Source organism: Winogradskyella tangerina (genome assembly GCF_003260205.1).
Taxonomy (GTDB): domain Bacteria; phylum Bacteroidota; class Bacteroidia; order Flavobacteriales; family Flavobacteriaceae; genus Winogradskyella; species Winogradskyella tangerina.
Map to the genome: position 1 here is coordinate 461372 of NZ_QERF01000002.1, position 57671 is coordinate 519042.

The 57671-nt window shown below is 36.0% G+C and carries 51 protein-coding genes and 1 other RNA gene (2 of these 52 running past the window's edge); 20 read left to right on the top strand and 32 right to left on the bottom strand.

The features are described from left to right. A protein-coding gene (locus DDY94_RS04815) for an Nramp family divalent metal transporter (RefSeq protein ID WP_111682905.1) crosses the window boundary here: on the bottom strand, positions 1 to 1221 show its 5' portion. 3 nt of this gene lie to the left of the window's left edge; 1221 of the gene's 1224 nt are visible here — the first part of the coding sequence; its start codon is at positions 1219 to 1221; its stop codon lies beyond the left edge, outside the window. Continuing rightward, positions 1221 to 2330 carry a DUF2891 domain-containing protein gene (locus DDY94_RS04820; RefSeq protein WP_111682906.1) on the bottom strand — a complete coding sequence of 370 codons (1110 nt, stop codon included), beginning with the start codon at positions 2328 to 2330 and terminating at the stop codon, positions 1221 to 1223. The genes DDY94_RS04815 and DDY94_RS04820 overlap by 1 nt, the downstream gene beginning before the upstream one ends. A 141-nt stretch (positions 2331 to 2471) precedes the next feature. On the opposite strand from DDY94_RS04820, the gene DDY94_RS04825 reads away from it, so the two are divergent. Then, positions 2472 to 4643: a tetratricopeptide repeat protein gene (locus tag DDY94_RS04825; RefSeq protein WP_111682907.1), complete on the top strand. Its 2172-nt coding sequence runs from the start codon at positions 2472 to 2474 to the stop codon at positions 4641 to 4643. On the opposite strand, the gene DDY94_RS04830 is transcribed toward DDY94_RS04825, so the two are convergent. The 7 genes from DDY94_RS04830 to DDY94_RS04860 all read right to left on the bottom strand — a co-directional run bounded on the left by DDY94_RS04830 (position 4640) and on the right by DDY94_RS04860 (position 14197). Continuing rightward, positions 4640 to 6178 carry a YifB family Mg chelatase-like AAA ATPase gene (locus DDY94_RS04830; protein ID WP_111682908.1) on the bottom strand — a complete coding sequence of 513 codons (1539 nt, stop codon included), beginning with the start codon at positions 6176 to 6178 and terminating at the stop codon, positions 4640 to 4642. The genes DDY94_RS04825 and DDY94_RS04830 overlap by 4 nt on opposite strands. Positions 6179 to 6270: 92 nt before the next feature. Then, positions 6271 to 6870 (bottom strand): N-acetylmuramoyl-L-alanine amidase, encoded by a 600-nt coding sequence (locus tag DDY94_RS04835; RefSeq protein WP_111682909.1) that lies wholly within the window; start codon positions 6868 to 6870, stop codon positions 6271 to 6273. Positions 6871 to 6944: 74 nt separating this feature from the next. Further along, positions 6945 to 7910, bottom strand: coding sequence for a YheT family hydrolase (locus DDY94_RS04840; protein WP_111682910.1), 966 nt, complete (start codon positions 7908 to 7910; stop codon positions 6945 to 6947). Positions 7911 to 7932: 22 nt separating this feature from the next. Beyond that, on the bottom strand, positions 7933 to 9813 hold the full coding sequence (locus DDY94_RS04845) for a CocE/NonD family hydrolase (protein ID WP_111682911.1): 1881 nt from the start codon (positions 9811 to 9813) through the stop codon (positions 7933 to 7935). Positions 9814 to 9908: 95 nt separating this feature from the next. Next, positions 9909 to 11531, bottom strand: a complete 1623-nt coding sequence (gene ade, locus DDY94_RS04850) for an adenine deaminase (protein WP_111682912.1) — start codon at positions 11529 to 11531, stop codon at positions 9909 to 9911. Beyond that, complete coding sequence (tilS, locus tag DDY94_RS04855) at positions 11528 to 12844, bottom strand: tRNA lysidine(34) synthetase TilS (protein ID WP_111682913.1); 1317 nt, start codon at positions 12842 to 12844, stop codon at positions 11528 to 11530. Before tilS ends, ade begins: the two co-directional genes overlap by 4 nt. Positions 12845 to 12904: 60 nt before the next feature. Then, positions 12905 to 14197 carry an anthranilate synthase component I family protein gene (locus DDY94_RS04860; RefSeq protein ID WP_111682914.1) on the bottom strand — a complete coding sequence of 431 codons (1293 nt, stop codon included), beginning with the start codon at positions 14195 to 14197 and terminating at the stop codon, positions 12905 to 12907. Positions 14198 to 14342: 145 nt separating this feature from the next. Here DDY94_RS04860 and DDY94_RS04865 point away from each other — a divergent pair, with 145 nt between their 5' ends. Both DDY94_RS04865 and DDY94_RS04870 read left to right on the top strand, forming a co-directional pair. Then, positions 14343 to 17885, top strand: coding sequence for a TraB/GumN family protein (locus tag DDY94_RS04865; RefSeq protein ID WP_111682915.1), 3543 nt, complete (start codon positions 14343 to 14345; stop codon positions 17883 to 17885). Between the two features lie 39 nt (positions 17886 to 17924). After that, positions 17925 to 19280 (top strand): DEAD/DEAH box helicase, encoded by a 1356-nt coding sequence (locus DDY94_RS04870; protein WP_111682916.1) that lies wholly within the window; start codon positions 17925 to 17927, stop codon positions 19278 to 19280. Between the two features lie 89 nt (positions 19281 to 19369). Here the strand turns inward: DDY94_RS04870 and DDY94_RS04875 are convergent, their stop codons facing one another. The 5 genes from DDY94_RS04875 to DDY94_RS04890 form a co-directional block, all read right to left on the bottom strand. After that, a complete protein-coding gene (locus DDY94_RS04875; RefSeq protein ID WP_111682917.1) occupies positions 19370 to 20203 on the bottom strand; it encodes a mechanosensitive ion channel family protein in 834 nt (277 codons plus the stop codon). Between the two features lie 30 nt (positions 20204 to 20233). Beyond that, positions 20234 to 20407, bottom strand: a complete 174-nt coding sequence (locus DDY94_RS16205) for a hypothetical protein (protein WP_198658913.1) — start codon at positions 20405 to 20407, stop codon at positions 20234 to 20236. Then, on the bottom strand, positions 20391 to 20981 hold the full coding sequence (locus DDY94_RS04880; RefSeq protein ID WP_111682918.1) for an RNA polymerase sigma factor: 591 nt from the start codon (positions 20979 to 20981) through the stop codon (positions 20391 to 20393). The genes DDY94_RS16205 and DDY94_RS04880 overlap by 17 nt, the downstream gene beginning before the upstream one ends. A gap of 86 nt (positions 20982 to 21067) precedes the next feature. Continuing rightward, positions 21068 to 21472, bottom strand: coding sequence for a DUF2721 domain-containing protein (locus DDY94_RS04885; RefSeq protein ID WP_111682919.1), 405 nt, complete (start codon positions 21470 to 21472; stop codon positions 21068 to 21070). A 91-nt stretch (positions 21473 to 21563) separates the two neighbouring features. Next, entirely contained in the window at positions 21564 to 21962 is a 399-nt protein-coding gene (locus DDY94_RS04890; RefSeq protein WP_111682920.1) for a hypothetical protein, read from the bottom strand. A gap of 332 nt (positions 21963 to 22294) precedes the next feature. Here DDY94_RS04890 and DDY94_RS04895 point away from each other — a divergent pair, with 332 nt between their 5' ends. The 3 genes from DDY94_RS04895 to DDY94_RS04905 all read left to right on the top strand — a co-directional run bounded on the left by DDY94_RS04895 (position 22295) and on the right by DDY94_RS04905 (position 24602). Next, positions 22295 to 23218, top strand: a complete 924-nt coding sequence (locus DDY94_RS04895; protein WP_232817818.1) for a sensor histidine kinase — start codon at positions 22295 to 22297, stop codon at positions 23216 to 23218. Next, positions 23211 to 23942: a LytR/AlgR family response regulator transcription factor gene (locus DDY94_RS04900; protein ID WP_111682922.1), complete on the top strand. Its 732-nt coding sequence runs from the start codon at positions 23211 to 23213 to the stop codon at positions 23940 to 23942. The genes DDY94_RS04895 and DDY94_RS04900 overlap by 8 nt, the downstream gene beginning before the upstream one ends. A gap of 69 nt (positions 23943 to 24011) precedes the next feature. Beyond that, on the top strand, positions 24012 to 24602 hold the full coding sequence (locus DDY94_RS04905; protein ID WP_111682923.1) for a hypothetical protein: 591 nt from the start codon (positions 24012 to 24014) through the stop codon (positions 24600 to 24602). A 102-nt stretch (positions 24603 to 24704) separates the two neighbouring features. Here DDY94_RS04905 and lpdA read toward each other — a convergent pair whose 3' ends face one another. The 5 genes from lpdA to DDY94_RS04930 all read right to left on the bottom strand — a co-directional run bounded on the left by lpdA (position 24705) and on the right by DDY94_RS04930 (position 28803). Next, on the bottom strand, positions 24705 to 26105 hold the full coding sequence (lpdA, locus tag DDY94_RS04910) for a dihydrolipoyl dehydrogenase (protein ID WP_111682924.1): 1401 nt from the start codon (positions 26103 to 26105) through the stop codon (positions 24705 to 24707). Positions 26106 to 26109: 4 nt separating this feature from the next. Continuing rightward, on the bottom strand, positions 26110 to 26667 hold the full coding sequence (locus DDY94_RS04915) for a porin family protein (RefSeq protein WP_111682925.1): 558 nt from the start codon (positions 26665 to 26667) through the stop codon (positions 26110 to 26112). A 244-nt stretch (positions 26668 to 26911) separates the two neighbouring features. Beyond that, positions 26912 to 27682, bottom strand: coding sequence for a LuxR C-terminal-related transcriptional regulator (locus DDY94_RS04920; protein ID WP_111682926.1), 771 nt, complete (start codon positions 27680 to 27682; stop codon positions 26912 to 26914). A gap of 37 nt (positions 27683 to 27719) precedes the next feature. Continuing rightward, positions 27720 to 28346: a CPBP family intramembrane glutamic endopeptidase gene (locus DDY94_RS04925; RefSeq protein ID WP_111682927.1), complete on the bottom strand. Its 627-nt coding sequence runs from the start codon at positions 28344 to 28346 to the stop codon at positions 27720 to 27722. A gap of 1 nt (position 28347) precedes the next feature. Then, complete coding sequence (locus DDY94_RS04930; protein WP_111683050.1) at positions 28348 to 28803, bottom strand: Lrp/AsnC family transcriptional regulator; 456 nt, start codon at positions 28801 to 28803, stop codon at positions 28348 to 28350. A gap of 163 nt (positions 28804 to 28966) precedes the next feature. Here DDY94_RS04930 and DDY94_RS04935 point away from each other — a divergent pair, with 163 nt between their 5' ends. Further along, positions 28967 to 30181: an aminotransferase class I/II-fold pyridoxal phosphate-dependent enzyme gene (locus tag DDY94_RS04935; protein ID WP_111682928.1), complete on the top strand. Its 1215-nt coding sequence runs from the start codon at positions 28967 to 28969 to the stop codon at positions 30179 to 30181. A gap of 12 nt (positions 30182 to 30193) precedes the next feature. Here the strand turns inward: DDY94_RS04935 and DDY94_RS04940 are convergent, their stop codons facing one another. After that, positions 30194 to 31216: a metal-dependent hydrolase gene (locus DDY94_RS04940; RefSeq protein ID WP_111682929.1), complete on the bottom strand. Its 1023-nt coding sequence runs from the start codon at positions 31214 to 31216 to the stop codon at positions 30194 to 30196. Positions 31217 to 31299: 83 nt separating this feature from the next. Here DDY94_RS04940 and nhaC point away from each other — a divergent pair, with 83 nt between their 5' ends. Next, positions 31300 to 32769 (top strand): Na+/H+ antiporter NhaC, encoded by a 1470-nt coding sequence (nhaC, locus tag DDY94_RS04945; RefSeq protein ID WP_111682930.1) that lies wholly within the window; start codon positions 31300 to 31302, stop codon positions 32767 to 32769. A gap of 84 nt (positions 32770 to 32853) precedes the next feature. Here nhaC and DDY94_RS04950 read toward each other — a convergent pair whose 3' ends face one another. From DDY94_RS04950 to katG, 3 genes are all read right to left on the bottom strand, one after another. Further along, a complete protein-coding gene (locus DDY94_RS04950) occupies positions 32854 to 33657 on the bottom strand; it encodes a prohibitin family protein (protein WP_111682931.1) in 804 nt (267 codons plus the stop codon). A gap of 134 nt (positions 33658 to 33791) precedes the next feature. Then, on the bottom strand, positions 33792 to 34265 hold the full coding sequence (locus tag DDY94_RS04955; protein ID WP_111682932.1) for an ankyrin repeat domain-containing protein: 474 nt from the start codon (positions 34263 to 34265) through the stop codon (positions 33792 to 33794). 74 nt (positions 34266 to 34339) lie between these two features. Beyond that, positions 34340 to 36553 carry a catalase/peroxidase HPI gene (gene katG / locus DDY94_RS04960; RefSeq protein ID WP_111682933.1) on the bottom strand — a complete coding sequence of 738 codons (2214 nt, stop codon included), beginning with the start codon at positions 36551 to 36553 and terminating at the stop codon, positions 34340 to 34342. Between the two features lie 272 nt (positions 36554 to 36825). On the opposite strand from katG, the gene DDY94_RS04965 reads away from it, so the two are divergent. After that, on the top strand, positions 36826 to 37545 hold the full coding sequence (locus tag DDY94_RS04965) for a hypothetical protein (RefSeq protein WP_111682934.1): 720 nt from the start codon (positions 36826 to 36828) through the stop codon (positions 37543 to 37545). A 64-nt stretch (positions 37546 to 37609) separates the two neighbouring features. Continuing rightward, positions 37610 to 37852 (top strand): putative signal transducing protein, encoded by a 243-nt coding sequence (locus DDY94_RS04970; RefSeq protein ID WP_111682935.1) that lies wholly within the window; start codon positions 37610 to 37612, stop codon positions 37850 to 37852. 36 nt (positions 37853 to 37888) lie between these two features. On the opposite strand, the gene DDY94_RS04975 is transcribed toward DDY94_RS04970, so the two are convergent. Then, positions 37889 to 38365 (bottom strand): hypothetical protein, encoded by a 477-nt coding sequence (locus DDY94_RS04975; RefSeq protein WP_111682936.1) that lies wholly within the window; start codon positions 38363 to 38365, stop codon positions 37889 to 37891. Between the two features lie 70 nt (positions 38366 to 38435). Next, positions 38436 to 40061 (bottom strand): ABC-F family ATP-binding cassette domain-containing protein, encoded by a 1626-nt coding sequence (locus tag DDY94_RS04980; RefSeq protein WP_111682937.1) that lies wholly within the window; start codon positions 40059 to 40061, stop codon positions 38436 to 38438. A 148-nt stretch (positions 40062 to 40209) separates the two neighbouring features. Between DDY94_RS04980 and DDY94_RS04985 the strand changes: the two genes are divergently transcribed. Further along, entirely contained in the window at positions 40210 to 41661 is a 1452-nt protein-coding gene (locus tag DDY94_RS04985; RefSeq protein ID WP_157957252.1) for a TlpA family protein disulfide reductase, read from the top strand. A gap of 30 nt (positions 41662 to 41691) precedes the next feature. On the opposite strand, the gene fsa is transcribed toward DDY94_RS04985, so the two are convergent. The 4 genes from fsa to ffs form a co-directional block, all read right to left on the bottom strand. Further along, positions 41692 to 42345, bottom strand: a complete 654-nt coding sequence (gene fsa / locus DDY94_RS04990) for a fructose-6-phosphate aldolase (RefSeq protein WP_111682939.1) — start codon at positions 42343 to 42345, stop codon at positions 41692 to 41694. 138 nt (positions 42346 to 42483) lie between these two features. Beyond that, on the bottom strand, positions 42484 to 42882 hold the full coding sequence (locus DDY94_RS04995) for a hypothetical protein (RefSeq protein WP_111682940.1): 399 nt from the start codon (positions 42880 to 42882) through the stop codon (positions 42484 to 42486). 119 nt (positions 42883 to 43001) lie between these two features. Beyond that, positions 43002 to 43805, bottom strand: coding sequence for an SDR family oxidoreductase (locus DDY94_RS05000; RefSeq protein WP_111682941.1), 804 nt, complete (start codon positions 43803 to 43805; stop codon positions 43002 to 43004). Positions 43806 to 43886: 81 nt separating this feature from the next. Beyond that, positions 43887 to 43985: signal recognition particle sRNA small type (ffs, locus tag DDY94_RS05005), an RNA gene on the bottom strand. A gap of 98 nt (positions 43986 to 44083) precedes the next feature. Here ffs and DDY94_RS05010 point away from each other — a divergent pair. The 5 genes from DDY94_RS05010 (at position 44084) to DDY94_RS05030 (ending at position 48979) form a co-directional block, all read left to right on the top strand. Further along, on the top strand, positions 44084 to 45112 hold the full coding sequence (locus tag DDY94_RS05010) for a glutaminyl-peptide cyclotransferase (protein WP_111682942.1): 1029 nt from the start codon (positions 44084 to 44086) through the stop codon (positions 45110 to 45112). Positions 45113 to 45199: 87 nt separating this feature from the next. After that, complete coding sequence (locus DDY94_RS05015; RefSeq protein WP_111682943.1) at positions 45200 to 46069, top strand: carboxypeptidase-like regulatory domain-containing protein; 870 nt, start codon at positions 45200 to 45202, stop codon at positions 46067 to 46069. A 25-nt stretch (positions 46070 to 46094) separates the two neighbouring features. Beyond that, positions 46095 to 46484, top strand: coding sequence for an acyl-CoA thioesterase (locus DDY94_RS05020; protein WP_111682944.1), 390 nt, complete (start codon positions 46095 to 46097; stop codon positions 46482 to 46484). Positions 46485 to 46565: 81 nt separating this feature from the next. Further along, entirely contained in the window at positions 46566 to 47330 is a 765-nt protein-coding gene (locus DDY94_RS05025; protein ID WP_111682945.1) for a hypothetical protein, read from the top strand. An 80-nt stretch (positions 47331 to 47410) separates the two neighbouring features. Further along, positions 47411 to 48979, top strand: coding sequence for a right-handed parallel beta-helix repeat-containing protein (locus tag DDY94_RS05030; protein ID WP_111682946.1), 1569 nt, complete (start codon positions 47411 to 47413; stop codon positions 48977 to 48979). Here DDY94_RS05030 and DDY94_RS05035 read toward each other — a convergent pair whose 3' ends face one another. Both DDY94_RS05035 and DDY94_RS05040 read right to left on the bottom strand, forming a co-directional pair. Continuing rightward, positions 48980 to 50221: a hypothetical protein gene (locus DDY94_RS05035; protein WP_157957253.1), complete on the bottom strand. Its 1242-nt coding sequence runs from the start codon at positions 50219 to 50221 to the stop codon at positions 48980 to 48982. Next, positions 50218 to 51159 carry a DUF5694 domain-containing protein gene (locus tag DDY94_RS05040; RefSeq protein WP_111682948.1) on the bottom strand — a complete coding sequence of 314 codons (942 nt, stop codon included), beginning with the start codon at positions 51157 to 51159 and terminating at the stop codon, positions 50218 to 50220. Before DDY94_RS05040 ends, DDY94_RS05035 begins: the two co-directional genes overlap by 4 nt. A gap of 197 nt (positions 51160 to 51356) precedes the next feature. Between DDY94_RS05040 and DDY94_RS05045 the strand changes: the two genes are divergently transcribed. Together DDY94_RS05045 and DDY94_RS05050 are read left to right on the top strand one after the other, a co-directional pair. Then, positions 51357 to 52391, top strand: a complete 1035-nt coding sequence (locus DDY94_RS05045) for a sensor histidine kinase (RefSeq protein ID WP_111682949.1) — start codon at positions 51357 to 51359, stop codon at positions 52389 to 52391. Continuing rightward, the gene (locus DDY94_RS05050; protein ID WP_111682950.1) at positions 52388 to 53071 is read left to right on the top strand and encodes a LytR/AlgR family response regulator transcription factor; all 684 of its coding nucleotides are present in this window, start codon (positions 52388 to 52390) and stop codon (positions 53069 to 53071) included. Before DDY94_RS05045 ends, DDY94_RS05050 begins: the two co-directional genes overlap by 4 nt. Here the strand turns inward: DDY94_RS05050 and glyA are convergent, their stop codons facing one another. Then, the gene (gene glyA, locus DDY94_RS05055; protein WP_111682951.1) at positions 53072 to 54346 is read right to left on the bottom strand and encodes a serine hydroxymethyltransferase; all 1275 of its coding nucleotides are present in this window, start codon (positions 54344 to 54346) and stop codon (positions 53072 to 53074) included. A 113-nt stretch (positions 54347 to 54459) separates the two neighbouring features. Here glyA and fahA point away from each other — a divergent pair, with 113 nt between their 5' ends. Both fahA and DDY94_RS05065 read left to right on the top strand, forming a co-directional pair. Beyond that, positions 54460 to 55752 (top strand): fumarylacetoacetase, encoded by a 1293-nt coding sequence (fahA, locus tag DDY94_RS05060; RefSeq protein ID WP_111682952.1) that lies wholly within the window; start codon positions 54460 to 54462, stop codon positions 55750 to 55752. Positions 55753 to 55841: 89 nt separating this feature from the next. Beyond that, a protein-coding gene (locus tag DDY94_RS05065; RefSeq protein ID WP_111682953.1) for a sensor histidine kinase crosses the window boundary here: on the top strand, positions 55842 to 57671 show its 5' portion. Its footprint extends 57 nt past the window's final position; only the first 1830 of its 1887 coding nucleotides appear in the window; its start codon is at positions 55842 to 55844; the stop codon falls past the right edge of the window.

Sequence of the window (57671 nt, forward strand, 5' to 3'; positions counted from 1 at the left end):
AAACACATTAAACACAGCCATGATGCCTTTTACACCGAGCCCTATGGTAATTAAAACAATTAATAAACCTAGGATGTTTTGCATCCAACTATTCTTATAGGTTCCTAAAACCGATGATCTATTCATTACCCAAAGTAAGAAACCTGCGATTATTGGCAGTAATAGTCCATTGGCTACCTGCGCAAATTTTATGATCTCGATAGATTTAAACCCTACAGTAGAAAACACTACGCCTAGACCTAAAATAAACATCCAAACTAACCTAAAATTGAAAGCCTTCAGGTCAGTCTTCCATCCAAGACAACCACTAGCGACAAAGGCCGCTGCTAAAGGGGCTGTTATAGCACTTGTAATGCCCGCGGCAAACAATCCTAAAGATAAAAAGTATTTGGCATAGCTACCAAAAAGTGGTTCTAACCCTTTAGCTAGATCAGCCGCGTTAGATACCTCCTCCGTCTGAATGGCTGATGCTGTAATAATAATGCTCATCGACACAATTCCTCCAAGTACAATGGCTATTATTGTATCCTTTCTAGCAAAATTTAAGTCTGATTTTTCCTTCCATTTTGTTTTAGCCAATGAGGCATGTAAGAACAAGTTATAAGGCACAACAGTAGTACCGATAAGACCAATTATAGTTAAAATACTTTTTTCAGGTATTGAAGGCATAAAAGCATTTTTAACAACCATTACAATATCGGGCTTTGTGATTACCGCAGTTATTAAAAAGGCTAAACTCATAACCACCACTAATCCCACCAAAAAACGTTCTAGAATCTTATAGTTGCCTATGTATAGTATTATAAATGCTACAACTCCGATTAGTAAGGGCATTACTTTTAGCTGAAAACTACCCAATAGTAACGATCGATCTCCAAAAATAGCTTCCATTCCTAAAGCACCTCCGCTAATATTACCCGCTTCATATGCTGCATTACCAATTACAATAGCACTAATTATTAGAATTATAGCAAGACTTCTGATTACTGGATGACGCAATTCAGACCTAATTATTTCAGAAAGTCCTTGTTGAGTTATGACCCCTAATCGCGCCGCCATTTCTTGAAGTACAATGGTAGCAATTACCGATAATACCATCGCCCAGAGAAGCGCATAGCCAAAGTTAACGCCTGCCAAGGTGCAAACCGTTACCGTACCTGGACCTATAAACGCTGCAGCCACTAATGGTCCCGGACCAATTTGTTTCAACCACTTTTTCATTATAAGTTGATTGAATTTAAGGCATAAATAGCGAAACTTCCCAACCAATGACCACCTTCGTAATGATCATTAACAATACTTGGTAAGGAATAATTTATATGTTGGTTCGCAATATTGCTTAGGTGTTGGTATTCTGGTAAAGCTTTAACGATATAGTTTAAACTCCAGGCTCTTGAGAAGTTTACGCCATCGAGATGCACAAGTTTACCATCGGTTCTATCAGAGACTTTCCCTGTTTCGATTTGAAAAGATTTAGACTTTAATTGAGGTAGAAAATTATCTAACCACTTCTGAAATTCACTTTTTGGCAATACCCGCGCCATTAAAGCAGCTTCTTCCAAACAAGGTGATAAAAAATCAAAGCCACCTGGTTCCCACGATAGTGGGCAATTTTCGTCATTCAAAAAGAAATCCTTGGCTCTTTTTTCAATTAAATTTTTTAATTCTGAATGTCCAACCGTTTCAGCATAATCATAGGCAAAACTGAGTCCGAAGGCCGTATTTGGATGCTCACCAACACGAATAGGATAATTTAGTTTTGGTAGAAATTCTAGATAGCGCTCAATAATAATATCTGTTAGCGGCTGAAGGTTCGCCTCCAGTGTTCGAGCGTCTGCACTATCCCATTTATGTAATTCTTCTGCTAATTTCAGTAGCCATGCCCAGCCGTAGGTGCGTTCATAGGAAGCATTGTGCTTTCCATTAAAATATTCAACTTCTTTTAAAATATTTTCTTCAGAAATGCTTTTCAATAACCATTCTGAAATTTCTTTTTTCTTCTCCAAATTCGGAAATCGCCTCAACAGACTCACCATACTCCAATGTCCATGAACAGCAGAATGCCAGTCGAAACAACCAAAAAACGCAGGATGTAATTCCTGAGGTGATTTAAGATCGTCATCTCCACCTAATGTTTGTCCCAATTTATTAGGGTATTCTGTTCCGACGCATGCCAATGGTAACTCAGCTAGATTATTAGCTTGATCTAAATTTAAACCCGGCACATCTACGATTTCAATATTGTTTTCTTCAGAGCTTAAAGTAACATTTTCAGAATTCTGACAACTAAAAAGTATAGCGAACAAACAAAACGTGAGTAAATATTTCATAAGAAGGTGAATTATTAGTCAAGTAAAAATACATCAAAATGAAGTTTTGGGTAAGTTTTAAGTTAATAGCCTTGAAAAAATGAGAATACTAATTATCTTTAAACTTGAAAATCAATGTGCTTGAATTAGAAAAATAGATTTATGTCTCCCGAAGTAAAAAAGAAATGGATTAATACTTTCAAATTCTTTGCGGCCTATCTAGTTGCTGCATGGACTTTTTTACAATTCGTAGATTGGATATTAAATCGCTACAACATTTCACCTCATTGGGTCGACATTCTACTTTGGTTTTTCATTGGCATAAGCCCGTCGTTACTCATTTATCTTTTTCATCAAGAAAGACTAAGCAAACGCATAGTGAAGCTACGCGAAAAAATCTTAATCCCTTTAAATTTTGTGATTCTATTTATTGGGCTTTACTTCGGATTTGGGAATACGGATCTAGGTGCAACTACCAAAGAAATTAATTATACCGACGGAGAAGGTAAAACACAGACCAAAACCATTACCAAAGAAGAATTCAGAATTGGCATTCCAATATTCAATTTCACTCAAATTGATAATGACAGCACAACCACCTGGCTTCAGTGGGGAATTGGCCAATTGTTGGAAGAAGATCTTTCACAGAACAAAAATTTAAGTCCAGATTATTTAGGTGAAGCTAACACCTCCGATAAAATAAGAACGGCGTCTTTATTCTACGATTTATATATTGATGGTGAGTTTAAAAAAGTTGACGATACTTTCGAAATTACTGCGCATGTACGAAAGGCAACCAACGGAAAATCTATCAATGATCAAACTTTTAAAGGACCAGATCTTCTGAGAATACTCGATGATATTAGTGTTTTCATTACGTCATCCGTAGGGTTTGTTGAAAGCAATAAACTCAACTATATCGATTTGCCTATAAGTGAATATGTAAGCAATTCGTTACCAGCAATTAAAGCTTATGTTAGCAGCGACTACAGAAAGGCATTTGAACTAGATGAAACTTTTGCATTAGCCTACTTAGAAGAAGCAAAGAAAAGTACTGTATTCAATCGAGGTAAATTAGAAACACAGGACATCATCGACAAAGCATTTGTCCACAAGAGTAAATTGCCATTGCAGAAACAGCTTGAAGTTTACATTCAACAAAGCTTAGCATATGATAGGTATGATGATGCCGAAGCACAGGTTAAGCTCCAGTTGGAAGTTGATCCAAGTAATGAATTTTATAATAACATCTTGTTTTCAATTTATGGTGAAACCAAAAATGAAGATGCATATCTAGAAACGTCTGAAGCTTTATTTGATAGTGACCCGAGTAACGAAAGTGGATTAGGTTTGGGTGTGGCATCCTTAGTTAATGGTAATGATGATGAGTTTATAAACGCGCTAGAACCCTTCGAATTAATTAATCCAAGTCTCAAATATCTCAAACTAGAACCTTTAATTTTTAAAGGCGAAATTAAAAAAGCCGAAGCACTTTTTGAAGAGTACAAATTAGCTCAACCTAAAAATACCAACAGATTTAGAGCTTACGACTCTATCTTTAAGTACTATAAGAACAATACACCAAAGATAGAAGACCTGAATAAGTTCGTAGGTAAGTATCGCTCTGGTATAAACGAACAGTCTTTAGAATTTTGGATTAACAAGGATCGTCTAATACAATATGTGAAAAATCAGAGAATGCGCACATTGGTACCTGCTGGCCCTGAAGCGATGGCCTTTGGTTTTTTAACTGATGATACCTTTTACGTAGAGCTTATTAGAAATGAAGAAAATGGCAAGGTGATTGGCATATATGCCTACCAATTTTTTTGGAGAGCAACAGATAAACGAATTTTTTGGAAGCTTGATGATGATATATTAGCTGCAAATAAAGCTTTTGAAATGAACAAAATAGATGAAGCCATTCCACTATACGAAACAGCTATCACCAATAACCCGAAGCATGGGTACCTTCCTAATATTTTGTCGCATCTAAAATACATTCAGAACAAAGACAAAGACTCGCTTCTAATGCAACATCAAAAGTTTGCGGGGTCTTATGGTCCTAGAAATTTTTGGGTAGAAGACGGTAAATTTTATTACAAGCGTAAAAGCGAAGATACCGAGTTATCAAAAGTAGAGTTATTACCCATTTCGAATAATCGCTACATGGATTTAACACGTTTGGGAACCATGATGGCATTTGAAATGGATCCTTCTGGTAAAATGGCTTCTAATAGCTATAGCTTTATTATTGGCGATGACTTTGAATTTGAATGGAAGGTTAGCGACAACAATGAAGAGGTAACCAACTACTTTTTGAAAGACGACTAACCCAACCAACCATCTCTATCTAAACTTCTATATTGAATGGCTTCGCTTATGTGATTGCCACTTATGTCTTTAGAACTATCTAAATCAGCAATTGTTCTTGCTACTTTGAGAATCCTGTCATAAGCTCGTGCTGATAAATTTAAACGTTCCATTGCAGACTTTAGTAAATCCATGGAGTAAGAATCTAATTCGCAATATTTTCGAATTTGTTTAGTATTCATTTGCGCATTGTAATGTACATTTTCAAGCCCCTTAAAGCGTTCTGTTTGAAGTTCTCTGGCCTTTGTTACACGCATTCTAATAGTTACGGAGGATTCGCCTTTTCTGTTGTCTGATAACTTTTCAAAGGGAACTGGTGTTACCTCAATATGAATGTCGATTCGATCTAATAATGGCCCTGAAATCTTACTGAGATAGCGTTGCATTTCAGCTGGACTTGAAGTCACTGGCGCATCTGGATCGTTAAAATATCCGCCTGGACTGGGATTCATACTTGCTACAAGCATAAATGACGACGGGTAGGTCACCGTAAATCGAGCCCTTGAAATTGTGACTTCACGATCTTCCAAAGGCTGACGCATAACTTCAAGAACACTTCGTTTGAATTCTGGCAATTCGTCTAAAAATAAAACACCATTATGAGATAAAGAAATTTCACCAGGTTGAGGATAAGCACCTCCACCAACCAAGGCGACATCGCTAATCGTGTGATGAGGACTTCTAAATGGGCGTTGTGCCATTAGACCAGCATGATCTTTAACACGTCCTACAACGGAATGTATCTTTGTAGTTTCTAATGCTTCATGAAGAGTCATTGGAGGTAAAATGCTGGGCAACCGCTTTGCCAACATCGTTTTACCAGAGCCAGGCGGACCAATCAAGATGATATTATGGCCACCAGCTGCAGCTATTTCCATACAACGTTTTATACTCTCCTGCCCTTTTACATCTTCAAAATCAAATTCTGGAAACTCAAGATTTTTGTAGAATTCTTCACGCGTATTTATAATAGTTTCTTGTAAATGTTTATTCTTATCGAAATGATTAATGACCTGAGCTATGGTGTCTACGCCGTAAACTTTAAGGCCATCAACGATGGCAGCTTCTTTGGCATTTTGGCGTGGTAGAATAAAGTTCTTAAATCCTTCTTCTCGTGCTTTAATGGCAATGGGCAGAGCGCCTTTTATAGGCTGTAAACTACCGTCGAGAGACAATTCACCCATAATGAGATAGTTATCTAAATGTTTGGCCTTAATCTGTTTTGAAGCAGCTAATATTCCTATAGCAAGAGTTAAATCGTAGGCCGATCCTTCCTTACGTAAATCGGCAGGCGCCATGTTAATGGTGATCTTCTTTCCGGGTATTCGATAGCCATTGTTTTGTAGCGCTGCAGCTATACGAAAATTACTTTCCTTTATCGCATTATCTGGGAGTCCGACAAGATGATAACCTACGCCGTTATTCACATTAACCTCAACGGTTATGGTCGTGGCTTCAACACCAAAGACAGCACTTCCAAATATTTTTCTGAGCATTAGGTATTCGTTTTCAAAAGGTAATTGAAAACGAATATAATACGAATTTTCTTACATTTATATATTATTAAATAAAAATGAGAATACCATCCTTATTCGCCAAAGATCTCAGCCTTAGTTCTAACAATAGCTTTTACATGATAATCTACTATTCTCTGTCGGCCTTCACGTGTGTTGAGAATGTCTTTGAATTCTTCCAAATTATCCATAAAAAAACTCTCGGTAAGTATGGCAGGCATTTTGGTTTTGGTAAGTACATAAAAGCGTCGTTCTTTATCAAGATCGCCATCAGACCAATCGGTTCGTAATTTTCTATTAGGAAATTCACTCATAAAAGATTCTCCAAAAATTGTGGCTATTTTATCGCTTTTGGTACTTCCAGGTGATGTAAAGATCTCACTACCATGGCCACCTCCGGCATTGCTATGAATACTTAGATAAAAACTCTTGCTGGCCGGGTATTTATTTGCCCTATTTACTCTTGTCTCTAAACGCACGTCGCGATATTCGGGAGCAATATTAACATAAGGGATGTTGAGAAGCGTAAGTTGTTCGATTATACCACCTACAATGGCACGATTAAACTCACCTTCGTAAATGATGCCATCAGCGCCCCAATCTTTTCGTTTTCCTGGTGTTGTATATTCACCATTTATAAGGCCTCCATGACCATTATCTATGAGTACTATCATAATAAATAACAGGATTTACTGGGTAAAATACGAACTATAAAAAGGTGGAGATACTTGAAAGTTACAAAAAAAAGTTAATCGATTGTTTCCAATACAAATTCTAAAGCTCTTTTTTCGTTGTAGTACACATTGCCTTTGTCTATAAAACCAACATGTCCGCCATACTTTGGCATTTCTAAGTACAGATTTGAATTGTACTTAGCTTCCTTTACAGGGAAACAGGAAGCTGACAAAAAGGAATCATTCAGTGCATTGATAATCAATGAAGGTACTTTAATATTTGGAAGAAATGACAAACTACTCGCTTTTTCATAATAATCGAAAGCGTCCTTAAAGCCGTGAGCACGCGATGTGTAAACATGATCAAAGTCAATAAGACTTTTGATCGAATCGAAATCTTCTTTACTTATTTTCTCCGGAAACTGTTCTAGCTTTGGTTTTAGTTTTTTCTTCAAATGGTCTAAAAACCGAATCGCATAATGCTTGTTTTTCAAACTCAATAATTCATCGCAGGATCCTTTTAAATCGCAAGGCGTAGATATGGCTATCACCGCTTTCAATTCTGTTGGAATCACATCGCGTTCACCAACATATTTTAAAACCATATTAGCGCCAAGGCTAATACCCTTTATAAAAACTTCATCATAGATACCTTTTTCGAGCACATGATTAACAACAGCCTCTAAGTCTTCTGTAGCACCAGAATGGTAACTACGGTATAACCTGTTTGGTTCGCCACTACATCCTCTAAAATTTACGGCGCAAGCATCAATATCATTAGTATTGAACAGCTTGGCCGTTCCTGTAATATAGGGACGCTGTGCATGACCTTCAAGGCCATGAAGTAAGATAATTACTTTGCGAGATCGTTGTGGTGCATAGCTCCAATCTAAATCGAGAAAATCACCATCGGGTAAGGTAAGGCGTTCGCGACTCTGCTCAACGCCATTTACCGTTCTTGCCAATCCTGAAAATACAGTTGACACAAAACTCTTTTTTGCCCAAAAGGGCGGTTTATAACTCGATTCTACAATTGGCATACGCCAAAGATAAGATTTGAAATTATTTCAAAACGGTGAATTCAATAGACGAATCATTAAATACCTTATGCGTCTGTGCCTTAAAATCTTCCTCCTTCGCCTCAAAAATATTATCAACATAAGTTTGAGGGTTCGCATCGATATAAGGAAAGAACGTACTCTGAACCTGTACCTGTATCTTATGACCTTTTTTAAAGGTGTGGAATACGTCTTGTAACTTGATATTTACTGCCGTTTTTTGATTAGGCACGAATGGTTCTGGATTAGTCATACTATTTCTGAATCGTCCACGTAGCACTTCACTTCGCACCATCATATGATAGTTACTCAACTTTAAATGATCTTGAACATCTTCCGTGTTTTCAGTATCTGACGGAAATACATCAATAACCTTAACAATCCAATCAGAGGCAGTCCCTGTGGTTGAAACATTTAATTTGGCAAGAATATCACCTGCAAGTGTAATGTCTTCTTCAAGCTCTTCAGTTTCAAATGTTAATACATCTGGTCGTCTTGAAGCAAAGCGTTGATCATCGGTCATAAATTTACGCGGTGTAAAAACAACTTTTATGTCTTCAGTATATGGAACTGGCTTCTTAGGGTCACTAATAAAATCTGAAGTTGCAATCATTCTATTGGCCTTTTGAGTTAAACGCTCATCTGGCTGCATAAAATAGCTCTCTTTTGTGGTATTTGCTGGTGGCCAAGAGTCAAAAGATTGCCACTCCTTCGTCCCAGTATTGAACATGTGCGCTTCAGGTAGTCCTGTTTCGCCATTTCCTTCACCTTTCAAGAAATGATTGAAAAATTCGGTTTCAATATTCTTTTGGTAATAGTCAGATATATTGTCGCCAAAGTGAATATTTCCAATGACCTGACGCTCTCTTGTGCGCGACCAATCGCCGTGGCTCCATGGCCCAAAAACAACCGTATTATAATTATTGCTGTTTTTTTCAATGCTTTTGTAAGTATTATAAGGTCCATATAAATCTTCGGCATCAAATTGTCCTCCTACGATCATGGTGGCTGGTTTAATATCTTTCAAATGTTGAATGATCCCTCTACTCTGCCAGAATTCATCGTAGGTAACGTGGGTTTTCAATTGCTCCATAAAAACATTGTCCTCATCGTAAAACTTGTCGAGCTTACTAAGTGGCATGTGATCTAAAAAAAACTGATACTGATCTTCAGTTCCTATATCTGGAAAACTATACCATGATTCGGTTGTAGGTTCATCCTTCATATAACCAAAAACTGATGTTGCTCTCCAATAACTCAACAAATAAGCACCGTTATGAATAAAATCATCGAAAAAGAAATCACCAATACAAGCTTGCGGAGAAACTGCTTTCAGTGCTGGATGAGAATCTAATAGCGAATAGGTTGCATAAAACCCAGGATAAGAAACGCCGTAGGTTCCTACCTTTCCGTTATTATTTTCAACATTGTTGATCAACCATTCAATAGTGTCGTAAGTATCACTGGCCTCATCGGTTTGTTCCCCTGTTTTATTCGGAATATATGCTCGCATATTGTCGTAAACACCTTCACTATTCCAGCGGCCTCTAACATCTTGGTAAACCATAATATTGCCTTCTTCCATAAGGTATTTATTAGGTCCGATTCTGCGTGCGTATTCATTTTCACCATACGGTCTGCAGCTGTAAGGCGTTCGTTTCATTAGAATAGGATACGTTTTTGAATCGTCCTTAGGCGTATAAATTGTTGTGTGAAGTTTAATCCCATCGCGCATCTCAATCATAACTTCCTTTTTGTTGTAATTGTCTTTTACATAGGAATCATTCTGAGCCGTTTCTGGCTGATCAGTAGCTTGATGTTTTTCTTCTTTACAGCTTAAAATTGAAAATGCAAGGAATGCAAGGAGAAGGAATTTCTTTGTCATTGTTTTGGTTGATTTTAAAACGCCTAAAGATAACCGAATAAAACAAGAAAAAGTTTGAATGAAATGTTAACACTTTAATTCTATGGTAGAATTATTTATTCTACCTCAACACTAGTGAATTTGAAGGTATTACCATCAAAAAGTCCTTTATCGCTCAGTTTTAATGAAGGTATCACTAGTAAAGCCATGAAGGACAAACTCATATAAGGCGCATGTAGTTTGCTTCCAAGTTGTTTTGCCATTTTATCGAGTTCAGCATATGCATTGCCTATAGTTTCGGCATCTTGATCGCTCATAATTCCTGCGACTGGAAGAGGAACAATTTTTTCTTCGGAAGGGCTCACAGCACAAATTCCACCTTTATTTTCAACAATGAGGTTGACCGCTTTGCAAATCATGTCGTCTGATACGCCGACAGCAATGATATTATGAGAATCGTGCCCAACAGAAGATGCAATAGCACCCTGCTTAAGACCAAAATTTTTAATAAATGCTATAGCAGGTTGCTCATTTTTATAACGATTTACCACTGCCATTTTGAGGATATCGGTTTGCGTATTCGAAACTAGATTGCCGTTATTTCGGGTTGCATGTTCAATAATTTGATTGGTGATCAACTCACCGTCTAAACATTCAATAACTCTAATTGTTTCAGCATTTGATGAATATTGAAAATCTGAAGTCGACTTCTGTTCAGTTTTGAAATTATTCAAATTTTCAAACTCCACGTTTCTAATTTTTGAAATGCCATTATCAAAAACTAATTCGCCCTCAATATAAGTCTGAAGGGTTTTAAAGTCCTTTAGATCTTCAACAATAATCACATCAGCAACATCACCAACTTTCAGCAAACCAACATTAATATTGTAATGCGTTACCGGGTTTATGCAAGCCGCCTGTAACACTTTAAAGACATCTATTCCCTTAGCTACTGCTCTCGCGCATAACTGATTGATATGTCCTAAAAGAAGGTCGTCTGGGTGCTTATCGTCGCTACAGAACATCATGTTTTCAAAATGGTCATTTAGAAGACCTATTAAAGCTTCAAAATTCTTAGCGGCACTACCTTCTCTAATTATGACCTTCATGCCTTTTTGAAGTTTTTCTAGTCCTTCTTCATAAGTAAAACATTCATGGTCTGTTGAAATACCAGCCGAGATATAAGTGCTTAGATCATCACCTCGAAGGCCTGGTGCATGACCATCAATTGGTTTGTTAAAGTGCTTTGCCCATTCTATTTTTTGCAGCACTTCAGGATCCTTAAATAGCACTCCCGGATAGTTCATCATTTCAGCGAGGTACTTGATCTGAGGGTTTTCCATGAGGGTTTTTATATCCTCAGCATTAATAACAGCTCCAGCAGATTCAAAACTTGTAGCAGGCACGCATGACGGTGCGCCAAAATTGAATTTAAATGGTGTTTTATTCCCGTTTTCGATCATAAATTCTATGCCCTTCACCCCTAGTACATTCGCGATTTCGTGAGGGTCTGAAACTGTTGCTATCGTTCCGTGCTTAACGGCCACCTTAGCAAATTCTGATGGCACAAGCATGGAGCTTTCAATATGAATATGAGCATCAATAAAGCCCGGAAGTATGTAATGGTCTTCTATGCAATCTCTTTCAACAATAGATATTATTTTTTTATCTTCAATGGTGACTTCACCTTTGAAAATTTTCCGATCTAAAATATCTACTATGTTTCCTCTTAATATCAATGCAATTCAATTTTTAGGATCTGCTGTGTCTGATCTGTTACTATGAATCTGTTATCGGCTCTCATCCCAGCAATCCAAATAATTTTATCTTCCGAAGTTAGAACCCAAATCTGTTCCTTTTCTAATGGTGACAGCTTTTCATCCTTCAAATATTTGCTCACCTTTTTTTTGCCCTTCATTCCTAAAGGATAAAATTCATCACCTGTTTTCCAAAGTCGAAATTCCAAAGGAAATTTCAGGTTTTGAAAATCTACAAATATGGTATTCCTAGAATTATCCTCGTATCGATCTACTTTTTCAAAACTTAAACTTCCTAAAGGCGTATCTATAGAATTCAATGCCTCGGACACAGGCAATGATTCAGTATTTTGGCTTTCTTGATTAATTTCAGATAAGATCAAATACTCGCGATGCTTTATTAACCGATGTGTCGCCGATTTTACAAATTTGCCGGTTTCAGCATCCAAGAGGGCGACCATATCTTTCCACTCGGTAAAGCCAAAGTCTTTAAACATTTCGAACAAATAGGCCTTTGAATTATTTACCTTCTTAAATTCTGAAACCTTATACGTAATACCTTTGTCGTTAATATCAACAATCGCTCGTTTTGCTACAGCGTTAAGACTTTCGTCTACAATATCAGCCGTATCATTGAGATAACTCAGCGTATTTTGAAAACTATCTAACAATTGTGGGTTGATTTCCTTCAACACTGGTACTACATCATGACGCAACTTGTTACGTAAATATTTGCGCGCAGAATTGCTACTATCTTCTCGCCATCTTATTTGATGTTCCATTGCAAATGCTTCGATCTCAAATCTTGAAAAATGTAAAAGCGGACGAACAACATTATTTTTAATTTCAGGAATCCCAGTTAGTCCATTTAATCCGGTTCCTCTGAGAAAATTAATTAGGAAGGTTTCGAGATTATCATCGGCATGATGTGCAGTTAAAATGCAATCAAACTCTAATTGCGCAGCCAGTTCGTCGAACCAGTGATAGCGCAATTCTCGTGCAGCCATTTGAATGGATAGCTTATTTTCATCGGCATATTCTTGAGTGTCAAAATTTTGAACAAAAACTTCGGCATCGAGTTCCTCACCTAAATTTAAAACAAATTCTTCATCAGCATTACTCTCCTCACCTCTCAAATTAAAATTACAATGCGCAAGGGCAAAATCTATATCTAGCATTTGGCATAAATGCGCAAGGACCACACTATCAATCCCACCAGAAATAGCCACAAGGCATCGACTGTCTTGCAAAAAAGACAACTCATTTTCAATATAACTTTTGAATTGATTAAACACTGCGATTTTTAATTTGATGCACTAAGATAACAACTGAACATTGAAATTGTGGATCATCGATTAATTTTCCAAAACCTCGCGCATGGCTTTGGCCTTTATCAAACATTCTTCGTACTCCTTTAAAGGATCACTCTTTGCAGTGATGGCGCTACCAACCGAATAGGAAATATATGCATTTGAAGCGTTATAAATTATACTTCTAATGATTACATTAAAATCGAAATCACCGTCTGGAGTAAAATAACCAACAGAGCCTGAATAGAGGCCGCGTTTGGTTTCTTCGAGTTCCTCAATGATCTCCATGGCGGAAATTTTTGGAGCTCCGGTCATGCTTCCCATTGGAAAAGTGGTCTTTAAAATCTCGACTGGTTTGATACTATCAGAAACCCTAGATGAAATCGTTGAGATCATCTGATGCACTTGCAAGAACGAATAGACCTTACACAGTTCATCTACGTTCACACTTCCCTTTTCAGCAGTATGCGACAAGTCATTTCTAACCAGATCAACGATCATAATATTTTCGCTACGTTCCTTTTGGTCTTTTGAAAGTTGGTCAGCGAGTTTTTGATCTTCTGCAGGATCTAACGAACGCTTGGCTGTACCTTTTATAGGTTGTGATATGACACGATTGCCATCTTTTTTGATATAACGTTCTGGTGAAGCGGAAAGTAAATACGTTTCACCATGTTTTAAGTAAGTTGCAAATGGAGGCTTAGAAATGTCATTGAGTTTATTAAAGGTTTCAACTGTATTGATCGTACTATCCTCTGCATAACATTCCTGACAAAAATTGGCTTCGTAAATATCACCGCGTTGAATATGATTGAGCATCATATTTACTTTGTCAAAATATTCATCCTTATGAATTCTCAGTTTGATCTTAATCCCGTTACGTGAAGGTTCTGTTTTATGATGAGAAATCTGGTTGATATCCGATAAATCGGCTTCTATTTCATCATCCACGAACTTTAGATACCTAATTACAAGTGTATTTCCTTTAAAAAGAAATAATTTCTTAGGTTGGAAAAAATACAATTCAGGTAGATTAATTCCGTCGAAATTATTCGATTTTAGATCTTCAATACTATTTTTTAGATCGTATGTTAAATACCCAAAAATCCAATCTTTAGTTGTTTGCTGGTATTCATCTAAACGTTCAAAAGCCTCATGGTAATCCGTCTGAATACTAGTAAAGGCATCTACAGCTAATATAGCGTCATAGCTGTGTAATTTGTCTTTATGGTTATTCGAATCTAACCAAATAACATCGTCAAATTGCTGCGCCCAAAGCAGTAATTGCTTTTTGAAAACTTCAGGATTTGTTAAAGGATGCGTATGTGATGTTCTCAAACGGTCAATTTAGTTTTGCAAAAATAAAAAGAATACTTTGAACCTGTTCGGAAATAATTTCATCTCATATCAAAAAAACATTCCTATTTATTGAAACTCTTTGTATTAGCTTTCTATATTTATAGTTCTAAACTATTGCTATAAAATGATAAGCCCACTATTCAGAACCGTTAATCTAATTTACTTTTTTTGTTTTTCGATCTTTCTGTCCATAACCGTAAATGGCCAGACCGAAAATGAGTATCAACTTCTTTGGAAAATAGAAGGTCCATCTTCAGATGCACCTTCCTATTTATTTGGCACCATGCATATTGATGATGCTAGGGTATTTAATTTCAGTGATGCTGTACTTCCGGCTATAGAAAGTACAAAATACTTTGCCTTAGAAGTTAATCCTGATTCCCTCATGGTGGCCTTTGCGCGACAGAAGTACGATGTCTCTGCAAATGACTATTTCAAAGGACTGCTTTCGCCAGAGGATTACCTGCGGCTATCAGAGCGTTTTGAAGAAGTCAATGACATATCTCTTGAAGATTCGGGTATCATGAGTCCACAATTAGTCTTAACAATGCTTATCCCTGATTTTAATAAGGAAGACGACAAATCTACTTTTGTCGACATGTATCTTTTGGGACATGCACGAACTATGGACAAAGAAATTGTGGGTCTTGAAAATATAGATGAGCAAATAAGCTTCTTTGACCGTCAAGAAGATGAAAAGAAGATCAAGGAGGTTCGTTATAATTTGAACATGAGTCTTGATAGCATAAAGCAGGTGAAAGAAATTATGACCGAAATATATGCAACAGGAAACCTAAATAAGATCAAAGAATTTGTAGAACAAAATTATAGTGATGGCATTTATAGTGACATGACTTCTCGAAATAAACAAATGGCCAGTAGCATAATAAAATACATGAAGACGGGAAGCATTTTTGCTGGGGTTGGAGCAGCTCATCTCGTTGGAAATGATAATGTTATTGAATTACTACAAAATGAAGGTTATAAAGTTTCGGCAGTAGATGCAGAATTCACAGGTGTAGCCGACACCTACAAGATTGATCCTTCTAAGGGAGAATGGCATAGCTATATTGATAATGAGATGGGGTATTATGTAGAAATTCCAGCAAGGCCTAATTTAGAGGAGAATTCTGGCAAGTTTACCGTGCATGGTTATGGTGATACCTCTACAAATACTAATTATTTATTCATGGCAATTGATTTGGGATACGATCTGCATGAAGACGATCAGGATGCTTTATTGAATAAAATGATAGAAAATATAAATGAGAAGCGTTCAGGTGAAATCCTAGATCAAAAGCAGATCAAGTATCAAAATTATGCAGGTTACGATGTTACAGGCCGGCTGCCTGGTGACATTCTTATAAAATCGAAGTACATTGTTAAAAACAACCTATTCTATTATTTCTCTGCAGAAACATCGGCTGATCAAATTGACGAAGATTATATAAAACGATATTTAAATTCTATTGTTATTAATGGCGTTAAAAAGAAAAGTGACGATCTGGGCTGGCGCGAGTTTAAAAGTGAAGAAGGCGCATTTAGAATAGAAATTCCTGTAGAACCTCAGGACTTATCGAGAGAATATCCAAATCCTATCAATCCTGATGATGACCCTTATTTTCTCAATCTGTATTTGGCTACAAATACTAAAGAGAGAAACAACTATTTATTCCGGTATAACGACCAACCACTTGGTTATTACATGAACGAACCCGAGGCGGCATTCGACGAAATGAAAAATACCTTAACTCAGAAGTCAACTTTACTCTCTGAACCTAAGGTAATTTACCTCGAAGACATGGAAGGACGCGAATACGAATTAAGCCTAAATGACAAATACCACTCAGTGGCAAGAGTTTATTTTAGAGGTAATAGAACCTATCTCCTATTACAGCAAAAACTAGCTGTAAACGAAAAGATTAGTCCAGATGACCCTTTCTTTGACAGTTTCAAATTATTGCCATATGCCAAGCCCGAACTTAAAGACTATACTTCTTCTAATGAAAGCTTCAAGATCAAATGGTTTGAAAACACTACTGAAAGTGTCGATACTACCGGCTACGACAAAACACAAGTAGAAGATTCTAACGACTATACGTCCGTAAATCCTAAATCTGGTGGTGTATATCAATATGGTTATAGTAATATTAAAAAGTACTTCAGAATAAAATCTTATAAAGCCTTTTTAGAAGAATATAAAAAAGCAGATCTGGAGTATAATGACAGTATCGTAAAAGAACGTGTTTTTGCAGTTAAGGGAGATTCTGTTGTTCAGTTTTCTGTAAAAAATAAGAATTCATTTAACGTTAAATCGCAGACCATATCGCGCATTTGGCTTAACAACAATAGAATACAAATTGCACGTGCAATTGTGAGTGATGAAGAAGCCAATAGTGACCTTATTAATGAGGTTTTTAATTCCGTTAGAATGAGTCCTCCAGCAAATGATATTGATATTTTTAGTTCGAAGGCGAAACTCATCATCAAGGATCTTAAATCTAAAGATTCTTTAACATACCAATCGGCATTAGAGGCATTTAATTATTATGAATTTGATAAGGAGGAACTACCCTTATTGCACAACGTTTTAAAGTACAAATTTCCAAAGGAAAGAAATGAGTTGATAAAGGAAGCACTTATAGATGAGTTTGTTTATAGCGAAGATCCTTCGTCAATTAAGGTAATGGCAGAGTATTATAAAGAAGGTGATATTTCAGATGATCTCAAATCATCGATCTTGGTGGCCATCCCTCAGTTAAAGTCGTCCGATAACCTAGAGTTCTATAATCAATTATTGTTCAGCGATCCTCCAACTAACAGAGACGCTTACCACTATAGTTTACTCTCACCATTTCAGGATTCATTGCAGTACGCGGTTAACAATTTCGATAAGCTGATGGGCTTAATTCAGTACCCTCAATATCGAAAGGATATCTTAAATGTAGTTATGGATCTATGCAAGTCTGAGTTAGAGGTTGAGGATTTGGTGAAGGCCAACGAAAATGAAATTTTCAAATATTTAAAGAACGATTATGACACGTTTATTTTAGAAAATGAAAAAGATGTTGAAGTCGATTACATTTATGAAAGCGTCCTTTTTGCGTATTTAAAATTGATGAACTTTTATAAGAGTGACAACAAATCTTTTGATAGTATTTCAAAGGAGTTACTTCAATCAGAATCAAAGCGATGGATGAGACTTCAGGCTTTAACTGCACGACTATTTAATGGTTATAAAATACCTGAACAACAATTTAAAGAATTGATTGAAGACTACTATTTTAGGTTTGAAATTATTGAGGTCTATCACAGGCTGAATAAGTTGAAAGACGTAGATAAAAGATATTTAAAACCTGAAGAATTTGCGAAATTATCATTATACAATTACGCTGATCAGGATGATGAATTTCCAGATCAAATCGATGTCTTCAAAAAGATTGAAATGGATAATAAAGAATTTTATGTTGTAAAATTCAGCTATAACTCTGAAGAATCTGATGGTGACCGCAATACCTATCTTGGTGTTGTAGGACCAATAAATACGATTTCGCAGGAAAAACCAATTAAAATGTTTGATGCCATTTCATATTGGGATACATTTGACGACAATTGGAAAAGTAACGTCGACGAGCTTATTAGTGAACTGTTGGAATATGCAGATTAAATTTGTTCTATTAATGCCGTTACAACTAAAACCTTTAAAGTGACCTTTAACGATTTAAACCTAAACACTCCGCTTAAAAATGCTATTGAAGACTTAGGGTTTAAGGACCCTACTCCCATTCAGTCGGCAGCATTTAACGTTGTCGCCTCTGGCAAGGATGTGGTAGGTATTGCACAAACTGGAACGGGTAAAACCTACGCCTACATGCTACCTATTTTGCGCCACCTTAAGTATTCAAGGCAAGATAATCCTAGAGTTCTTATTCTAGTTCCAACACGCGAGTTGGTAGTTCAGGTTGTGGATGACATAGAAAAGCTTTCAAAATATATTAATAACAGAGTGCTTGGTGTTTATGGCGGAACGAATATTAACACGCAGAAGCAAGCCGTTGCACAGGGACAAGATATTATTGTTGCAACCCCAGGACGATTGTATGATCTGGCAGTTAGCCGAGTTTTGCAATTAAAATCTATTCAGAAATTAGTAATTGATGAAGTAGATGTTATGCTCGATCTCGGATTTAGACATCAGCTCATGAACATCTTCGATATTTTACCTGAGCGTCGACAGAATATTATGTTTTCGGCTACGATGACCCAGGATGTCGACGCATTGATCACAGATTTTTTCATTCGACCTGAAAAAATACAGATTGCAGTATCTGGAACGCCTTTAGAAAATATTCAACAAGAACGTTACGATGTTCCTAATTTTTACACAAAAGTAAATCTGCTAGAACAGCTTTTTAATGACCACGAAACATTTTCAAAAGTTCTCATTTTTGTTGCTCATAAAAAGATGGCCGATCGACTTTTTGATACACTCGAATCATTATTTCCGGGTGAATCTTGTGTAATTCATTCTAATAAGACCCAAAACTACAGGCTTCGAAGTATTGAGCAATTTAGAGCAGGCGAACATCGGTTATTGGTAGCAACGGATGTTATGGCAAGAGGATTGGATATTGAGGACATCACTCATGTGATCAATTTTGACACTCCAGATTATCCTGAAAATTACATGCACCGTATTGGTAGAACAGGAAGGGCAGAAAAGAAAGGACAAGCCATTCTATTTTCAACGGAGAAAGAGCAAGAAGGTCGGCAAAAGATTGAAGCGCTCATGCAATTTAAAATTGAATTGTTAGCACTTCCCGATTCTGTTGAGATATCCACTGAATTAATTGAAGAAGAACGCCCACAGATCAAGGAACGATATAACCCTATAAAACGTAAAAAAGACGATTTACCGGGACCTGCCTTTCATGAAAAAAAGGATAAGAACAAAAAAGAAAATCGAGGTGGTTCTTACCGCCGTGAAATATCAAAAAAATATAAAAAGCCTAAAACACGTGGCGATAAAAATTTCAACAAACGAAATAAAAAACGCAGATAAAAAAACCTCTTCAAAATGAAGAGGTTTTTTTTATTATTCAAGTACGGCAGGACCACATTTTATATTAAATAAAATCTATAACCCTAACCTTATAGTTGGTCCTGCATTTGTACTTGATTATCCATAAGATCAATTATTGGCACTAATACTCGACCTTTTGAGTTTTTCAAAATTATGGAGATACTCTTCACCTCATCGACCGTATATTCTTCTTCCTTAAAGATAATCTTTTGTCCGACTTCAAACATCTTTCTGGCATAAAAAGTATGCATCAATTTTGAGACTACTGCTCGTGCACCAAAGCCAAAAGCTATAGCGAAGGCTAATAAAAAGGCAGCCATAATCATGGTGAGGTTACTTGTAATGATTGTGGTATCAATCCCTGCTTGATTTAAGGCCGTAATTGAAATGAAAATCAATATTAAAAAGAACACCACTTGGCTTATGATCTTTCCGCCAGATAAATCCATTGATTCAAAAAACGACTTCAAACCTTTCTTTACAAAATTAGCAAATAGCAGACCTAAGGTAAAAATGATCAAGGCTGCGAATAGCTGCGGTAAATAGGCAAGTAATTCACTGATTTGATTAGAAATTATCTCTAACCCAATGATGTCCGATACCATAATAATTAGGACAATGTACATTACCCATTTCACAAAGCTTGAAACTACTTTTATAGTATCAAAATTGAGTTTTTTGCCTTCTACTAATTCAATTTCATTAAGCTTATCATCTAATTTGTCGGCCTTTGCAAGTCTTAAGGCTTTTTTAATAATCTTAACTAATAGTTTTGTAAACAGCCATCCGACGACTAAAACAATAAGTGCTCCAATTATATTTGGGAATATTTTGGTTATTTCGAGCCACATTGAGGTTAATGATTGCATGGCTACATCCTTAAATTCTGTTACTTTTTCCATACTTAAATTTAATGTTAGGATTACTAAGTATTACTTTTCTCTGTTTCGACTTACTGTATCAATAATGTAGCCGAGATTATACGAAAACAGCTCAGCTAATTCCATCAGTAGCTTGGCCATCGCAATATCGTGCATGACTTTACCTTTCAGTTCTGGTGGAACTTCTTTTAATGGCTGATTTATTTGCTTAAATGGATTCTCCATCTTTCGTATATAGATTATTGTACTTATGTACAAGTTTTTCTTTTGCTCTTTTTAGGCGCATTTTAACTGCGCTCTCACCAATATCTAAAGCATCTGACAATTCCTTAATTGATAAATTGTCTTGGTACTTTAGTAATAAGATCATTTTTTCATCGGGTGAAATTAATTCCATCACTCGTTTTAATTGCTCTACTCTCATACTCTCGAACTCACGAGTAGAATCGACATCTTCACCAATATTTTCAATCGAATCTGAACTTACAGATTGCTTTTCAATCTTTTTAGCGGTGTTTCTGGTAACGTAATTTACACAATGATTATAGGTAAATGCATATAACCACGTTGAAAATTTAGACTTCCCTTTAAAACTTGCCAACTTTACGAACACCCTAAGAAAAACATCTTGAGTTAAATCTTTGGCTTCGTCAACACCATTGGCAAATCCGTAACATTTGTTGTAAACCATTGACGCATAACGGTCATAGAGCACCTCAAACAACAATGTGTCGTTTGTTTTTACGATGGCCTCTACAAGCGCTTCATCGGTTAGGCTATGAACTGCGTCTGTTGTCAAATTGGTTGTTAGTTATTTTTAACTTGGTTAGTTATTAGTTTAAGACCCAAATATGGCATTAAGGTCACTAATTTTTCAAAAAAATCCTACTTTTTTAAATAATCTTCCATATCATCTAAATGATGTCCTAAGGCCTGCGTTGAAATCTGAATCTCTCTAATTAAAAATGCTAGGGATAAAATGAGGAGTAATAGGGCAATTCCAAAGATCCATACTGCCATGGTATGTTGGTCAATATAAATTAAAAACATGGTTAGAACACACAACAAAAGACTTGAAATACCGAAAATCTGCATCCATCTCGTTAAATTTAGTCGCAGCTTCAGATTATCAATTTGTCGTTTTAAAGAGGTTTCTCTTTTTTCACGATACTTCTCACTTAAGTTTCTAATTACCGCTGCATAGGCTAAGAAACGATTCGTGTAAGCGAGCATAATTAGAGAAATTGCCGAGAATAGAAGTGCCGGTGTTGTGAGTGTTAATTCTTCCATTATTGAATTTTTACAAAATTACAGAATTTAATTTCCAGACATAAAAAAAGCGAACTCTTTTAAGTTCGCTTCAATATTGTTGTTGACACTCTTAATTCGCAATATCAGGTTTTAAACTCCATTTATATCCTAAAATACCTAAACGAGCTACTGTAAATGAAAAAAGACCAAAAGTGATCGTTAGTAAGGACAGTTTCAAGCCGCCTGAAAACAATTCTGGACTCACATTGCCCAAAGCTTCTACCATATCAAATAACTGGATAATTCCCATTACAGAAGCAAGGCACCCAATTACTAGAGCTATTAAACTCGATTCTGCCGCAAGGCCGATCATTTTTTTCGATTTGTGCCCGTTTTTAGATTTATTAATAAAAGCCATAACTACAAAGAATATGGATAATAAAAAGGCAATCAAAATGATGTACATGGCTGGCCCTCCTTCGTTGAGACGATCTGAAAACTGATTTGTGCTGATAATAATTCTAATCATAATTTAAATGTAATGTTTAATATGATAAATGTAGTTGATAAGCTTACCTGAAATAATAAAATGCGACCAATAACAAATTCTGTTAGGGATTTAGCACAATTGTTAAATCGGGTCTCAATTTGGTTATCCGTCTCAAAAAAACAGGAAACAATTAAATTTAAAGTATTATTGTAAAATTATCATCTTTTGCATTGAATAATATTTTGAGACGTAGATTAAAGCAAGTAATTCAGCATGTAGTTCTATGGCTTGTAGTACTCTTATTCTACACTACTGTTTTTGATGTCGGTAATTCTCTCTTTAGTAGCACTCTTTATTTTTCACTTTTTTTGATGCCAGTAACCATTGGCACTACCTACATTTCGATCTATAAATTGATACCCGATTACTTAGTGAAAAAACGTTATTTACGATTTTCAATATATGCAGTTTACACCTTAATCATTTCTGTGTTTGCAATTTGCCTGTCTATTTTTTTTGGATTAGCTTATCTCAGTGACTTTCAGCTTAATACTGTAAATACTATTGGAAGAAGTGCTCTTTTTATTATGACATGTATTTATCTAGTTGTAATTATAGTAAGTGCACTTAAACTTTTCAACATCAACATATTACAATCAAAAAATAATGCATTGTTAGAGTCAAAATTTTTGGCTACCAAACTCAAACTAAAAGAACAAGAATTGAAATATTTAAAAATGCAGATTCATCCACATTTCTTGTTCAATACATTAAATACAATGTATGGGTTTGCATTACAAAAGGCTGAAGAAACGCCAGAAATGATCTTAAAACTTTCAAATCTTTTAGATTATTTGCTTTATCAGGCCGATAAACCAACGGTAAACATCATGGAGGAAGTAAATCATATAGAAGACTATATAAGTTTAGAGCAGCTTCGATTTAATGAAACCTTAGATGTTAATTTTTCAAGAGAAATACGCACAAATACGACAGAAATAGCACCTATGTTATTTATTCCATTTGTTGAAAACAGCTTTAAACACGGTACGCTTCAAAATGGCATATTAAAGATCAATATCAGTATTTTATCTGATTCAAATTACATTCACTTTAAAATATCTAATTCACAAATAAAACATTCAGAAAACACCTCAGGAATTGGATTAGAAAACATAAAGAAAAGATTAGAATTAATCTATCCGAATCAGTATGAGCTCAATATTACAAATAATGATGATCGTTTTAGCGTAGATTTCAAATTAAACATTAAGCAAGCGTTAGCCAATGAATAAATCTATCTCATGCATTATTGTTGACGATGAAGCCATGGCAAGAAATATTATCGCTTCACATCTGTCGAAGATTAAAAGTGTAAACGTAGTGGCCTTATGCAAGAATGCAATTGAGGCGTTTAATACCATTAGCAATACAAAAATTGATTTGGTGTTCTTAGATATTAACATGCCCGAGATTTCAGGTATTGCATTTGCTAAATCAATCAATAAGGACATAAAAATAATCTTCACTACGGCCTACAGAGATTATGCTGTTGATGGGTTCGATCTACAGGCACTCGACTATTTACTCAAACCAATTTCTTTTGAACGTCTATTAAAAGCAGTTAATCGCTACTATGATGCCAGTGCACAGATTGAATCTAACACCAAAGAATTGCAAGAACAGAATGACTTTATTTTTGTCCGTTCTAACCGTCGAATGCTGAAAGTAGAATTCAATAGTATTTTATATATAGAAAGCTACAGTGATTATATTAAAATTCATACCGAAACCCATCATTCATCACCAAAAATTGAAAGCATTGTTACCAGAGAAACCATCAGTGCCATTGAGGCAAAACTACCTCAAAATCAGTTTATAAGAATACATCGATCATTTATAGTGAAAATTTCAAAAATTGAGTCGTATAACAATGAAGATGTTACTGTTAATCGAAAAGCCCTACCCATTAGTCGAAGTTATAAGAAAGAAGTTTTAAATCAGCTAAAAAATTTCTAACTTGAAGTCAATAATGAACCAAATCTATCGTTATTATAGTCTCTGACTATTGATAACATTAACCGCTTAATGAAGGATTATCTACATCATACTATTCCTAATCTCAAGCCTTTCGATTTTGAGCGTCATCATGATTCACATTTCATAAATCAGAAGTGGGTATTAGTTAACGGTATTTCTGAAAAGAAAGCGGTCTATACGTTTAGAGACGATAATATACTGGAGATCCAAAGAAAAGATGCGAAGATTAAAACATCCTGGACTCTAAACATTCACAACATTTTTACTATTGAAACTGAAGATGGTATCATAACCGTGAAAGCTTATTTTAAAGATGACGATATTTTGGTTTTAAACCATCAAGACAAGCAAGAATTTGCCCTCTATATTAATACGACGCATTATGAAGAGGATGTAAACTCAGTTGAGGATGTACAGTCCTTTCTAAAAGAAAAATATAAGAAGAAGGTAAGTAATGTTATTTACGAGCATGAGTTCTATTATATTTCAGAATCTGAAGAATATGGCCCAAATACGGTTGAAGAATTAACTGATTTGGTTAAAAATGAAGACATCAGTGCCTATTGCTTTGTGCGCGATGTTAACGAAGACGACTATTCTAAGCGCTTACGCATTGTAGATCTTATGCAAGAACTATAGGATCTTTTCTCTTACAAGAAATCAATTTCACGAACGTTCGATAATAAAAAAAGCGAGCCTTTTAATAAAGATTCGCTTTTCAACTATTAAATAACATTAATGCTAAACATGCAACGGTCTGTTATCTGTAGCAGCCAGAGCCGCTTCTTTTACTGCTTCAGCAAAAGTTGGATGCGCATGAGAATATCTTGAAATATCTTCAGCAGACGCCCTAAATTCCATCGCAGTTACTGCTTCGGCAATAAGATCTGCGCAGCGTGCACCTATCATATGAACACCTAAAACTTCATCTGTAGTTTTATCTGCCAATATCTTTACAAATCCATCAATATCTCCACTAGCTCTAGCTCTACCTAAAGCTCTAAACGGAAACTGACCTACTTTATATTCAACATTATCGGCTTTTAATTCCTCTTCTGTCTTACCTACTGCGGCAACTTCTGGCCAAGTATATACGACGCCAGGAATCAAATTATAGTCGATATGTGGTTTTTGCCCTGCAAGGGTTTCTGCAACAAACACACCTTCTTCCTCAGCCTTGTGCGCTAACATAGCGCCTTTAACCACATCACCAATGGCATAGATATTAGGCACATTCGTTTGTAAATGCTCATTGACGTCAACCTGTCCACGGTCATTGATCTTAACTCCCGCAGCTTCAGCATTCAACCCATCTGTATAAGGTCTACGACCAACAGAGACTAAACAATAATCCCCTTTGAATTCTACAACCTCACCTTTTTTGTTTTCTGCTTTCACAATGACTTCATCACCTTTTCGCTCAACAGATTGTACTTTGTGCGACATCATCATTTTGCATTTTGCTTTTTTGAAGACCTTGTTCAACTCTTTAGACAAACCAGCATCCATGGTTGGAATAATACGGTCCATATATTCGATAACGGTCACCTCAGCGCCTAATCTGCGATACACCTGACCTAATTCTAAACCAATTACACCACCACCAATAATGATTAAGTGCTTCGGTACTTCTTTGAGTTTTAATGCTTCTGTTGATGTAATAACACGTTCCTTATCCAGGGTAATAAAAGGCAAGTTAGAAGGTTTCGAACCTGTAGCAATTATGATATTTTTTGCTTCAATTTCACCAGCATCTTTACCTTCAATAGTGATATGAGTAGCATCCTTAAATGACCCCAATCCTTCATATACATCGATGTTATTCTTCTTCATTAAGAAATCTATTCCACCCGTCGTTTGATCAACAACCGCTTGCTTTCTAGCAATCATCTTTTCAAGATTTACTTTGATTTCGCCTGGAATTTCTATACCGTGTTCTTCAAAATGCTTCGTAGCCTCTTCATAATGATGGGAAGAACTTAATAAAGCCTTACTTGGAATACAGCCTACGTTTAAGCAGGTTCCACCGAGTGTAGAATATTTTTCAATAATTGCTGTTTTCATTCCTAATTGTGCACAGCGAATAGCTGCTACATAACCACCAGGACCAGAACCTATTACTGCTACATCGTATGAATTCATATGTTTATTTTATTTTAAATTGAAATGCTAATTGAAATGCTCTATTTTGATTTTTAGTATCTGCCGCTGTCACATCTGTTAAGCCAAAATAATAGCGCAATGACGCACCAACCTTATCTGAAATAGCATAACTAAAGCCCGCATTTACTCCAAAATCTCTATCAAAAAAATCAGTCTTTACATCGGCCATTGAGCCTGTGCCATTTTTAGCCGTAACCAATAACCCAACTTGAGGCCCAGCGTCTAAACTGAATTTCTTCGATATAAAATATTTTACCATGACAGGCAGAATAACATAATTCAATCTTACACTCCTTTCATCACCTTCGCTTAACTCAAAACCATAAACCGAAAAGAGTAGTTCTGGCTGAACCTTCACATCCTTAGTCAATTCGATCTCCATAAAAAATCCAGCTTGGAAATTTATTAAAGATGAGAGGTCATCAGTACCATCACCAGCTAAATTAGAAAGGTTTCCTCCTAGTTTTATGCCAAAAGGATGCTGTTGCCCCTGTACAGTTAAACCAATGCAAAATATAAGAATTGAAATAATTCTAATCATAATACAAAATGAAATACAAAATTACGACTTAGATTAAAGATAAGCCAATGAAGCGTTACGTTTTTTGAACCGATCTGAAGAATTTAATAGTAGCTAGGTACAAAAAAGTGCCAACTCAAAAACCAAAAGTTTTTATAGAAGGCACTTTAGATAATAATTCCCTAAGAATTTGACTAATAGCAATGTAAAATTGCCATAAATTACTTACATACACAATACTCAAATTGAGTAAATTCAGAGGAGCTTAAATTAAATTCTTATTGATCTTTAGCATACCTATAAGCTCTCCTGTCGAAGATATGTTTAATTTTTTCAGGATATTTCTTCGATGGGTATCGACCGTATGTGGACTGATATTCAGCTTTTCAGAGATTTCTTTACTGCTATAATTGAGTACTAATAATCTAATGACATCGCGTTCGCGATTACTTATTCCATCGCTCAAAAGTTTCTGTGAGAAATTGTTGAAATATACCGTCTCATATTCATCATTATCATTTAATAGTTTTGCCGAGGCCGATATATCCATTTTTAGATCAGGGTGTAAGACCGTATAGTGTGCTAATCCAATTATTGGTTTTCCAAGGCTGTCAAACGCTAATGGTGTAGTATTCTGAACAATATTTACAAAGGTGTCATCTGCATTTTTAAACCTGTAATTCCAAGTATAGTTGGCTTTATTCCGGTCTTCTTCTTTAATGTTACCTAGTGTAAATTCCATCAAATGGTTCAGTGCTGTGAGCCATTTCTCGAGATCTTCAGGGTGAATACGGCTCCAGAAATAGCGCATTCCTTGTGATTCTAGTAATTCAGAATCAAGGCCTATGCACGCTTTAAAATTTTTGCTTACATATTCAAACTCCAAGGTCTGAGTGTTGGTAATGCAAAAAAATGTAGAACTGTACGGAAGGTAATTGTCAAGGTCAATAATACGATTGATGTGGGTTTTTAAGGAAGGTTTGTCGTAAGATTTAAATATAGATTTATATAAATCTTTAACCTGATTGTAAGTCATAGCAAAATTTTCTTATTGCTAAGTTAAGGATTAATACTTAACTCGGAAAACCGAGCATCTCCCCCATTCCTACTGTAAATAACCAACAGCCATAAACAGCATGTTCTATGGAAACTAAAAGCGTAGACTTCGTTTTTTTGAAGGTTAACGCAAATAAAATTCCGCCCGCAAAAGTTAAAATCATCACTAAGGTATTCTTAAAGAAAATATGAGCTAATGAAAATATAGCGGCGTTGACTATTACAAATAAAGCATGACTTCTAAATAGCGACTCATAGCGTTGAAAAAAGAATGTTCTGTAGATCAACTCTTGTGGATAAACCGAGAAAAACGAATAGATGATTAGAATGATCACCCATAATTGTGGTTTTGTTTTAATTACGATAAATAAGTTTTCGTAATCCGCATAATACATATAGGCTATAGTAATTGCAGCAATAGCAATAAACTTGAGCGCTGTACGTCTCCAAAACTGTGTCCAATTAATATGCTCCCTTAGTTTGAATTTATTATGCTCAACCTTAAGTAAAACATAAACAACATAGGCAAAACCGATGACGCCAATCGCGAGTTTTATCCAAACTGGAAAAGTTAGTGCAAAGCTTACTGGAATTACAATGAAAATGACAAAGAACTCAAAAAGTCTATATCTAATACTTTGCATATTATAAGGTAATTGCCGTTGTGCATTTAACTTCACTGATCATAAACATACTATGTGTACTACCAATGTGATCAATTTTTGTGAGTTTCTTAACCATAAACTCTCTAAACGCTTCCATATCTTCAACAAGTACTTTTAATAGGTAATCATAATCGCCACTGATATGGTAACATTCTAAAACTTCATCCAAGTTACGAACTTCTCGTTCAAATTTCATAACATAATCTTGAGAATGTTGTACCAATTTAACATGGCAAAAAGCAGCAAACGACTTATCTACTTTCTTTTTATCTAAGATGGCTACATAGTTACTTATTATTCCATTATTTTCTAACTTTCTAATGCGTTCATAAACTGCAGTAACAGACAACCCTAAGGCATTTGAAAGCGCTTTATTGGTTTGTTTACAATCCTTCTGAAGTAATTTTAATAGCTCTTTATCAATTTGATCTAGCATGAGCATTTATAAATTTTCGGTTCTTAGTATTCCATTGTCTAATATATAGATTATTTTTCTATTATTTATGTAATCTATAGTTTTATTTTCTTCAAATACAATTCTATATTGATTTTATGTCTATTATTTCTGAAATTTGTAATACATCTAAAATACATGTATCATGAAGTTTAAACCGGCTAACAGCATTCAGGATTTACAATATTTCGGAGAATTCGGAGGTGTGAATCCATCGATCTCAGATTCATCAACCTATACGTTCTTATCGGCTAAAACTATGTTCGATACCTTTGAAGGTAATGCCGACGGATGTTATTTATACTCCCGTCATTCCTCACCTTCAAACTTATATTTAGGAGAAGCCTTAGCAGCTATGGAAGATACTGAAACGGCAACCGTAACGGCATCCGGAATGGGTGCAATTACCCCAGTTTTATTGCAGCTTTGCGCAGCTGGCGAGCATATTGTGAGCAGCAGAACAATCTACGGAGGTACTTATGCCTTTTTGAAAAACTTCGCGCCAAGATTAGGCATAGAAACATCTTTTGTTGATATCACTAAGTTGGAAACTGTAGAAGCTGCCATCACATCAAAAACCAGAGTTTTATATTGCGAATCGGTAAGCAATCCATTACTAGAAGTAGCCGATATCAAAGGTTTAGCTAATCTCGCTAAGAAGCACAACCTAAAACTTGTTGTAGATAATACCTTTTCTCCACTATCGATTTCACCTGCCAAGTTGGGTGCAGATGTTGTTATTCATAGTTTAACAAAATTTATAAATGGATCTTCAGATACAGTAGGTGGTGTTGTTTGTGGCTCACAAGAACTAATAGACCAATTACGAAATGTCAACGATGGTGCGGCTATGCTACTAGGTTCTACTATGGATAGTCTTCGTTCTGCTTCAGTGCTAAAAAATCTTAGAACCCTACATATAAGAATGCAACAACACAGTGATAATGCCATGTATTTAGCAAATCAGTTTGAAAATGATGGACTTAAAACCGTATATCCTGGTTTAACTTCGCATCCTTCTCATGAACTATTCAAATCTATGATGAATGACAAGTATGGATTTGGTGGTATGATGACCATCGATGTGGGTTCTTTAGAAAAAGCTAATGAACTAATGGAACTCATGCAAGAACGCAACTTGGGCTATCTGGCGGTGAGTTTAGGATTCTATAAAACTTTATTTAGTGCACCCGGCAGTTCTACTTCATCTGAAATTCCGGAAGAGGAACAAATGGAAATGGGATTGAGCGATGGCCTCATTCGGTTTTCTATTGGATTAGATGCTGATATAGAACGCACCTATAACATGATGAAAGACTGCATGATTGAATTGAATATTCTTGAATCTACTTTGGTCTAATCCTTAGACGTTTCATTGTCCTTTCAAGCGTATCCATAAAGCGTTGATAGCAAAGCTAAAATCGTCCATTTCAGGTTCAAATGGTTGCATATTAAGGCGATCTTCATCTTTATACAGCATAAGATTGAAAATGGCCTTATAGCCTTTCCTAGTCTTTACCATAGGATATCTTAGATCTTTATAAAGGTAGCTGCTATCAGATATTGCTTCAATATTGTAATAGTCATTACTAAACCACGCAAGGCCTTTCAAATCTTCAAAATCTTTGGTCTTTAAGCTTCTTTTCTTCGGAATTTCTTTCCAGTCGGAAAATTGATTGGAGGTGTCAAATAAAGAATAGAATCCTGCATAATAGGACTCATTAGTTTCAGCAATACCATACCAAAGGATATTATTCAAAATTGCAGGCTGAGTACTAAATCTGGAAAAATCAATCTTTTGATCCGTTAAAGAATTTTTGAAGACATTATCGATGTAAACTTTATTGGCTAGTGTTAATATCATATACACTGAGCTAAGCCCAATTCCTAACTTCAACCAAAATTTTCTTCTTTGGCTTTTCCTATTGAAAAACATTAGAATAATGAGACTGAGTAAAAATGGCGCAGTATATAGCGGATCGGCAACAGCTATGTTATTTAGAGCGACCCGATAATTTGAAAATGGCGCAAAAAGCTGCGTTCCATAAGGTGTAAAGGCGTCTAAAATAGGATGGGTAAATAATGACCAGAAAAACAATTTTATCCAATCAGTTTGCGTGGTGGTTTGCCGTCGTTTACCTGTGTCATATAATTTATGAACCAGCCGACCAAAGAGAAATGCTCCGAGTATGGAGAACAAAATTGAATGCATAAATCCCCTATGAAAAAGCATGGCATCAATTTCATTTTGAAATAATAGGGCACCAACAAAAACATCAAGATCTGGTATCGTACCACCAATGGCACCAAACAATAGTGCTTTGTTACCGATTTTTTTACCTAGTACTGCTTCTCCACATGCAGCACCTAAAACAATTTGAGTTAAAGAATCCATTTTCGAAAACAAAAGTACACAACTCTGCGCATTTGTAAATCGGTTTACAAAATCGTAACATTACACAACTAAACAAAACTAAGATGCAAGACGACGACTTATCCGAAATTAAAGTAGATGACCAAAAAATCATAGACAATAAAGAACTTAATATTTATGAGGCTATGGTACCTGTGGTTATCCTTATGGGTTTATTAGCTTACAATATTTTTTATGCCGACGGTGAGATGATGGGAGAATACTCAAATCAATATATTCTTTTGATTGGAGGATTTGTTGCTTTTATTGGTGGAATGCTCAATAAAGTATCTCCAATAATAATGATCAAAGAAGTTTGGGAAAATATTAAAAGCGTATTTGTTCCGATTATGATCTTGTTTTTAGTTGGTGCTCTTGCCGGAACTTGGCTTGTAAGCGGTGTTATTCCGGCAATGGTTTATTATGGATTACAAGTATTGAGTCCAGAAATATTCTTACCAGCTTCGATAGTGATTGCCGCTATAATTTCGATTGCAACTGGTAGTTCATGGACAACCTCAGCCACTGTTGGTATTGCTTTAGTTGGAATAGGTGTAGCCTTAGGAATTAATCCTGGTATGATTGCCGGCGCAGTAATTTCTGGCGCGTACTTCGGTGATAAAATGTCACCACTCAGCGATACTACAAACTTAGCTCCTGCAATGGCAGGAACGGATCTGTTTACACATATTAAATATATGGCTTATACGACTGTGCCTACCATCGTAATTACATTGGTCGTTTTTAGTATTATAAGCTTTACTATCGAACCAACAGGAACAGCTGATATCAGTAATCTTCTGGCTTCGATCGATAAGACCTTCAACATCACACCGTGGCTTTTTTTGGTTCCGGTTGCAGTGATTGTACTGATCTTATTTAAAGCAAAACCATTAGTAGCTCTGGCTTCAGGAGTAATTTTAGCAGCCATTTTTGCTGTTTTCTTTCAGCCAGATGTACTCAAAGGTCTTTCAGATTCTAATTTTTCAGCTATTGTAAATTCAGTGCTAACTGATACCGCAATAGCGACAGATAATGCAACCTTAAATGATTTGTTTAGCTCTGGCGGCATGAAAGGTATGCTATGGACGATTTTCTTAATCCTATGTGCCATGGTCTTTGGAGGTATTATGGATGGTATTGGTGCCTTAGCTCGAATTACAAAAGCCTTACTTTCTGTAGCGACTACAATTTTCGGATTATTTGCCAGTACAGTGATCAGTTGTCTTGGACTTAATGCCATTGCATCAGATCAGTATTTAGCTATTGTTATTCCGGGAAAAATGTTTAAAAATGCCTTTGAAGATAAAGGATTAGCTCCTGAAAATTTAAGTAGAACCCTCGAAGACTCTGGTACAGTTACTTCTGTACTTATACCTTGGAATACCTGTGGTGCCTACCAAAGTGGTGTTTTAGGTGTAGGTGTAACTGAATATTTCTTCTATGCTGTTTTTAATTGGTTGAGTCCTTTTACCACATTAGTATTTGCAGCATTTCGAATTAAAATCAGACAGATCAGAGGAAGAGTGTCATAACCATAAAAAAAAGAGCTATCTAAAAAATGTGTTTTCAGATAGCCCTTTTTCGATTTAAATTTTTGACTAATAATGCTAGCCCACTTATTTGTCGTTAATGATCAGTGGTGTTTCTCCATTAGTCACAATCACTTTTGCATTAGCTGAGTTGCTAAGCTTTTCAAAAGCTTCGATGGCTCTCAAACGTAATAAAAGTTCGTTTAAGCCCATGCTCAGTACTTCATTTGCCTTTGCTTTTCCCTCAGCAGCAACTAGGTTTGCTTGTGCAATACCTTGTGCTTCAATAAGCTTTCGCTCATTTTCTAATCGTTCTCTTTCGAGTACAAATTGCATTTGTTGTGCGCGTTGTTCTGCCGTGAGTTTTTGTTCAATAGCTGCTGATAGTGAGGCAGGAAGTACGATTCGTTTCATCAACACCTGTTCGATAACAATTCCCTTTTTATCTAAAGTTTCATTGATCATGTTCTTAACCTCTTCTTCAATGGAAGCTCGGTTTCCTGTGTGCATGTCTTTGGCCATAAATCTAGCACTTACATCTGCTAGAGCTGAGCGAAATACTGGAGCAATTAATTCTTGTTCATAATTCATTCCAACATTTTCAAGCAATGACTTTACTTCATCGGGTTTTACACGATATAAAATTGACATTTCAGAACCAATTGTTAATCCTTCTTTTGATGGGATGTCGAGATTAATTTTGAAATTAACAATGCGTGTTGGAACTTTAATATACGTCGTAACCAAGGGATTGTAAATTTTTGCGGTCTGACTTACAGGTTCGCCAATTAATTTTCCTTGTCGCCGTTTCACAGCAACTTCATCTTGACGAACTACAACACATGAACTGAATAAAAACAAAAAAAGTAATAAATAGTAGAGTGATTTCATAGCTTATAATTTTATATAATTTCTTCTCTAAAGATAAGCTATATAAGGGATAAACGCTATTTAGAATTGTTATAAATATCCTAAATTTCATCGTAAACGTGAATTTCTTCTTAAAAAAAATATCACGTACAATTCTACTCATTAAATAACTCCGCTACATCCGAAAATCCTTTGATTCTAGCATGGTCTAATGCTGTTTTACCACCAGCGTCTTCTATCGATGGGTCGGCATTATTTTCCAATAGAAGTTTAACAACCTCGATCTGATTGTACTGGGTTGCAAAATTTAAGGCCGTAGTACCATTGTTATTTTGAATGTTGATATTGGCACCGTTATCGAGCAACAATTTAACCAGACTAAGATTACCTTTAAAACTTACACCAATCAATGCGGTGTTACCCGATCCATCGGTTCCATTAATATTGGCTTTATTTTCAATTAACAGCTTCGCGATATCCTCTTGATCAAAATACGTAGCAAAAATGAGTGGCGTAAATCCCCTCGCATCTTCAGAATTTACCAAATGAGGATTGTTTTGCAATTGCAGTCTTACGTTTTCAATATTTCCTGTTTGAATCGTCCTAAAAAATAATTCTTGTGCGTTCATTGTTCATAAAATTTAAAAAGGGAATGTATACTATTACTACACATTCCCTTTTATGATTTGCTATTAATCAATTCTTATTTTAAATCAAATCGGTCTAAATTCATCACTTTAGCCCAAGCTGCTACAAATTCGTTTACAAATCTAGCTTCACCGTCATCGGCTCCGTAAACTTCACAAATCGCTCTTAGTTCTGTATTTGAACCGAAGATGAGATCTGCTCTAGTTCCTGTGAACTTCACTTCTCCTGTTCTGCGATCACGACCTTCAAAAATTGTGTCATCTTCTGAAGTTGCACTCCAAGTATATGTAAAGTCTAGAATGTTCGTAAAGAAATCGTTTGATAGCTGTCCAACATTATCCGTGAATACACCATAGTTTGAATTATCGTAATTAGCACCTAATACACGAAGACCACCAACTAATGCTGTCATTTCAGGGATTGAAAGTGTTAAGAGATTTGCGCGATCTACCAATAGATCTTCTGCTGCAACTTCTTTCAACTCTGGACTCATATAATTTCTGAATCCATCCGCCAATGGCTTTAAGTAACCAAAAGATTCGAGATCCGTTTGCTCTTGAGAAGCATCTCCTCTACCTTGAGTAAAAGGAACAGTTACATTATGACCAGCCTCTTTAGCGGCCTCTTCAACTGCTGCATTTCCTGCTAATACGATTAGGTCAGCCATAGAAATTGTTCCGCTAAATTCATTTTGAATACCCTCAAGCACATTTAATACTTTATTCAATTCTTCAGGATTATTCACCTCCCAGCTTCTTTGTGGCTCTAAGCGAATACGCGCACCATTAGCACCACCTCTCATATCAGAACCTCTAAATGTTGAAGCCGAAGCCCAAGCTGTTTTTATGATTTCTGAAATTGTTAAGCCTGAAGCTAAAACCATCTTCTTTAAGCTTGAAATATCAGCATCACTTAATGTATAATTCACCTTTGGAATTGGGTCTTGCCAGATCAATTCTTCACTCGGTACTTCTGGACCTAAATAACGGTCTATTGGTCCCATATCTCTATGAGTCAGTTTGTACCATGCACGTGCAAATGCATCTGCAAAGGCGTCATGATTTTTATGAAAACGCTCGGAAATTTCTCTGTAAGCAGGATCCATTTTTAATGCCATATCTGCAGTGGTCATCATCAGAGCTTGCTTACCACTTCCATCAGCAGTTGGTGCCATACGCGCATTAGAATCTGCTGTTGGTGTCCATTGATGAGCACCTGCCGGACTCTTAGTTAATTCCCAATCATAGTTTAATAAAACGTCGAAATAATCTGCATCCCACTGAGTTGGATTTGGTGTCCATGCACCTTCAATACCGCTGGTGATGGCGTGTTGTAAAACTCCAGTTTCAAAAGTATTTTTCCAACCTGTACTCATTTCCTCGATTGATGCACCATGAGGTTCAACACCTACATATTTTTCCGGATCAGCAGCACCGTGCGCTTTTCCGAAGGTATGTCCACCTGCTACTAGTGCTACGGTTTCCTCGTCATTCATGGCCATACGCCCGAATGTTATTCTAATATCGTGTGCAGATTTTAAAGGATCTGGTTCTCCATTTGGTCCTTCAGGATTTACATAGATCAATCCCATGTGTACAGCACCGAGATGACCCTCTAAATCACCATCACTTGTATCGTATCGTTCATCATTATCTAACCAACCTGTTTCGCTTCCCCAGTAAATATCTTGCTCAGGTTCCCAAACATCTTCTCTACCGCCAGCAAAACCAAAGGTTTTAAAGCCCATTGATTCTAAGGCACAGTTACCTGCTAAAATCATAAGGTCTGCCCAAGAAATTTTATTCCCATATTTCTTTTTAATTGGCCATAATAATAAACGTGCTTTGTCTAAGTTGCCGTTATCTGGCCAGCTATTTAAAGGTGCAAAACGGTGTGTTCCGGTACCAGCACCTCCACGTCCATCTCCAACTCTATACGTACCTGCACTGTGCCATGCCATACGAATCATAAATCCTCCATAGTGTCCATAGTCAGCTGGCCACCAATCCTGAGAATCCGTCATTAAATTCACCAAGTCTTGCTTCAACTCATCGTAATTAATACTGTTGAATGCCGCAGCATAATCAAAATCCTCACCCATTGGATCGTTTTTGGCAGCATGCTGTCTTAAAATATTTAGTTTTAATTCATTTGGCCACCAATCGCGATTTTGAGTTCCACCACCTGCAGATTTTTTCTGAGTACCACTCAAAAAAGGGCATTGGCTAGCATCACTGCTGTTAATGTTGTAATTTCCTTTATTGTCCATTATTTATTGTTTTTGGAGAGTTATTTTTTCCTTGGATAAAATTAAAAAATTAATACGCTAAGACTAAATTTCAGATATACTAAATGTTTATTTTTCGATAGGTATTATCTATCAATAATCTATTTAGAATAATTTTAAATAATAGCAAAGTATCTGCTTTGTTTAAGTTAAATTACTTCTTAACCTAATTTTGCAAATAAAGATTAAACACAATTGTTAAATTTTTGTATCTAAAAATTAGTAATCTTATTTTTAAAAAAAGAAAAAGGAAAATGCAATTGAAAAAGACTAACATTGAGGATAGACTCAAAGCACTAAAGCGCAAGGGAAATGTTGAGGATAGAATTATCGATGAAGTAAAAGCCATCCTAAGTGAAGATAATCAAAAAGACGATGCCATCTTGGAAACGCTTTCTAAAGGTCCTAACTCCGATCGTAACGATTTTAATTTCGACTTGTTAGAAACCGATCGCATTTATCACATTAGCCAGATTAAAAAAACTTGTGTCAACTATAGACTTCGTTTTCTAGACACTAAACTTTTTAAAGGTGAATTGCCCTATGAAGCCATATCAAAAATAAAGCAGCTCGAAAAAGAGCACAACACCGAACTCAAAGGGTTCAAGATTATTGCGCCGGCGAAATTATTCAAATTAGAGCATTACGATGATCCATTATTGTTCGCTCCGATCGGTAATGGTTACTATTACCTTATTCATAAATGGGGTAATGATTTAAACTCATTTAGAAGAGCGATCATGTGGCCAATCAGAGATTTTGAAAATTTCGTTTTCTGCATGTTTATCTTAAGTATTTTATTGACCGCAGCAATTCCTGAAGGCGTATTTTCGAACAAAGCTACAGCTGCCAATGCAGGTATTGTATTCTTGTTTGTGTTTAAGTCGGTGGTGGCATCAGTGATGTACTATGGTTACCTATCGGGAAAGAATTTTAGTGCGGCCATTTGGGATAGCAAATACTACAATACCTGATTTTCAGAATTGTAAAATTCGTTCAATTTTCGTAACTTATAGGTACAATTTAATACCTATAGTTATGAGCACTTCAGAATACACCAAAATATATTACGGCAACTTTATACTTGTAACACGAGTTAAAGACGAATTAGAGCGCGTTGGTATTATCCCAATCATTAAAGACGAAGGTGAATCACAGCGCTTGGCTGGCTATGGTTCGTTAAATCAAGGCTACCAAGAGGTCTGGGTAAATAATGACGAACTAGACAAAGCTAACGCTATTGTAGAACAGGTAAAGTCTGAAATAAAAACCGCAGATTAAATATTAGTTTATTGAGAATAGACTTTTGTTTTAGTATTATTCCGCTTTTGTGAAAGTCCAAACAGTAGGTATTATTCCAGGAGTTTTGATTATTAATTCTAGGTCTGTTAAAGTATCAATCCAACCAAAAGGAAACCCATTCGTGCTTGGGTCATCATCGGTATTTTCAACTAAATAAATATAAGGGGCTTCGGCATTAATTATTGTAACTAACTCTTCAACTATTGCATAATTATGCGTTGCATTGCAAGTAGGACATGTAAAATCTGGGTTAAGATTATCAATAAAGGTCAAGGTTCTATTAACTGTATCGAAAGTTAAAGTTCGTTCACCAGGATTCCAAGTAAATGTCTCAGTCACAAAATCACCTCCTTCGAGCATTATCAAATCCCAAGTACCTTCAAGGGGATCTATCATGGTCTCAGGCTCTGTTTCTACTGACTCATTTTCACATGAAAGTTGAAATACTATAAAAAGTGCATATAGTATATACTTTGAATATTTAGCGTTCATAGATTTTTATTTTCAATATACTAATATATACTAAAAAAGACTACAATAGCTAAAGGCCAATAATCGAATTCTATACAGTAACAGCGTACATCTTTTCGCGCTGTTCTTTGATCTTCTTATCGCTCATGTACTCATCGAAAGTCATATAACGATCGATTACCCCGTTCGGTGTTAATTCGATGATACGATTACCAACAGTTTGCGCAAACTCATGATCGTGGGTAGTTAATAAAACAGTTCCTTTGAAGTTTTTCAATGAATTATTAAAGGCTGTAATACTCTCAAGATCTAAGTGATTTGTTGGCTCGTCTAACATTAATACATTAGCTCTGATCATCATCATACGACTTAGCATACAACGTACTTTTTCACCACCAGATAATACATCTGCCGTTTTAAGTGCTTCTTCCCCACTGAAAATCATTTTACCAAGAAAGCCTCTTATGTAAACTTCTTCACGTTCTTCTTCGGTGGTTGCCCACTGACGTAGCCAATCGACCAAGGTTAATTTATTGTCGAAGTATTCGCTGTTGTCTAACGGTAGGTAAGACTGTGTGGTTGTTACACCCCAAGCGTACTTGCCAGAATCAGCTTTTTCCTTACCATTGATAATTTGATAGAAGGCTGTAGTTGCTCTAGAATCTTTCGAGTAAACCACAACTTTATCGCCTTTTGCTAAATTGATATCAACACCTTTAAATAAGGTTTCACCATCTATACTTGCAGACAGTCCTTCAATATTCAAAATCTGGTCACCAGCCTCGCGTTCTCTTTCAAAAATAATTGCTGGATAGCGACGACTACTTGGTTTTATATCGGAAATATTCAGCTTATCGATCATCTTCTTTCTACTCGTGGCCTGCTTAGACTTTGCTACGTTAGCAGAAAAACGACGAATAAACTCTTCTAATTCTTTTTTCTTTTCTTCGGCTTTTTTATTCTGTTGTGCTCTTTGCTTCGCTGCTAATTGAGACGACTCGTACCAAAACGTATAGTTACCAGAATAATGATTGATCTTTCCGAAATCAATGTCTGATATATGTGTACAAACTGCATCTAAAAAGTGCCTGTCGTGAGACACAACGATAACACAATTATCATAGTTTGCTAAGAAGGTTTCTAACCAAGAAATAGTTTCGTAATCCAAGTCGTTGGTAGGCTCATCCATGATCAATACATCTGGATTTCCGAATAACGCTTGCGCTAATAATACACGTACTTTTTGTTTTCCGTCGAGATCAGCCATCAACGTATAATGAAGGTCTTCTTTTATCCCTAAGTTTGAAAGCATTGCAGCAGCATCACTATCGGCATTCCAGCCATTCATTTCTTCAAACTCAACCTGAAGTTCACCAATCTTTTCAGCATTCTCATCCGTATAATCGGCATATAAAGCATCGATTTGAGATTTTAGATCGTATAGTGGTTTATTACCTTTCAGTACAGTCTCTAATACTGTGTCCTCATCGTGTTTATTGTGATTTTGTTCTAAGACTGACATACGCTTGCCAGGCTCTAGATGTACATGTCCGGAGGTTGGGTCCATTTTACCTGCCAAAATCTTTAGAAAGGTTGATTTACCAGCACCATTGGCACCAATTATACCATAGCAATTACCATTATTAAAAGTGGTATTAACCTCATCAAAAAGCACGCGTTTTCCGAATTGAACTGAAAGATTTGAAACTGATAACATGTATTAGGCTTTAAATTTTCGGCAAAAGTAGAAAATAAAAGCGATTGAGCGAAATAAATGACCCTTATAACAAGATTTAACTAGGTATTAACAACACTTCAATATCGCAACACATATTTTTGCTTACTAACTAACGGAAGTACTTTTAATGTTGACTCGATATTGCATATTGTCCCTTGGCCTTATGGTAATGACTTTTGGATGTAAAGTAAATACAACTTCCGATAGTGATTACGCTTATGTTGGTGGTGAAATAATCAATCCGAAAAACAAAAACGTTATACTCTACAACACACAAGGCGACGTGATTGATTCCCTGTCCTTAGATGTGAACAACAGATTTATTTACAAAATTGAAAATATCAAAGCTGGGCTTTATTCGTTTACGCATGGTGGCGAATATCAGCTGATTTTACTGGAGCCAAGTGATAGTGTTATGTTTAGACTAAACACTTATGATTTTGATGAGTCCTTGGTTTTTACCGGTGAAGGTGCACGAAAGAACAACTACCTTATTGAGACGTATCTGGCCAATGAGCGTGAAGAGAAAAAACTTATGCGCTATTCTAAAATGGAACCAGAAGCCTTCAATGAATTTATTGAGGATAGACGTAAGCGCGATCTTACTAAATTTCATAACTTCCTGCAAGATCAACCAGAATCTGAACTTTTCAAATCTATTATTGAAGCCAATATAAACTATAACTCCTATGCGGATAAGGAAATTTATCCATTCGCTTATTTTGGGAATAATAAATTGGTTCACATTAAAGATTTACCCGAAGATTTTTATGCCTTCAGAAATGAGATCGATTACAATGCACACAACTTGAGTCACTTGTATTCATACAATCGATTTTTGTTTTCACATATAGATAATGTTGCGGCTCACCTTCATTATGTCAACAATCCATATCACAATAAATTCGACAGGCACACCATGAATTACAACAAGTCGAAGCTTGATTTGATTGACAGTTTAATTTCAGACGAAACGATTAAGAATAGTCTTCTAAAATATAAGACAAGGGATTATGTGAGCCATAATCATACTGAAGATGATGCCAATGAAATGTTGAATTACTTCCTTACTAAAAGTAGTAATGAAGAAGACAAGGAAAGTATGAAGGAACTCGTCTCGTCAATGAAATTATTGAGACAAGGTAATTCTATTCCGAATTTGGCCATAATAAACTACGATGATTCTGAGCATAATCTCAATGAGATTATCAAAAAACCAACCATTATTTATTTTTGGTCCTCTAATTCTAAATCACAGTTTAGAAGTACACATTACAAAGTAAAAAGTCTAAAAGATAAATTTCCTAATGTTGATTTTGTTTCGATCAATCTTAATGTGAACGATGTAACTTCATGGAAAAGTATAATCAACAATTATGACTTCCCGAAGGATAACGAATACATTTTTAAGTACCCAACTGTTGCTCGTAAAGTATTGGCGGTAAATTATTTAAATAAGGCCATCATTGTGAATGAAAACGCAATGATCCTTCACCCTAACGTTAATATTTTCAAGTCAGATTTTAACGAACTGTTGAGCAATTTGCTACAAAAAAAGCACCTCATTGCTAAAAAATAAGGTGCTGTTATAATTAATCTTTAGATTTAATTAATTTCCTTTTTTATAATCTGCTAAGAATTTTTCCAGACCAATATCTGTTAATGGATGCTTGAGCAATCCAACGATAGAACTTAATGGCCCAGTCATAACATCAGCACCAAGTTTTGCACAATCGATAACATGCATGGTGTGTCTTACAGATGCAGCAAGGATTTGCGTATCAAAGGCGTAGTTATCAAAAATATGACGTATCTCAGCAATAAGATTTAAACCATCAGTAGAAATATCATCTAAACGGCCAATAAATGGCGATACGTAAGTGGCGCCTGCTTTTGCTGCAAGTAAAGCCTGACCAGGTGAAAATACCAGTGTTACATTAGTTTTAATGCCTTTATCAGAAAAGTACTTGCACGCTTTCACACCATCCTTAATCATAGGTAATTTAATTACTATTTGATCGTGTAACTCAGCTAAAGCCTCACCTTCTCTAACCATGCCTTCAAAATCAGTAGAGATGACCTCAGCCGAAACATCACCATCAACAATATTACAAATATCAACGTAGTGCTTCATAATATTATTTGTTCCGGTAATTCCTTCTTTTGCCATTAATGAAGGGTTGGTTGTAACACCGTCTAAAATACCCATATCCTGAGCTTCTTTGATCTGGTCTAGATTAGCCGTATCAATAAAAAATTTCATAATAAACTTGTTTTTATATCTCTTCTGCAGAGAATCAGTTGCGTTGTGTTTTAAATTGTCGCGAATTTACAACTAATCAACAGGATGACCTTAATGCCATCTTCAAAATATATTAACAATTTACCAAGAATGGAAACCCTATTCGATAATTAAGGTATAGTTTTTAGAAGTACTAAAATTGCAAAGCGTATTTGGGTCGTTGTCAAAATTTCTAAAAGGTCCGTCGACATCTAGGAATATTGTAATATCAAAAATTCCAGATTCTTGTGGTGTCCCTTCCAAACTAATGGTTCTGAAGTTAACGAAGAAATCCATTCCCTCGGGTAATCCCCTAACATCAAAAAAATAACGATAGTCGTCGTCCCTTGGTTCATTATTAATTTCTGCAGTCACATCAACATAATAATAATTCTCTGTGTTACCTATCGGAAACTGCTTATTGGGAAGTTCTGGTTCCTTAGGAAATATACATATTGGATCTTCACAACTGGTGAATAAGAAGAACAATAAAATGAAGGAAAGTAAATGGTTTTTCATAATAGCTCAATTTGTATGAAATACATCAAATAGCATACCGAACCACGTCCCTTTTAGGAATATTTAACAAAAATTTTAGCACTTCAAAACGGATACTGGAGCAACCAACAAATTGCCTTTTACAGTTTATAATGATTCATCAACAGCCTTTCATAGACTTTGTCTGGTAGGATACGCTTTAGCACGATGGAGAATTTTTGCATAAAAGCACCAACCTTATAATGAATCTTTGGTGATTTGGTATTGATAATCTTAAAGATGGCCTGCGCCATTTCTTTTGGGTCATTACCATCATCGACATGCTCATCCATCATGGCTAAGGAATGACCGTATTTATCTTTGTACGGTGAATCATCCAAAACAGGTGCATGATAACGCCCTGCTGCTATATTGGTGGCAAAATCACCAGGTGCAACATTGGTCATTTCAATATTAAAATCTTTAAGTTCCATTCTGAAAGCCTCCGTAATAAGCTCAAGAGCTCCTTTACTAGCACTGTAAACTCCTCTAAATGGTAATCCCATATACCCTGCTATCGAAGTGATATTGATAATTAAACCTGAATTTTGGCTACGCATTGAAGGCAAGACTGCCTTGATTACATTTATAGGTCCAAAAAAATTGGTTTCAAAATTGCGTTTTATTTCAACATCAGGAATTTCTTCAACCGGACCTGTAATTCCTGCCCCAGCATTATTAATTAGAACATCAATTCTAGACTCTTTTTCTAAGACTGTCGCCACACAACTAAAAATGGTTTCGGGCAAGGTGACATCTAAAGCAACAATTGGAAATTTACTATCAGGATAATTATTAGGGTTGCGGCTGGTACCATATACTATAAATCCTTTATCTTGAAGAAACTCGCCGACCGATTTCCCAATTCCAGACGAACCGCCCGTGATTAAAACAACTTTAGACATTATATTAGGTTAGACGTTGAAAGTTAAAAGTACGAAGTAAAAAGTTTTCTTGAAATAATGCCCTTAAATTTAGCGCATAAAAAAAGGCAAGCTACCTACATCACACCGCTACGACCGCGTACCTTTGCTACGTTCCCGTCCTGGAGGATTAAGCAGGAGCTGGTTGTGTAGGACTTGCCGGCTGCAAAGATACAACCTTTTAAAACTTTTACAACCAAAAAACAATCATTTTTAAACTGAATTATATTTAATAACTTGCCAAAAATCTTTCAAAAACAATGCACTTGTATAAATATATTATCCTTATCTGCCTGAGTATATTCCTAATAAATTGTAACGGTACCAATGGTTCCGAACAAACGGGACTTAAAATTGACACTCAAATAAAATCGATTCATATAGGTGATACCCTAAATTTAACCATCACCAACCCAAAAAATCTAAACATCACAAAAGTGAGCTATCAATTAGATGGCAAACCAATTGATAAGAATGCTGTTCTAAACGATATAACCTTGGGTAAAAAGTCCTTGACTGCAACTGTTAATTATGACGACGAAACAGAAACGATTAGTCAATCGATTAATATTTACAATAACGTAATTCCCGCCATATATTCATACGAAATTGTAAATACTTATCCTCACGATATTACCTCCTACACCCAAGGACTAGAATTTTATAATGGGGAGTTATATGAGAGTACAGGACAATATGGCGAATCGAAATTGAGAAAAGTAAATTTTGAAACGGGAGAAGTACTTCAGAATATTGATCTGGAAGATCGTTTTTTTGGTGAAGGGCTCACCATTTTAAATGACCAACTTTATCAACTCACTTGGAAAGCCAAAAGAGGTTTCATTTACGATGTCAATACTTTTGAAAAAGTAAAAACTTTCAACTACGGAAAAAGTAAAGAAGGTTGGGGTATTTGTAATGATGGTACTACCTTATACAAAACTGACGGTACGGAAAAAATTTGGTTCATTAATCCCGATAACATGAAGGAGACAGGCCATATTGAGGTCTATACAGAAATAGGGAAAATACCTAGCCTTAACGAGTTAGAGTGGATAAATGGTAAACTTTTCGCCAATATTTATCAGCGTAATGGCGTGGTCATTATCGACCCGAAAACAGGTGGTGTTGAAGGTGTAATTGACTTTAAACCACTCCGAAAACTCGTTACCAAACACGACGATCTCGATGTACTAAATGGCATTGCCTATCATCCAGAGCGCGAAACCATATTCGTAACTGGTAAGAATTGGGATAAACTATTCGAGGTGAAAATTAAAAAGAAGTAAGTTCCCTCACTCTAAATTAGTGTTCACTCATTCCTTATTTTTCGTTTGAATGCCTTTATGGTTCTTTGAAGTATAAATCAACCATTCATGAAAAAGTCTTTATACATAGAAATTCCAGAACCATGCCATGAGGATTGGAGTAAAATGACCCTTGAAGAACAAGGTCGGCATTGTACCAAATGCCAAACCACCGTTGTTGACTTTACCAATAAAAGTGATGAAGAGATCGTTAATATTTTGGCAAATGGTGCTCATCACTGTGGTCGTTTTAAGGCCGACCAACTCAATAGACAACTTACTTTAGAGCGCAAAGACAAAAACAACTATTTGTCTTGGGTAGCCTCTGGGCTGTTTGCCTTTCTCACCTTTGGAAATCAAGATGTTTACGCCCAAGGGACACCAAAAACCGTAAAAGTAGATACCCTACAAACTCCAACTGTTAAGGGAAAGAAAGCTATTTCTTTGGTAAATGAACAACTTGTAACTGGTACTGTATCAACTGCGAGTGATGGTCTGCCCTTACCAGGTGCAAATGTTTTCGTAAAAGGAACTAATCGAGGGGCATCAACCGATTTCGATGGTAAGTTTACCATTCGCACTCAAGTCGGCGAAACACTTATTTTTAGTTACGTTGGTTTTTTAGACAAAGAAATCAAAGTTGACACAACCTTAAAGTATCATGTAGAATTAGAGGTCGATCCGACACTCGAAGACGTAGTTGTTGGTGGTCTAATTAGCTATAGTTGTCGCCCAGATGGTTCTAGATATGAACGAAGCGATGGTTATTTTAAAGTTAATATTCAACGCAAAAAATGGTTAGAACGCAATAAAGCTTTTAGACAACGCGTAAGGGCTGAACGTAAAGCCAAACGAGAAGCCATAAGAAACGGCCAACGTGAACGCACGGCTGTGGGTAAATTCTTTTATGGAATAAAACGACTGTTTTCTAAGAAATAATATCTTTAGGCATCAAAATATTAAGATGCAAACCTTCGAGAAAACCATTACCGTAATTGAAGACGATTTAGATCAACTCAATCACGTTAACAATGTGAGATATGTGCAATGGGTTCAGGATATGGCAGAAGCCCATTGGCTACAAAATGCTTCCAAAGCCATATTAGATCAGTTTTTTTGGGTCTTGGTAAGTCATATAATTGATTATAAGAATCAGGCTGTTTTAGGTGATGAACTAAAACTTAAAACCTACGTTTCAAGTTCAGAAGGATTCTTTTCAATTCGTCAGGTTGAAATATATAACGCTTCAAACGGTAAACTACTCGTTAAATCTGAAACCAAATGGTGCCTTATGGATTTGAAAAAGAAACGACCATCAAAAATACCTTCAGAATTAGCCACCTTATTTGATTAACAATATTTTAGGTTAAAGTTTTTTTAATTGACCCAAGGGTTTCACATTTATCTACGTTCTTTAGCTCACCAATCCTTTAATATGAGACACCTTCTATTTTTGGTATGCTTTTTTGGCTTTAACAATCATATTTTCGCGCAAACACTTGAAGGTAAAGTGTACGATTCAAAATCTGTAGTTAAGGATATAAAGGTTTTGAACAAAACTCAAAAGCGACTTACTGTAACCGATGAAGATGGTAATTTTAGTATTGTGGCAAAGGTCAATGATACCATTTCCTTCGAATCTTTATTTTATCATCCTCTAGAAGTTGTTTTAAACGATTCGCATTTTGAAGATGTCAATGTTTTTGAAATAAAAAAGATCATAAGTGAGCTCGACGAAGTAAATGTTGAAGCTGAACCTGAGCAACCTGAATTTGAAGAAGAAACCTATAATACTGATCTTCAAAATCTGATAAAGGAAGACATCAAACGTAATCCCCAACTCTATCAACCACAAGGCGCAACCTATGGTGTAGACTTTGTTTATTTAATTGGACAAATAGCAAAACTTTTCAAGCGAAAACGGCCTAAAACACCGATCTATAAACCTCTCAATTACAAACAAATTGATTCTTTATTCAGTAGCAGTTCCATTTTCACAGAGCGATTAATAACCGAAGATCTTAAGATCCCTTCTGATAAAACAAAATTATTTTATGATTTCTGCGAAGCCAAAGGCATCAGTTCTGAATTACTAAAAGAAGAGAAAAAAATGATGTTGCTAGAACAGCTAGTACTCAACAGTCAATTATTTTTAATTCTCCTCGAAGAGTACGGGGAAGAAAAGACCACTAAAGACTAAAGTTCTTATATAATTACATAGTTTCATAATAATTCCTAACTTCAAAAGTTATATTTTAGAGCCAAATTATATAACTCTTTATGAAGCGACTACTACCATTCTTTCTTTGTCTTGGAATAATTCTATTTTGGAGTTCATGCCGCGAGGATTTTGAATTTTCACCCAGCACAGGAAATTTAGAATTTGAAAGAGATACCGTTTATCTTGATACGGTATTTACCAACATTGGTTCTAGCACATATAATCTTAAGGTTTATAACCGTAGTGATGAGGATATTGTAATACCAACCATTCAATTAGAAAATGGTGTTGGTTCGTTTTATAGAATGAATGTTGACGGTACAACTGGCCTACCTGGTGCTCAGGAAGGTAAGTTTTTCGAAAATGTAGAGCTTCTGGCCAACGATAGTTTGTTTATTTTTATTGAAACCACAATCGATATTGAAACACTTTCGAGCTCTGATACTCAGTTTTTATATACCGATCGTATTTTGTTCGATTCTGGTAATAATCAGCAAGACGTCGATTTAGTTACACTTGTGAAGGATGCCATGTTCATCTTCCCAAGTAGGGATGAAAATACGGGTATTATCGAAACGCTGACTTTCGATGTTGACGGTGATGGTACACCAGATGAAACCACCTTGCAAGGCCGTTTTTTAGAAACTGATGAACTTACGTTTACCAATGAAAAGCCATACGTAATTTATGGCTACGCTGCTGTTGGTGACGGACAAACACTGACCATGGAACCGGGTGTGCGTGTACATTTTCATGCCGACTCCGGAATAATAGTTACTGATGGCGGAACCCTAAATATAAATGGTGATCTTAGCACAAATCCCGAAGTTTTAGAAAATGAAGTTATTCTTGAAGGCGACCGTTTAGAACCATTGTTTACAGACGTTCCTGGACAATGGGGAACCATCTGGTTGTTCAATGGAAGTATGAATAATACGATTAACTATGCAACGATTAAAAACGCCACAATTGGTGTGCTTTCGGAGGGTAATCAGGATGAGGCGAATGATAAACTTACCATAACGAATTCGCAAATCTATAATTCGAGTGCCTTTGGAATTTTAGGAAGAGCAACATCAATAGCGGGAGAAAATGTGGTGATAAACAATTCTGGGCAATCATCATTCGCAGGAACTTTCGGTGGTAAATATAACTTCACGCATTGTACCATTGCCAATTACTGGAATAGCAGTTTTCGACAGTTCCCGTCGGTCTTATTGAACGATTTTACGGTTGATGAAAACAACACAGTGTTCACAAACGACTTAACGGAGGCGAACTTTAACAACTGTATTATTTATGGCAATGATAACCCTGAGTTTTTATTAGAAGACGAAGGTGCTGTATTCAATTTTAAATTCAATAATTGTTTGCTTCGATTTGATAATAGCACACTCGCAGGAACAGGAAACTATGTATTCAGTGACGGCATGTTTTACGAAGGAAATATTTTCAACGTAGATCCAGATTTTGAAGGTCCTTTTGATAACCTCATGCGCATTGGCCAAGATTCTGGTGCCAACGGTATTGGCAGCCCAGATTTTCTTATCTCACCAGATATTCTGGGTAACGCTCGTACGTCTCCGCCAGATGCTGGGGCTTACATAAGCACTACTTTTGAAGACTAACTAATCGTAAATTAGAGTACCTTCTTCTTCCGTTTTCGGAATAACAAGCAGATCATAGCGTTGCACTAATTCGGCGATTTTCGGATTGAGTTTATAGCGTTGAGGATAATAGAAATAGCCTTTAATTAAACGTCTGAGATCGATCATAACCCATTCGTCTTCTTTACCCATCTGCAAGAGATCTTTAAAGTTTTTAAAGTACCGATTTTCAGAAGTATAATAGTCTTTGAGTTCTCCATCTTCTATTGCATATCTCGACATAAACCCGATGTTTAGTGCTGTATTTCCGTGGTACTCGGCAATTTCATTAAGGGTATTTCCCACTTCATAAAGACTGAGAGGCGAAAATCCTTTTGACAAATGATAACCTCCCATTTTTATAAGCATTCGATCTTTTGAGAGGTCAAAGTTTGAATTGCTCAAACCTCTGCGAAGCTGGGCCTTCATGTACTTAATTCTGGTGGCGTTGTTCTCGTACCATTGCCTTTGATTGTATAACAAATAAATGGCACTGCTCTGTTTTAAGGCCTCGATTATTTCAAGATTTTTTACTTCTGAAGCCATAGCTTTTAAGAAGTCCTTCAACCGTTCTGATTTTGAAATTGAAACGTGCAAATTTTGCTTATCAGACTGATCATCTAAATAAAATTGTTGAAGCTCTTCACGCATTTTATCGTATAAGTCTTTATGCTCCTTTTTACGCTCTGCGTTCAAATTATTATACATTTTATCGATAAGCATTACGTAACTATCATAAAACTCCTGATCAATTCCGAAGACATTCCAGGAAGCATCTTTTGCAGTCTGCAAAAACTGTGCATCTTCCTTATAATCAAAAAATGGAAAGGGTGTATTAACGTAACCATCTTCCTCTTTGGTAAGATACTCTTGATGTAACTGTTTTAGGGATTGCTCAACATTACCCTCCAATGTATTTAAAAGCTCTCCGGTAATTGGTCCTACTTCCAGCGCCATAGTTTTGCAGCCTAACTGATTTAAAATTGGAATTACGGCGTTGGTAAATTCTGAAATTCTCTTCGAGCCATGATATTCTCCTATCATGGTGAATTGCGCTTTTGCTATTTCTTGCTTTAGAAAATCTCCTCCTTCGCCAATTAACATACCATTTTCAACAGAGAAACTATAGGTGAACGGTTCTAGCTGTGCTACGGTTAGGGTATCTTGTGCATGGACACTGCTCATCCATAGACAACATACAATAATGTTGATTACTGTTCTCATTTGATGTGTTTTTTAATGTCGTTATACATGATAACTTTAAGGTTGGCATTTAAACGTTTTAACTCCTCGCTAACCGCTTTAGCATGACCAGCACCAACGATTAATACCGTGCGTTTTACATTATTTTTCTCTAAAACCTCGAGAATATTCTTAGCCATGTTGACATTTCTGTCGTCCCATTTTTTCATTTGAAGATCATAGTCATCACCGCCAAATCCTTCATAACGCAAGGAGTTGATGCGGTAATAAGCATCTAAAGTTTCAGGTTTGTTGACATACCTTCCTAGTGAACCTGAAAGACCCGCAAAAATGTTCCCCCATGTATCGCGTCGCATTGCTTTTTTGAACGCCTTCTTACCTTCCTTGGTACCTGAATTAAGGCTGCGCTGCCAAGCTGGCCAGTAACCGGCGTAACCAGCATGACTGTCAACGCCGTATACTTTTTTAAGTTCTAATTTTCGCATTAGCTGAAAGGTAAGATCAGTATTCTGATTACCATAAGGCTTAAATTTTTCAGTTGTCCCAAATCTGGCCAAGTAACCATACATTCTATGATTGCCCTGATCACCAATACTTAAAAAATAAGATTGAAGTTGTCTAAATTGCAAGCTATCTAATTCTGAATTTGGCTTTTGCAATAGACCATTAATGACGTTCATATCTAAATTGAAAGAATCCTTCTTCTTTAAATAAGCCTCTTTAAATCTCGCGTTCCACTCGCCCATCGCCGCAGTATCACCAGTTTTTGAATACTCAGCCATAATAAGCTCTGGCTCGTACTTCAAAATCTTTTTTACCATTGGTTTGTATTGGCGTTTTACTATGCCAGGCAATTGATGCATATCACCAACAATTAGAATCTCTTGTTGCTCTTGTGCAATAATATTAGAGAATTGAATAAATAAAAGTGCTACGAAAAGTTTAGATAGATTTTTCATGATGTTCGTTTTTAATGACATGTCAAATTTCTCATCTATTTATCATTCTAGAAAAGAGAATCTGTAAACTGATGAAAGTCCTCTGTCAACTTAGATGTAACTAATTTCAAATTTTCAAAAAACGAGTTCACAGATAAATATTTGAAGTTCACAGATAGCATTGGTAGGTAAAAGCATATTTCCTTAGTTTCGCAAGTATGAAATTTGAAATAAAAAAACTCAGCCTTTGGTTTATAATTTATTATCTGGTAACAGATGTCATCGGAGAAATTCTCGATGCAAAATCCTTTAATGAAGTTATTGAGTATCACTTTCAACCAAGAATTATAACGCTCACACTTTCAGTAGGTTTTGTTTTCTTCTTGTACGCCCTTTGCTCCTACGCTGTGTTTTATAAACGGCATAACAAAAACCCATTCTGGATCAATATTATAATTATCCTGCCCTGTCTTGTGGCTTTAATTGGGGTGAGATATTTAATTGAAGAGGTTCTTTTTAGAAGTATTTTTGGTTTTGGTAATTACCGGCCAGATGTAGAACTATCTTACTACTTTTTCGATAATTTCTATTACGTTTTTCAGTATTGTGCCTTGGGAATCATTTTCTATTTCTGGCAGTATTCGAAGTATAAAGATGAGCGCACAAACCAGTTACTTCTCGAAAATCAACGCATGGAGCTCGACCTTTTGCGGTCTCAAACCAATCCACACTTTTTATTCAATACACTCAATAATATTTATGCGCTAGTGCATGTCGATAAAGACAAAGCACTCAATGCCATAGAAAAGTTATCATTATTACTGCGTTATTCTTTATATAAAACGAAGACCGTTGTGCCCCTAAATGACGAGATCTCACAGATTAAAAATTTTATTGAGCTCGAATCGCTAAGACACAAGGATACTCCGAATATTGAATTACATACTGAAGGTATAATTGAAGGTATTCAGGTGCCACAATTCATTTTATTACCATTTGTTGAGAATGCTTTCAAACATGGTAAAATGCATAGTGAAACACAGCCCATCGCGATTCATATTATTGTGGAAGATGATCAATTGAAATATAAGGTTCTTAATGAGATCGAAGAGAAGAAAAAAGACAAAGTTGGTGGTTTAGGTTTGGATAATTTGAAGAAGCGTCTCGAACTATTATTCCCAAAAGACTATATCTTTGATTGTTCTGCTGAAAATTCAGTTTATAAAGCGTTTTTACAAATACCTCTAAAATGACCTGTATAATCATAGATGACGAGCCTTTAGCCGTTAATTTGCTAGAATCTTATGTTTCTAAAATTGAAGATCTGAAACTCTTAGGAACTTTCAATAATCCTCTCGACGCCTTAAAGTTATTGCGTGAAACACCGGTTGACCTTTTGTTTTTAGATATTCAAATGCCTGAAATAACAGGTGTTGAATTCAAAAAGATCATCAATCCTGAGGTGAAGGTCATTTTCACGACGGCTTATTCTGAATATGCTTTAGAAAGCTACGATCTAAATGCGGTTGATTACTTGCTGAAGCCAATTACATTTCAACGATTTCTTCAGGCAGTTGAAAAAGTTCAGGAAAAACCTTCGAGTGTTCAGCCTGAAGAAAATGTCAATTATATTTTCGTAAAAACTGAATACCGCCACCAAAAAATTGTCTTATCAGATATCCTATTTATGAAAGGATTGAGTGATTATGTGGCAATTCAAACGAAAGAAAATAAAGTCCTTACGCTACAAAACATGAAAGATTTTGAACAGATCCTACCCAAAAACAGGTTTATGCGCGTTCATAAATCTTACATCGTAAGTTTCGAACACATCGAATTTATTGAACGCAATCGAATTGTCATTGAAGGCGAATACATTCCAATCGGCGCCACCTACAAGGATGCCTTCTGGAAGGCCATAAATGGAGAATAATTAAGGATTGAATAATGGTCTACCGTCCATTAGTTCATTCACCTTTTGCGCAACACCTTCTAGAACAGTCTCATTTTCGTGATTATTTATAACCTCATCAATAAGATCAACCACATAACTCATATCATTCTCTTTGAGTCCTCTTGTGGTAATAGCCGGAGTACCTACTCTAATACCTGATGTCACAAATGGCGATTCCGTATCGAATGGCACCATATTTTTGTTTACGGTGATATCTGCTTTAACCAAGGCATTTTCAGCATCCTTACCAGTAATATTCTTGTTGCGAAGGTCGATAAGCATCATATGGTTATCGGTTCCACCAGAAATTAGATGATAATCTTTTGCTACGAAGGCCTTAGCCATGGCATCGGCGTTATTTTTCACCCGTAACATGTAATGCATAAATTCGTCAGTCAGTGCCTCGCCAAATGCAATAGCTTTTGCTGCTATAACGTGCTCTAATGGCCCGCCTTGATTCCCTGGAAATACTCCTGAATCTAAAAGACCAGACATCTTACGGAGTTTACCACTTTTCAAAGTAATACCAAATGGGTTATCGATATTTTCACCCATCATAATAAGTCCGCCTCTTGGACCTCTTAAGGTTTTATGTGTTGTTGTAGTTACAACATGACAGTGCGGCATTGGATCATTAAGAATTCCTTTTGCTATAAGTCCGGATGGATGAGAAATATCAGCCAATAAAATTGCACCTACATTATCTGCAACTTCTCTAAACTTTGCAAAATCCATATCACGCGAATAGGCCGAAGCACCTGCAATTATTAATTTTGGACGTTCCTTTTCAGCAACATCAGATAACATATCGTAATCAATGTAGCCAGTATCTTTCTTAACACCATAGAATGTTGGTTTGTACAAGCGACCAGAAAAATTCACTGGTGAGCCGTGCGTTAAATGACCTCCATGAGATAAATCGAAACCTAAAATAGTATCACCAGGTTTTAAACATGCATGAAAAACTGCAGTATTGGCTTGGCTACCTGAATGCGGTTGCACATTAGCATAAGCCGCACCAAAAAGCGTTTTTGCTCTTTCAATGGCGACACGTTCAACTTCGTCCACTACTTCACATCCACCATAATAGCGCTTTCCAGGGTAGCCTTCGGCATACTTATTTGTAAGGACAGAGCCTGTAGCTTCCATGACTTGGTCACTTACAAAATTTTCAGAAGCGATTAATTCAATACCATCTAATTGGCGTTCTCTTTCGGCATTTATAAGTTCAAAGATTTGTTCGTCGCGTTGCATAAATTTTCTCTATAGTTAAATGAGCATCAAAAATACTAAAACATTAGTTTTAATATCAAAAATTATGTAGGTTTGAATAGAAAAATAATGAACATTTAATCAACAATAAAGCTATGCCATTATCAGCTAATAACCCAAATAGAACATCATGGTTATATGTCAACAAATATTCTGATTTTCCTATTCAGAATATTCCGTTCGGTGTATTTCTTACAAGAGAAGATATCATCACCATCGGAACACGAATAGGTGATACCGCCATTGACCTTGGTGCCTTACATCAATTGGGTTATTTTGATGGAATTCCGTTGACCGATGATATTTTTCTTCAGGATTCATTAAATGACTTCATTGCTGACGGAAGAAAAACATGGCGCGCCGTTAGAAATCGTGTTGCTGAGATCTTCGACGCGAATAATGACGAACTTAAAAACAATACCAAGCATAAAGAGATCATTTGTTTCCGATTAGATGAAATTGAAATGCAAATGCCTATTCATGTTGGTGATTACACCGACTTTTATTCGAGTAAAGAACATGCGACTAATGTTGGTTCGATGTTTAGAGATCCCGACAATGCACTTATGCCAAATTGGTTACATATTCCGGTAGGCTATCACGGACGTAGTTCTTCAATTGTAACGACTCATATTCCAATTCATAGACCACAGGGACAAACACTTCCTGAAGGATCAGATACGCCGGTTTTTGGTCCGAGCAAATTGGTAGATTTTGAATTGGAAATGGCCTTTATTACAACAGATGCCAATGACTTAGGTGAACCAATTCCTGTTGAAGAAGCGGAAGAATATATCTTTGGATTGGTAGTGTTTAATGATTGGTCGGCTAGAGATATTCAGAAATGGGAATATGTTCCTTTAGGTCCTTTCTTAGGAAAGAACTTTGCTTCAGCCATGTCTCCATGGATTGTGACCTTAGATGCTCTTGAGCCTTTTAGAGTTGAAAGTCCAAAACAAGATCCAAAACCTTTACCATATCTACAAACCAAAGGCAAGCACAGCTTTGACATTCATTTGGAAGCTGGTATAATTCCGAAAGGCGGTAAAGAAACGACGGTTTGCAAAACAAATTTCAAATATATGTACTGGAATATGGCTCAGCAATTGGCGCATCATACCGTTAATGGTTGTCCGGTGAACTCTGGTGACATGATGGGAAGTGGAACAATTTCTGGCCCAACTGAAGATTCTTATGGTTCTATGTTAGAATTGACCTGGAAAGGTTCAAAACCAATCAAGTTAAAGGACGGTACAGAGCGAAAATTTATTAATGATTACGATACTGTTGTTATGCGCGGTTATTGTGAGAATGACGATATACGTATTGGATTCGGACAGGTTAAAACCCAATTACTGCCAGTTTTCAATCCAAAAAAGAAAAAGTAAATTTTTATAAAGTTTGAAAAAACCTACCCGTTCGGGTAGGTTTTTTCTTTTAAGGGTTTTTGTATTTTTGAAGGCTTCATTGTTTACAAATGCGCTATTCATACAACATCTTTTCGAGAGTACTACTATTCGCTTTTTTAGTAAGCATAAATGGGGTAATTCAGGCGCAGAACGATTGCCAATGCTCGGTGTTAGACAATTCAAAAGAGAACATTAAAAATGTTGAACTCAATGATTCGCTAGGCCTATTTTCAAAAATCAATCCGCTAAAAAATTCCAACGAAAAAATATGTGAATTTGAGGGACTTGACCTAGAGTTTAAATACTATTCAAATCTTAAAAATAATGAGCAACTACTTTCGATAATCGAAAGCCAAGAGCAGATATTGAAACTGCTAGACTGTCCTTTAAAAAAGACAAGGTTAACACTGAATAAAACGATTTATTATAGAGCTATAAACGACTACGAAAAACTATCTGAATTTGCCTTTAAAACTCTAGCTGCTTCGCAAAAACTCGGCAACACCCAAACTCAGATAGAGGCTTATAAGCACTTGGTTTTTCTATTTACGCGATTAAATGAAGACAAAAAAAGATGGCATTATGTAAAACAAGCCGAACACCACATTTATTCAAATGAAATAAAAATCCCCAACTACAGATGGCTCAGTTATCAATATGAAAATGAATTCACCAAAACTGAACGAAAAACACTAATTGATTCTGCCTTACATCTAATTGAAAGTGTTAAGCCATTGGCTAAAAAACAAAAGAACTATCGCGAACTAACCCTACTGTACAGGGCATTAGAGGCATTTGCTTATCATGACGGTAATCTTCCATTGGCCTTGACCAATATTGATACGGCCATTTATTACGGTAAACAAATAAAAGGGGCTAAGAATTTAAGTGGACTATACCTATCAAAAGCCTGGGATCATTTTGATTTAAATCAATTGAAAGAGGCCGAACAATGGACAGACAGCATGTTAAAATATGACATCAAAAATGATATTGGTGGTTATATGATGACGCTCTTGCAGGCCGCCGAATTGTATGAAGGTACAGGAAATACTGAAAAAGCTTTAACCAGTTTTAAAGCGCATCAAAAACTAAAGGATAGTTTGCTAAAAATAGAACGCATCAGTGCCATCAACGAACTTGAAACCAAGTACCAAACTGAGCTCAAAGATGCTGAACTAAAGTTAAAGGATTCTAAAATAAACAGGCTCACAATACTGGTTATTATCTCAATTTTATTGGTGTTGGCCATTTTACTCATCACAAAAGTTAGGCAATTGCGAAAAGCCAAGGTTGTAAATGTCGCACTTCAAAATGCCATTGACACCCAAGCCCGATTAGAGAAAGAAATCGTGAATGTGAGAGAAAATATTGCTCAAGACTTCCATGATGAACTCGGTAATAAATTGGCACGAATATCACTACTATCTAACCTTATTCAAAAGGATACTAAAAAGGAAAAGACCAGTATAACCACCAAAGTACAACAGATTACCGAAGATGCTCGAAGTTTATATTTGGGAACACGCGATTTTATTTTCTCCCTAAAATCGAATAGCGATTGCTTGGAAGAAGTTGTAACTTATCTCTCGGATTTTGGAGAGGATTTTTTTAGCAAATCGGCTATAAAATTTCAGTTGAAAAAGTCAATTGACAAGGATGTAAAATTGCCTTTCTACTGGAGTAAACAGCTGATCTATATTTTTAAAGAAGCAATGACTAATTCCTTGAAACATTCAAAATGTACAAAGGTTATTCTTAGCTTTAAGTTTGAAGCTGATTTGCTTGAGATTAAGCTCACAGATAATGGTATTGGGATAGATGCGGAAGACCTTCGGTCTGAAAATGGTTTGGGTCATATGAAAAAACGAGCAGAAAAAATAAATAGCGAATTACAA

Bases quoted from the DNA above. Each gene is read 5' to 3' on its own strand.
- DDY94_RS04875 (WP_111682917.1), bottom strand. From the start codon at position 20,203: ATGGAAAAAGTAACAGAATTTAAGGATGTAGCCATGCAATCATTAACC.
- DDY94_RS05050 (WP_111682950.1), top strand. From the start codon at position 52,388: ATGACCTGTATAATCATAGATGACGAGCCTTTAGCCGTTAATTTGCTA.
- DDY94_RS04885 (WP_111682919.1), bottom strand. From the start codon at position 21,472: ATGGAAGAATTAACACTCACAACACCGGCACTTCTATTCTCGGCAATT.
- DDY94_RS05010 (WP_111682942.1), top strand. From the start codon at position 44,084: ATGCACTTGTATAAATATATTATCCTTATCTGCCTGAGTATATTCCTA.
- DDY94_RS05045 (WP_111682949.1), top strand. From the start codon at position 51,357: ATGAAATTTGAAATAAAAAAACTCAGCCTTTGGTTTATAATTTATTAT.
- DDY94_RS04980 (WP_111682937.1), bottom strand. From the start codon at position 40,061: ATGTTATCAGTTTCAAATCTTTCAGTTCAATTCGGAAAACGCGTGCTT.
- fsa (WP_111682939.1), bottom strand. From the start codon at position 42,345: ATGAAATTTTTTATTGATACGGCTAATCTAGACCAGATCAAAGAAGCT.
- DDY94_RS04890 (WP_111682920.1), bottom strand. From the start codon at position 21,962: ATGATTAGAATTATTATCAGCACAAATCAGTTTTCAGATCGTCTCAAC.
- DDY94_RS04985 (WP_157957252.1), top strand. From the start codon at position 40,210: ATGTTGACTCGATATTGCATATTGTCCCTTGGCCTTATGGTAATGACT.
- DDY94_RS05040 (WP_111682948.1), bottom strand. From the start codon at position 51,159: ATGAAAAATCTATCTAAACTTTTCGTAGCACTTTTATTTATTCAATTC.
- lpdA (WP_111682924.1), bottom strand. From the start codon at position 26,105: ATGAATTCATACGATGTAGCAGTAATAGGTTCTGGTCCTGGTGGTTAT.
- DDY94_RS04940 (WP_111682929.1), bottom strand. From the start codon at position 31,216: ATGGATTCTTTAACTCAAATTGTTTTAGGTGCTGCATGTGGAGAAGCA.
- DDY94_RS05000 (WP_111682941.1), bottom strand. From the start codon at position 43,805: ATGTCTAAAGTTGTTTTAATCACGGGCGGTTCGTCTGGAATTGGGAAA.
- DDY94_RS16205 (WP_198658913.1), bottom strand. From the start codon at position 20,407: ATGGAGAATCCATTTAAGCAAATAAATCAGCCATTAAAAGAAGTTCCA.
- DDY94_RS05025 (WP_111682945.1), top strand. From the start codon at position 46,566: ATGAGACACCTTCTATTTTTGGTATGCTTTTTTGGCTTTAACAATCAT.
- DDY94_RS05020 (WP_111682944.1), top strand. From the start codon at position 46,095: ATGCAAACCTTCGAGAAAACCATTACCGTAATTGAAGACGATTTAGAT.
- katG (WP_111682933.1), bottom strand. From the start codon at position 36,553: ATGGACAATAAAGGAAATTACAACATTAACAGCAGTGATGCTAGCCAA.
- DDY94_RS04835 (WP_111682909.1), bottom strand. From the start codon at position 6,870: ATGATAGTACTCATAGATAATGGTCATGGAGGCCTTATAAATGGTGAA.
- DDY94_RS04895 (WP_232817818.1), top strand. From the start codon at position 22,295: ATGCCAGTAACCATTGGCACTACCTACATTTCGATCTATAAATTGATA.
- glyA (WP_111682951.1), bottom strand. From the start codon at position 54,346: ATGCAACGCGACGAACAAATCTTTGAACTTATAAATGCCGAAAGAGAA.
- DDY94_RS05015 (WP_111682943.1), top strand. From the start codon at position 45,200: ATGAAAAAGTCTTTATACATAGAAATTCCAGAACCATGCCATGAGGAT.
- DDY94_RS04965 (WP_111682934.1), top strand. From the start codon at position 36,826: ATGCAATTGAAAAAGACTAACATTGAGGATAGACTCAAAGCACTAAAG.
- DDY94_RS04900 (WP_111682922.1), top strand. From the start codon at position 23,211: ATGAATAAATCTATCTCATGCATTATTGTTGACGATGAAGCCATGGCA.
- DDY94_RS04825 (WP_111682907.1), top strand. From the start codon at position 2,472: ATGTCTCCCGAAGTAAAAAAGAAATGGATTAATACTTTCAAATTCTTT.
- nhaC (WP_111682930.1), top strand. From the start codon at position 31,300: ATGCAAGACGACGACTTATCCGAAATTAAAGTAGATGACCAAAAAATC.
- DDY94_RS04830 (WP_111682908.1), bottom strand. From the start codon at position 6,178: ATGCTCAGAAAAATATTTGGAAGTGCTGTCTTTGGTGTTGAAGCCACG.
- DDY94_RS04840 (WP_111682910.1), bottom strand. From the start codon at position 7,910: ATGCCAATTGTAGAATCGAGTTATAAACCGCCCTTTTGGGCAAAAAAG.
- DDY94_RS04955 (WP_111682932.1), bottom strand. From the start codon at position 34,265: ATGAACGCACAAGAATTATTTTTTAGGACGATTCAAACAGGAAATATT.
- DDY94_RS04935 (WP_111682928.1), top strand. From the start codon at position 28,967: ATGAAGTTTAAACCGGCTAACAGCATTCAGGATTTACAATATTTCGGA.
- DDY94_RS04970 (WP_111682935.1), top strand. From the start codon at position 37,610: ATGAGCACTTCAGAATACACCAAAATATATTACGGCAACTTTATACTT.
- DDY94_RS04865 (WP_111682915.1), top strand. From the start codon at position 14,343: ATGATAAGCCCACTATTCAGAACCGTTAATCTAATTTACTTTTTTTGT.
- DDY94_RS05035 (WP_157957253.1), bottom strand. From the start codon at position 50,221: ATGAGAACAGTAATCAACATTATTGTATGTTGTCTATGGATGAGCAGT.
- DDY94_RS04920 (WP_111682926.1), bottom strand. From the start codon at position 27,682: ATGACTTACAATCAGGTTAAAGATTTATATAAATCTATATTTAAATCT.
- DDY94_RS04845 (WP_111682911.1), bottom strand. From the start codon at position 9,813: ATGACAAAGAAATTCCTTCTCCTTGCATTCCTTGCATTTTCAATTTTA.
- DDY94_RS04925 (WP_111682927.1), bottom strand. From the start codon at position 28,346: ATGCAAAGTATTAGATATAGACTTTTTGAGTTCTTTGTCATTTTCATT.
- DDY94_RS04905 (WP_111682923.1), top strand. From the start codon at position 24,012: ATGAAGGATTATCTACATCATACTATTCCTAATCTCAAGCCTTTCGAT.
- DDY94_RS05030 (WP_111682946.1), top strand. From the start codon at position 47,411: ATGAAGCGACTACTACCATTCTTTCTTTGTCTTGGAATAATTCTATTT.
- DDY94_RS04930 (WP_111683050.1), bottom strand. From the start codon at position 28,803: ATGCTAGATCAAATTGATAAAGAGCTATTAAAATTACTTCAGAAGGAT.
- fahA (WP_111682952.1), top strand. From the start codon at position 54,460: ATGCCATTATCAGCTAATAACCCAAATAGAACATCATGGTTATATGTC.
- DDY94_RS04950 (WP_111682931.1), bottom strand. From the start codon at position 33,657: ATGAAATCACTCTACTATTTATTACTTTTTTTGTTTTTATTCAGTTCA.
- DDY94_RS04915 (WP_111682925.1), bottom strand. From the start codon at position 26,667: ATGATTAGAATTATTTCAATTCTTATATTTTGCATTGGTTTAACTGTA.
- DDY94_RS04975 (WP_111682936.1), bottom strand. From the start codon at position 38,365: ATGAACGCTAAATATTCAAAGTATATACTATATGCACTTTTTATAGTA.
- DDY94_RS04820 (WP_111682906.1), bottom strand. From the start codon at position 2,330: ATGAAATATTTACTCACGTTTTGTTTGTTCGCTATACTTTTTAGTTGT.
- DDY94_RS04995 (WP_111682940.1), bottom strand. From the start codon at position 42,882: ATGAAAAACCATTTACTTTCCTTCATTTTATTGTTCTTCTTATTCACC.